We start from the raw sequence: 57671 nt of genomic DNA on the forward strand, positions 1-57671 counted from the left end.
CCATATGACCATAGGCTTTCCCTTTACACTATATATGCTTGAAGCTGTGGTATTTACAACAGTTTCATTTGAAGAAGTATCTGCTGTTATCAAAACAGTTTCTCCTTCCTTGACTTTGAGTATTTCATTGACCAATTTATCTGCTGCCTTTTGTAATTCAAACTCGTATAATTTCATCAGATCACACCCTCCATATAAAATTTTAACCATTATGTTTTCTAACATCATAAATTTGTCACTGCCGAATCATATGACACCCTACCCTTCTCCCATCCTCCAACATAATCAATTCAGGCTCTTCAATACTGCATATACCCTTTGCATAGATACATCTAGTATGAAACCTGCATCCTTTTGGGGGATTTATTGAGCTTGGCACATTTCCCTTTAAAGTAACCATATCTTCTATATTTTCCATATTTATATCCGGTATAGCAGCAAACAGAGCCTGGGTATATGGATGCATTGGATGGTTGAACACAGTATCTGAATCCCCGTATTCAACAATTTTACCAAGATACATTATCGCAATCCTATCGGCCATATAGCTTACAACACTTAAATCATGAGATATTATTATATAAGTTAAATTGAACTTTTTTTTAAGCCTTTCCAACAATTCCAAAATTTGGGCCTGGGAAAATACATCTATAGATGATGTTGGTTCATCGAGAACAATGAGTTTTGGCATAAGTGCCAATGCCCTAGCTATCGCAATACGCTGTCTTTGACCTCCACTAAATTCATGAGGATATTTATAAGCACCATCTTTTGGAAGTCCAACCATTTCAAGAAGTTTTTCGACTCTTTTCATAATTTCAAAGTTATTTATTTTCTCCTGAACTTTAAGTGGTTCTCCCACGATATCTTTCACCAACATTCTAGGGTTCAAAGACCAAAAAGGATCCTGAAATACAATTTGTATGTACTTTCTTATACTTCTCAATTCCTTTTTACCCAGACTAAATAAATCTTTCCCGTCAAAAATAACTCTTCCAAAAGTCGGCGTTATCAAATCTAAAATAGTATTTACCAAAGTTGATTTTCCGCAGCCTGATTCTCCCACAAGCCCAAGAGTTTCTCCCTTTTTCACATCAAAAGATACATCATCAACGGCTTTTAAATAGGATTTAGTTTTAGAAAAAAGACCCTTTTTACCAATTTCAAAGTACTTTTTTAAATTTCTTACCTCTAATAATTTTTCATTCATCATCATTATCTCCTTTGTATAAACAGCATTTTACAAAGTGATTTTCCCCAAGTTGTAATAATTCTTGCTTTTTTCTGCACTTGTCCTGTCTTTTCAAACATCGGTCATAATATAAGCATCCTTTTCCATCATCTCCAGCATTTCCTTCTGTAAATACCAATTTGTTTAGATCTATTTCATTTTTTCTATTCTTCGGTACGGCATTTAAAAGCATCTGCGTATAGGGATGTTTGGCATTTTTTAATACTTCTCTAGTTTTTCCCCTTTCAACTATTTCTCCTTTGTATAATATTGCAGTATCATCACAAGTTGCAGAAACAAGTCCAGGATTATTTGCTATAAAAAGCACTGTTACTTTTAGATTTTTTTGTAGTTCACGAATAAGTTTCAAAATACCTGCCTGTATTGTTACATCCAGGTTTCTCGTGGGTTCATCCGCGATGATAAATTGTGCTCCGCAGCTTAGCGCAAGTGCAATTATAACTCTTTGCCTCTGACCTCCACTTAATTCATGAGGATATTTTTTCATTATATTTTCAGCATCAGGGAGTTTAACAGTATTGATCATTTCCACCGCTTTTGAATATGCATCTCTTTTATTTAAATTTTGATTTTCCATTATTACTTTTATTATCTGATCTCCAATGTTAAAAACCGGATTTAAAGTAGACATCGGATCCTGAAATATCATGGATATTTTTTTACCTCTTATTTCACTCTGCATACGCTTCTGACTCATATTTAAGAGATTTTCTCCCTCCAAAGATATCTCTCCTCTCACCACTCTGCCAGGAGGCATTTGAAGGAGTTTCAGAATAGATAATGCTAGTACTGTTTTCCCTGTTCCGCTTTCTCCTATTATTCCATATGACTTCCCTCTATCTATTCTAATTTCATCTATATTGAGTACAGTCTTTTCTCCCTCAAAACTCTTAAAATTAATTTTAAGATCTTTTATATGAAAATACACTTTACTGCTCATATAACCACCTCACTTATCAGTTTTTTCTAGTTTTAGGATCAAGTATCTCTCTAAGTCCATCACCCAACAGATTGAATATGAGAACTGTAATAAATATGGCCAATCCAGGGAATATACTATACCACCAGGAATCCAAAAAATAATCTCTGCTTGTACTGACCATCAATCCCCATTCAGGAATGGGAGGCTGCGCACCCAGTCCTAAAAAACTCAAAGAGGCTATAGTCAAAATAACTCCTCCTATATCCATAGAAGCTTGAACTATTATAGGTGCTATACAATTGGGGATTATATGGCTTAAAATAATAGTATGAGGCGAAGCTCCTATAGCTTTCGCCGCCTTTACAAATTGCCTCTCTTTTATAGACACTGCCTGACCTCTCATTATTCTCGTATACCATGGCCACCATGACAGCGCTATGGCAATCATAGCATTTTGAAGATTAGGTCCTAAAAATGCGGCAATAGCTATAGCAAGCAGCAAAGGTGGAAATCCTAAAAATATATCTGTAAATCTCATTATCAATTCATCTACAAATCCCCCAAAAAATCCGGCTACAGCACCTAATGGTATTCCTATAACAAGAGCCATCCCAACAGCCAAAAGAGCCGTTTTTAAGGAGATATTTGCACCTGCAATTATTCTTATAAATACATCTCTTCCAAGTTCATCTGTTCCAAAAATATGTTTTAGAGAAGGTGCCATCAATTTGTCCTGGGGAACTGCATTTTGAGCAATAATTTGAATAGACGGTACAAATATGGGAAGTATAAATGCAATGACAAGAAGAATTAAAACTCCATAATAGGCAATTCTGGTAAGTTTATTTCTTTTAAGTAAATAAACATTAACCCTTAATTTTTTGATTTTAGGTTTTATTGTTTTAGATAACTGCATACTATTCATCTTCTGCCATCCTCCCTATACTCTGACTCGTGGATCGAATGAAATTATTATATCTGCTATAAGGTTCAATAGTATATATGCACAGGCTGAAAACAGTGTGACCCCCATAATTGCGGGATAATCCAGTGATACAACAGCTGTGGATATATAATTTCCTATACCTGGCCAGCTAAAAATAGCTTCTACTAAAAACGTGTTGGTAAGTGTATATCCTATAGACAAAGCCAATACTGTAACTGTAGTTCCCATTGAATTTTTTAGGGCATATCTCCATATGATAAACCTCTCCTTAATTCCATAGGATCTTGCTGCTTTTATATAATCTTCCTCCAATATTTCCAAAAGGGAAGATCTCGTCATTCTCGCTACAAGCCCCATGGGATAAAGTGCTATAGTTACCGCCGGTAGAATAATATGCTTGGCAGCATTTAAAAATACAGGTATTTGGCCTGACAACAAACTGTCTAAAAGCAATAATCCCGTATTATGAGGCACATTATACAAGATGTTCATTTTTGTATCCAATTGCCCACCTAAAGGCAAAATCCCCAATTTTCTATAAAATATCAATTGTAAAAACAATGCCACCCAGAAGGTAGGTAGAGATACAGCCCCTACGGAGAAAAATCTACAGAAATGATCAAGTGCATGATCTTTTTTCCTTGCAGAATTCAAGCCAAGCGGTATTCCAATCAAAACTGCCATTATCGTAGACCAAAATACAAGTTCAATCGTAGGAGGCAAATAAGTTTCCAGCTCTTTTAAAACAGGTTGCTTAGTCCTAAGCGATGTTCCTAGATTACCATGGAACAGATCCACTACGTATTTTTCAAATTGAACATATATGGGTTTATCTAAACCCAATTCAATTCTTGCTTTCTGTATCTGCGCAGGCGTAGCTCTTGAACCTGCCCACTGTGCAGCTGGATTTGAAGGTATCACCCTAGTTAGAAAAAAGGTTATGAGAATTACTCCAAATAATACCACCACTCCAAGTAAAATTCTTTTTAATATATAACTTTTCAAATCTTCACCTCCTAGTTATCCTTGGATAAACTATTTTCTATAGCAGTCATAGAAAAACACTACTAGAGGATAAGCAGAATTTGCTTTAAATCCTCCTAAAGAAGAATTAGTTATCCATGCATCTTCTTTGTCGTAGATAAATACAGCTGGATTATCTTTAAGAAGAATTTTCTGTGCGTCTATAAATTTATTTTCTGCTTCTTCAATATTGGTGCTTGACATCTTATATCCATCATCAACCAATTGATCATACTGGCTATTTGAATAATAAGCTAAATTATACAGAGGATTTTTTTCACTGTGAAATAGATTATAGGCCCATGAATACGGACTTGAAATATCAGGCCACCAATACATCATGAGTATATCCTGTCTGCTCTGTATATCCGTACCTTTGGCTTGCTGCCATTGACTTTCCCAAGGCATAGCCCTTACCTCCAAGTTCACTCCAATTTTTGAAAGTTCACTTTTATACAGCTCTGCTGTTTTCTTTTCAGATTCATCTCCACTCATATAAGTAAGTGAAAGCTTCAACTGCCCTTCATTTATTCCAGCTTCTTTCAATAGAGATTTTGCTTTATCCAAGTTTAAGGAATACTTTGTCAAGCTGTCACCATGCCCCCACATTCCAACCGGTATAACTCCTGTAGATTGCTTTGCTAATCCTCCTGCCGCATACTTAACTGCATTTTCATATGGGAATGCATAAGTTAATGCCTCCCTGACTTTTTCATTATCCAGGGGTGCTTTCTTAGTATTAAAAAATGCTACTAAATTTGTAAATGAAGGCTCTATATCAACTTTTACATTTTGTGAGGATTTAAGAGCTTTTACATCTTCTGCAGGAAGATTGTTTGTTATATCAGCATCACCCTTTTCCACCATCTGCCTTCTAGATGAGGTCTCAGAAGTTTTCTTTATTACAGCTTTAGAAAAATGCTTTCCATTCCATCCTTTCCAATAGTCATTGAATTTAGAAAGTACCACTTCATCTCCCATTTTATTGCTGGAAAGCTTGTATGGTCCCGTCCCATCTTCATTGCCCTGTTCCAGCCAATTATCAGGTTTATCTTTAACCTTAGGTGAAATTATAAAAGCTGCATAAGGACAACTTGCTATCATGTCAAGTGGAGCTGCATAATTTAAGGTAAATTGAACAGTATAATCATCTATAGCCTTTATTTCTTTCACAGGAGCCCATATATAAGAAGCACCCACTTCTTTTTTCTGAGTTCTCTCTATAGAATATTTAACAGCATCTGCAGTCATTGTAGTTCCATCGTGAAATTTTACACCCTTTCTCAATTTAAAGGTCCATACAAGTCCGTCTGAGCTTTTTTTATAACTTGTTGCAAGTACATAATCGTATTTTTTAGTTGTAGGATTAAATCTGAGAAGTGTTTCGTAGACATTGTTTAACACAATAACTCCATTGGAAAATTCAACACTTGGATCCCAATTGAGTATCGGCTCACTATTATAGGCATAATAGGCAACATCATTTCCATCACTACTGCCACCGCTATCACTGCTGCTTCCGCCGCATCCAGTAAACAATGACAAGATCATCATAAATACAGCTAAAAAACAAATTTTATTTTTCATAAGATAATGCCCCCTTATATCAAAATTATTTTGAAGCCACTTTTTTTTCTATAGGTACATAGTCCACATCAAATCCAAAAAATCTGGGATTTAGAAGTGAGATCCCCTCTTTGCTCCTCCATATCCCATGTGATTTAAACCCCAAAACAGCTATTTGGTCACCCTCCCTGCAATTAGGATTTGTTATTGGATAACCTTTTTCAGCATCTAAAACACATATAAGATCTGGACAAGTAATAAATATTTCATCATTTTTCCAGGAAATCATATTTTCATTTTTATACCATATCTTAAATTTTTCACCCCGGAATTGATTTTGTCCTCCTATAGATATCGTCCCTATTGTAAACCCATCTTTTATTTGAAATGTAGTTCCCTTTTCCACTTTTCCCTTAAAAAGCATATACCCTCCAGTATTTTTAATTATATTCTCTATTGGATCAACACCATTTTCTTCTGCTTCTCTTCTGGCCCTGCCAACTTTTTCAGCATAGCTCAGAGCATGCGGAACTACAGATCTTTTAAGTTCCATCCCATTTATAGGATGATCTGCCATTCCAACTTCGTTATCCGTAACCTCAGCCATAACCCTGGACAATGCTTCAGCTCTCTCATCTCCATGAACTTTGGTGACAATTATAGAATCTCCATATTTAGTTGCAATAGCAAAAGGACTTATAGGTTTGCTCTTAATGCAATATGTGGAAAATTGAAGCTCAGGTACTGCTCTCCCGGCTGCATCACAATCAACTATACATTTATTCATAATTGCAGCGGTTGCCATAGCTTGTCCTGTGTTACCCCCTCCATATTCTATAGAAACTATACCTTCAAATTCTATTCCCATATAATCTTCAAGTTTTTTCACTGCACGGATAGTTTCCATATTGTTTTTTTCACTATTCATTTCATCTTTCGGTTTAACTGAACCACAGTAATAAGGATTTACGTAATAAGAATCATCTCTAATTTCTTCAAACGCTAAAAGTTTAAATTCTCTTCCTTCATCAAATGTCCTTTTTACAGTTTTAATTCCTTTATCTAAATCTCCACCACCTCCAGTACTTAAAATCGTGCATCCAATCAGTATATCCTCTACTTCTTGATATAACAATTTTCGCATTAAAACTCCTCCAATATTAACAATTCGATAAATATACAACTATTTTATTGATATTTATTTACATAATTATATAACTAATTATGATATAATTTATTATAATTATTACAAATATCCATTTATTTTTTTTAGTTTTCTATAATTGATTTGGAAATTACATATCAATTCTGGAAACTGCATTATAATATTGTATAATAATGCAAATATTTTTTACATTTTATAAAAACTTTCAAAAAGTTCAGGAGCAAAAACCCTGTAAGACATAGGAGGGAGATAAATGGCAATCCAAATTAAAGACTTGCTATCATTGAATTTATTTAAAAGTGCTGTCATTGTATCCGGCAAAAATGGTATTTCAAATGAAATAAAAAGAGTTAATTTCGCAGATTGTCCTATTGTAGATGATATCTATGATAAAAATCTTGTAAAACAAGGTGATATATTCATAAGTAGTTTATATATAGTTAAAAATAGTACGGATAAAATGTTCAAACTTATTGATTTTTGTATAAAAAGCGAAAGTTGCGGTATGTTTGTAATAAACGAATATATAAAGAAACTGCCAGACAAAATCATAGAATTGTCTAATGGAAATAATTTCCCCATAATATTAATCGATGCTGACATGCCTTATGCAGAAATAATAAAAACTGTAACGGAAATGATCTTTCTCGAGCAATCTAACGTAATATCAGAGATGAGATTAGAAAAACTTTTAAATAAAAATATAACTACAAATGAAGTGATCTATTTAGCTAAGCTTTTAAATAGTAATTTCAAAAAAAATTATGCATCTATATATATAAATACAGATAATTTTACTCCTGGCAAAAATCACCTCATTAAGACTAATTTAAAAAATTTGACTAGATGTGAACTTTTAAGATATAAGAAAGGTTCTATACTCATTGTAAATTTTAATATCATAAGCGAATTCATTTCAACCGTTAACTATATAAAAAATTTGGTTGATTCTTATAAAGATACCTATTATATTGGTATAAGTAATTCTTTTTCCAATATTAAGGATTTTAATTTATGCATAAAGCAATGCATATCTTCATTTGAAATAGCAAAAATAATTGACGGTAATGTAGTTTATTACAAAGATTTAAATGTTTATAAAATCTTGTATCCACTAATAGATACCATATATCTCAATGATTTTTACAATGAAATTTTTATTCCAATAAAAAAATATGACGATTACTACAATGCTGATCTGATAAAAACCATAAACACTTATTTTGAAAATGACGGTGATTACAAGAAAACCTCTTTAAAACTTCATCAACATGAAAATACAATAAGATATAGAATTCTAAAGGCCAAAAAAATACTAAACCTTGAACACAACCATATAAAATTCATCGAACAAATGTCAATAGCCTTAAAAATAAATAAACTAAAAAATAATAAAAAATACTAACCAAATATAGATTTCAAATTTTTTTACTCAAAATCAATTTATTTTATATATTTTAGAATATTAACCAAAGTTATTGGCTATAATTTAAGACAGTATTGAAGGGGGATATGCATATGAAATTACCAAATCACATAGGTATAATTCCAGATGGAAACAGACGATGGGCTGTAAAAAATAAATTGAGTAAAGAAAAAGGTTATGTTTTTGGTCTAACCCCTGGTATGAAATTATTTAAACTATGCGAAAGATTAGGAATAAAAGAATTAACCTATTACGGTTTTACTACAGATAATACCAAAAGACCATTGATTCAGAGAAAGGCTTTTACTGAAGCATGTGTAGAAGCTGTAAAAATGCTTTCTAAAGAGGATGTTTCCCTACTGGTAGTGGGAAATACCGATTCTAATATGTTTCCAAAAGCTCTTCTACCCTATACCATTAGAAAAAATTTAGGCAGCGGTGGAATGAAACTTAATTTTCTGGTAAATTACGGGTGGGAATGGGATTTGGGAAAAACACAGCATTCCCGAACTACAAATAGACATTCCATTATTTCATCTCTAAATTCCCATGATATATCAAGAGTGGATCTGATAATACGATGGGGCGGCAGAAGGAGACTCAGCGGTTTTCTTCCTGTTCAATCAGTATATTCAGATTTTTATATAATAGATGATTATTGGCCGGATTTCAAAGCCGAGCATCTTATAAAAGCCCTAAAATGGTATAATAATCAAGATATAACCTTAGGAGGATAATTGAATTTACATATTACCTTATTACCTTATAGTATTTTATAAAATTTTTAAAAATTGTAATTAAAAGCCGTAATATTAGAAAAACTTTTCACTTATATATTGTGGTTTTTCGAAAATACTAAAATTGAGGTGATATAAACTATGTCAAAAAATAAAAAAAATCATAGAGAAAAAATCATAGAAAATCACGAAACTGCTTCATGGGCAAACATTACTAAGATCAAACCGCTTTCCAAGGTACCTATTCCAGATGAAAACGCGACTGAGAATTCTAAAGAATGGGTAGACAGTAATGAAAAATGAAATCTCAAAAAAATATATAACAAATAGTTATATTATAGGCTAAAAATTATGGATCGCTATTTTTAAAGCGATCCATAATTTTTAGCCTAGTTATTCTATTTGAGATAGTTTCTTGTATATGTCATATCTATCCATAGCATTTTTTTCTGATAACTTAAATAGTTCATCCACCCTTTCCGGGAATGTATTTTTGAGAGATGAAAATCTTATTTCTCCCTCTATATAATCCCTGAAAGATAATTTAGGTGGTTTAGAATCTAAAATAAATGGATTTTTATTCTCAAGTTTCAATAGAGGATTAAATCTATATAGATGCCAATATCCAGATTCCACTGCTTTTTTTTCTTCAGCTATGCTGGTTCCCATACCAGTTTTTATACCGTGGTTTATGCATGGTGCATAGGCTATTATCAGCGAAGGCCCTCTATAGTTTTCAGCTTCTGTTATAACTTTTAGAGCATGATTCATATTTGCCCCCATGGAGATCTGCGCTACATATACATATCCATAGCTCATTGCCATAAGTCCTAGATCTTTCTTTTTAAGGACTTTACCCGAAGCTGCAAACTTTGCCACGGCACCAGTTTGAGTCGCCTTTGAAGACTGTCCTCCTGTATTAGAATACACCTCTGTATCCATTACAAACAGATTTACATCTTCTCCAGAAGCCAATACATGATCTACACCTCCGAATCCTATATCATAGGCCCACCCATCTCCGCCTATTATCCACTGGGACTTTTTTACCAGATAATCCCTTTTATCCATTATTTCTCTCAGTACAGGATCTTTTTTATAATCACAGGATTCAATGGATTCTACTACTTTATCTGAAGAAACCTTAGATAAACTTCCATCTTCCATCGTGTTTAGCCACTCACTAAAGGCCTCTCTGATATTATCATACTTGCAGTCTTTTAAATAGGAGGTCATAAGAAGTTTAATTTTATCTCTCATCTGCTTTACAGCCAAAAACATACCATAGCCATATTCAGCATTGTCTTCAAACAGTGAGTTCCCCCAAGATGGACCCTTTCCATTTAAATTCTTAGTGTAGGCCATAGATGGTGCGCTTGCACCCCATATAGATGAGCAGCCTGTGGCATTTGCAATCATCATTCTTTCTCCAAAGAGCTGAGTTATAAGTCTTACATAAGGAGTCTCACCGCACCCAGGGCAGGCCCCATTAAACTCAAGAAGCGGTTTTATAAACTGACTTCCCTTTAAGGTATTCCTGCTCATTACATCCTCTTTTGGGACTATACTCATAGCATAATCCCAATTTTTCGATTCCACTTCCATCTTCTCTTCCAGTGGTTTCATAACAAGAGCTTTTCCCGGTGCCGGACATACATCCGCACAATTTCCACAGCCAGTGCAATCCATAGGACTTACCTGTATGCGAAAATCAAATTTTTCCAGCCCCCTGCCCACAGCTTTTTTACTCTCAAAACTTTCAGGTGAATTTTCTATCTCATCCTCATCTAGAAGGAATGACCTTATAGTAGCATGTGGACACACAAAGGCACACTGATTACACTGTATACATTTGTCAATCTGCCATTCCGGTATGGTCACTGCTATACCTCTCTTCTCATAAGCTGTGGTTCCAACAGGGTAAACCCCATCAGCTATATTAATGAAAGCACTTACAGGCAAATCATCTCCTTCATTTTTCGCCATAGTTCTTTGAATATTTCTCACAAAATCTGGTTCATCTCTTATTATCTCCATTTCCTCTACAGCGTCTTTCCACTTTTCAGGAACATTTACCTTTACAACAGCCTCCAGTCCTCTATCCACAGCTCTGTCATTCATCTCAACTATATTTTTCCCCTTACGTCCATAGGTTTTCTCTATGGATTCCTTCAAATATCTAATGGCATTACCTATTGGTATAACATTGGCCAGCTTAAAAAACACTGCCTGCATCACCATATTTATTCTGCCGCCAAGGCCTATTTCTCTGGCAATCTTAACTGCATCCACAATATAAAATTTTATATTATTCTGAGAAATATATTTTTTCATGGATGGGGGAAGTTTTTCATCCAACTCCTCTTGACTCCAGGGACAGTTTAATACAAAAGTCCCGCCTTTCTTCAAGCCTTTTAGTATATCATAATTATTTATAAAAGACCTATTGTGACAGGCTATATAATCCGCGCTATTCACAAGGTAAGGTGATTTAATAGGCTTTTTCCCAAATCTCAAATGAGATACCGTAGTTCCACCAGATTTCTTGCTGTCATAGGAAAAATAGGCCTGAGCATAAAGATCCGTATTATCTCCTATGATCTTTACGGCAGATTTATTGGCTCCCACAGTACCGTCAGAACCAAGTCCCCAGAATTTGCAGCTTATAGTTCCCTCAGGAGTGGTTTCTATTGTACCATAATTTTTTAATGAAGTATTGGTAACATCATCTACTATGCCTATAGTAAACCTTTCTTTTGGCTCACTTTCCCTCATGTTTTCAAATACAGACAATATCTGGGAAGGGGTGGTATCCTTAGAACCAAGCCCATATCTTCCACCAAATATTGCAGGTGCATTTTGTCTCCCATAAAATATCTTGCATATATCCAGATACAGAGGCTCCCCCACAGAGCCCGGTTCTTTGGTCCTGTCTAAAACTGAGATTTTTCTAACAGTAGAGGGAAGTACCTTTAAAAAATGCTCTTTTGAAAAAGGCCTGTAAAGGTGCACCTTTATACACCCGACTTCTTTACCCTCTTTAATTAAATAATCTACAGTTTCATCAATGGTATCACATACGGATCCCATGGCCACAATTACACATTTGGCATTTTTATGCCCATAATACTCAAAAGGTCTATATTTTCTCCCAGTTATCTTATTTATTTCTTCCATATAGCTCTCTACTATCTCAGGAACTCTTTCATAAAATTTATTGGAAACCTCTCTGCTCTGAAAATATATATCTGGATTTTGCGCAGTTCCCTTAATTGTTGGATGTTCTGGATTTAAGGCCCTATCCCTAAATTCCTGTATTGCCTCATAATCTACCAATGGTTTAATATCATCATAGTCCATGACCTCTATTTTCTGGTATTCATGAGAGGTTCTAAATCCATCAAAAAAATGTAAAAATGGCACTTTAGACTCTATTGCACTCAGATGTGCAACAAATCCCAGGTCCATTGCTTCCTGAACATTAGAAGATGCCAGAAGAGCAAAACCCGTCTGTCTGCAGGCCATTACATCCTGATGATCCCCAAAAATTGAAAGTGCGTGGGTAGCAACTGCTCTGGCGCTCACCTGAAATACTCCCGGCAAATGCTCTCCTGCTATTTTGTACATGTTTGGTATCATCAGCAGAAGCCCCTGAGATGCAGTATAAGTAGTAGTCAATGCCCCTGCTGCTAGTGATCCATGCACTGCCCCTGCTGCTCCTGCCTCTGATTGCATTTCAGCTACTTTTACAGTCTGACCGAAAATATTCTTTTTCCCATGGGCAGACCATTCATCCACACCTTCGGCCATTGGAGTAGATGGAGTAATGGGATATATAGCAGCTACCTCAGTAAATGCATAAGAAGCATAGGCTGCAGCTTGATTTCCATCCATAGTCTTCATATTCTTAACCATAAAACTTGTCATCCTCCTTTATTATTTATAGATAGATATGTATAATATTCATAGAGTCTAGAGTCCCCATGAAATTCTCTCCACCTTTGTTTTTATCATTCCATTTTCTTCAATTTTAGGGTAGAAAGTATATCTTCTTTAACTTATTATTTGAAATATAAAGATTCTCATACATAAATATTTTAAAAATATCAGGTTTTCTAGATAATCACATTTAATTATTTTCTCTATATAATAAATAGATGGATTGAATTACATAGCTGTACTTTAAAAACGATTTTCTTTATCAATTGATAATGCTTATTATCTTATATTGCTATTGACTTATAAGCTATTTTAGTCTATTATGATAGATATACTTAATTATCATTTGATAATTATTGAATCTTAGGAGATGTTTGAAATGGATGAAAGAGTAAAAACTGCTACACTCTCTATAATTTCTAATAGCAGTTTAATAATTATGAAATTAATAGTTGGGATATTTACAGGCTCGGTGAGCATTTTATCTGAGGCAATACATTCCACTATGGATTTAGCTGCATCCATAATATCCTTTTTTTCTGTCAAAATATCATCCAAGCCAGCAGATAAAGAGCATCCTTACGGTCATGGAAAATTTGAGGATGTATCTGGCGTACTGGAATCAATTTTAATTTTTACAGCCTCTATATTTATAATAATAGAGGCTTCCAAAAGATTAATTAGTGGGAAAGAAATAAATTCCTCCACTCTTGGATTTTTAATTATGTTTTTATCGGCAACTATAAACTTTTTGGTATCTAAAAGATTATACAAAGTGGCAGAAAAAAATGATTCTATGGCTTTAAGAGCAGATGCTCTTCATCTTAGAACAGATGTATATTCCTCTGCAGGAGTCGGCCTGGGGCTATTTTTAATATGGGTTACCAATCTTCATTTTCTAGATCCACTGATAGCTATATTCATAGCTCTCTTTATTTTAAAAGAAGCCGTCAATCTTTTAAAGTCTGCTTTTGATCCACTAGTAGATGTAAAATTATCCGACAGTGAGATCTCCATTATAACCAATACTATATCTAAATACAGCCCTGGCTGCGGCTTTCATAAATTGAGAACTAGAAAATCTGGAAATGAAAGATATGTAGATCTTCATCTGGTATTTCCCGGAAACATGCATATGAAAAAGGCTCATGATATATGCGATAATATAGAAAGCGAAATGGGTAATTCCCTTAAAAATACAGAAGTAATGATTCATTTAGAACCTTGCAATAATGATTGTAGAAATTGTGGACTCCTCAACAAGTCAAAATGTAAAAATAGATAGGAATTGAACATTCCTATCTATTTTAAAATTGATCTTTTTTATTCCACCTCATTTAGAGCTTTAATCAGCTTTCTCACGTTTATTCCATGTACCATGGCTGCTTCCTCTACTGTTTCGGCCAATGATGCAGGGCATCCTATGCATCCCATTCCAAAATCCATAAGTATTTCAGCATAGGTAGGATTTATCTTTAACACATCACCTATAGTCATATTTTTATTAATCTTAGCCATAATATTTAATCTCTCCTTACATTTTTTATTAAATATTCAGTATATATCCCTAATTATAATTTCCAGCATTTTAAATCTATATACAAGCTAAACAAGTGCGTTCAATGCCTTTAATAAATTGTCAACATCTATTCCATGTACCATGGCTGCTTCCTCTAAAGTCTCACCCTGAGCTGCACCACAAGCTACACATCCCATTCCAAATGCCATAAGCGTTTCAGCATGCCTCGGATGTAATCTGATTATTTCACCTATAGTCATATCCTTGGTTATCTCAGACATATTTTATACCTCATTTCATATTTATTTACATACTTTAATCAGCAGGTTTATATAATTACCTCATGAATAGTATAGAATAATTTTAATACTAAAATCATTTTACATCAAGCTTTACATAGATAAAATATTACAATACAATTTATTTAATCTTACCAACTAGTTTAAAACTTGAATCAGTGAGCTGGAAATTATTTTTCAATCCCTCTGTAACATAGACTTCTTTATTTTTAGTAATAAATATAGCATTCAACCCAGATATATTTTTTACATATTCTGCACCTTTATCTAAACCAAGATAAAATATATTCTTTGTCATGGCATCAGCATTCAGAGAAACATCTGTAACCAGAGTTACACTTGCCAAATCATTGTCCATAGGATACCCTGTAAAGGGATTTAATATATGGTGATACTTTTTTCCGTTCTTTTCAAAATATCTTTCATATATACCTGAAGTAACTACTGTTTTATTAGTTACACCTATAGTGCCAATTGGAGTTCCTCTTGCCTTGAAGGGGTTTTGTATTCCTATATTCCACGGTTTGCCATCAGGATCCCCATTTATAGTCAGAATATTTCCTCCTAAGTCCACAATTGCATGTTCAACTCCATTTTTTTTCAATACCTTTACCACCTCATCTGCTGCATATCCTTTTGCAATACCTCCCAGATCCAATGACATTCCAGGTTTCACGAGCATCGCTCTTTTACCTTTTTCATCAAGCAGAAGATTTTTATAATTAACCAGCGATTTTTTTTCATCAATTTCCTTTTGGGAAGGAAGTCTGGCATGATCCGTGCCTATTCCCCACAGCTTCACCAGCGGCCCGATAGTTATATCAAAAACTCCCGAGGATTGCTCTGAATAATATTTCCCCTTCTCAAGTACATAAAAGGTGTCATCAGACACTTTAACAAAATTCTTTCCTGCAGCATCTGCCACATTATCCACTTCTGTTCCCGACTTGTTCACGCTCATTTTATTTTCAATTTGCTTTACTCTGGAAAAGGCTTCATCCAAAGTTGTTTTGGACTCATGATCATATATGGTTATTGTGCATATTGTACCAAGCATAAATTCTGTTCTTGACATGGGTTCTGAACCAATGTCACTGCAGGAAGACAGCGGAATAATACATATCATTATGATTGCACTTAAAAAAATACTTAGTTTTTTTCTCTTGTACTTCACTGAATTGACTCCTTTTACTAAAAATTTTAACCTTCATGACCACTGCCATGTTATTTTAATTTCAATGGCAACCCGCAGACTGTCAAATATACTTCATTACTGTACTCAGCTATAAGCTGATTTACTCGTCCCAATATATCTGAAAATATTCTGCCCAGCCTATATTCCGGCACTACACTTAGACCAACCTCATTGGTTACAATTAATATACATTTTGAGCTTTCACTTATTGAAAAAATTATGTCTTTAACTTCTTCAATAATACAGTTCTCCAGTTTCTCTATTTCTTCATGATCTGCATTGTCTACGTCAACGCCATTTTCCAGAATTATATTGGTTATCATAGTACCTATACATTCCAACATTATATATTGACAACTGCTGTTTTTTATCACATTGCCCAATGCCCTATATCCCTCGTAAGTTATCCAATTGGGGTTTCTTCTGGATTTATGCTTTTCTATTCTATTTTTCATCTCTTCATCCGTGACCACAGCTGTTGCTATATAAAGAACCTTTTCCTTATCCTTTAAAAGCTTCTCAGCAAAGGTACTTTTACCACTTCTGCTTCCTCCTGTTACCAAAATTATTTTACCCATATCTTTATCCTCCAAACAAAGCACTATAGATTATCGGTTCAGTTCATGATTGCAACAGATACCATAAGCATCGTAACTATTTCCACCATTTCATTATCTGCTCCAAATAAATCTCCTGTAAGTCCTCCTATCTTTCTATTGCAATACAAATTGAACAAAGTTGCTACAATAAGAGCAGTTAATATAACCATAATCATATACTTCAGGTTCATATTGACTATAAAGAGCAGGATAGCCACAGTGATGCACGTAGTGATAAAAATTTGAAATTTTCCTATATTTCCTATAAAAAGATTCCCTGAACCTGTACTTTTTGCCGTTTTACCTATAAAAGCTATAAAAACTATAGAAAATCTGCCTATAACAGGGGCAGCTATTATTACAAAAGAGAATCTAGGGACTATAAAACAAAGAAGGCTATATTTCAAAAGCAAATCCATTACTATGGTAACACAAGCATAGCTTCCTATTCTGCTGTCCTTCATTATCTCTATTATTCTGTTATTTCCCTTAAAAGCAAAAAAACCATCACACATATCTCCCAGTCCATCTATATGTAATGCCCCGGTAAGTATTATTCCCACTAACATAACAACGGCTACAGAAACATTCACCGGCAATATGAGTACAGCCAATTTATACACTGCCCACTGTATTCCTCCTACTATAAGACCTATAACAGGCATAAAAATAGACGCCCTCTTAAAATTTTCTTTCCCACAATTTAAGTTTTTATTTACGGGAATTCTCGTTAAAAATTGAATCATCAAAAGAAAATCATTCATAAACTCCCTCATATAAATCCCTCCCAACACTCCAAAACCGCTAATATGAATTGGCCTATCCAATTAAAATTTACAACAATACAACTAAACATCAACATGAGTTATGCTGTCTATATACAAATTATCATACTCATATTTTACCAATGTAATATCACCATTTTTGGAGGCAAATTTCCAGAAAAAATCCAGATTATCATTTAGTATATAGCAGTAGGCAGATCTTATCACACCTCCATGAGTGACTATGAGAATATTTTTTCTATTTAATTTCAAAATATCCTCCATGAATCCACGTATTCTCGAATAGAACTCTATATAACTTTCACCGCCTGGAGGTGATTCATTTTTCCAATCGCTGCACCACTTACCCCACTGCTCTGGATATAATTTTTTTATCTGTTCATAACTTTTACCCTCAAACTTTCCAAAATCCATTTCATCTATTCTTTTGTCTATATTGATCTTTTTAAAATTATGTCCTAAAATTATATCAGCTGTTTCAACAGCTCTTTTTCTCTCACTTACATATACTTCATCAAATTTTACACGATTTAAAAAAGCAGCTGCTCTTTTAGCCTGGCTTAAACCCTTTTCATTTAAGCATACATCCAGCTTTCCATAATAATACCTGTTATTATTTTCATCTGTTTGTCCATGTCTTACAAAATAAATATTCATATAAATTATTCCTTTACTCAGTCAATGATTTTATTATATAGCATTAAAATAAAATATACAAATTAAAAATCAAGGTTTTGTACAGCTTATCTTGACATATCAAAACAATTACTATAAAATTGTTTTTGACAAGTAATAATTTTTATTATATAGTTATAATTGATTATATAATGAGGATGGTGTCTATGGATAATTTAACTAGTATTTTTAGAAATAAAAAATTGAAACTCACTCCCCAACGTATTGCAGTATATAAATATCTACAATCTACTAAAGAACATCCATCAGCCGAGACAATATACAAGACTCTGCAGATAGATTATCCTACTATGAGTTTGGCAACTGTATACAAAGCTTTAAAAACATTGGTCGAAGTTAATCTCATACAGGAAATCAATGTGGGGGAAGGTAACTTCAGATACGATGGAAACGTTGAACCACACTCCCATATTCAATGTATAAACTGTGGAAAAGTAGATGATATAGAGGGAATTTGCTTTCAGGATCTAAATTATAAAATTAAAGATCTTGTAAACTACAAGGTATTGAGTAATCAGGTCTACTTTTATGGAATATGTGAAAACTGTCAAAAAAACTCAACAGACTAGATAAAAAAAATGACAACTGTCAATTGATTTACGACAGCTGTCATTTTTTATAGCATTTCAATAGGATTCTTCAACTACTTCATTCCATTCATTTCCCGTATATTTTCCTGAAAATATATCATCTATTTTCAGAGATATACTGTATCTAAAATTTTTAGGCATATTGTATATAACAGCTATATTATCTTCCGTACTATTTTTCAAATGTTCTATTATACTTTTATTTATACCTTTTTTAGGAGTATTTACTTTCCTATTTCCAGTTATAAAACCCTTATTATACAATTTTTTTTGGATATTGTCACTCAGTATAAATTTTATAAAATCATTTATTTGATCCATATTTTTGCTATTTACAGGTGTACTCATTATAACATCTGCCATAACTGGAACTTTAACATTATCAGATGCTGAATTGTCATATTGCAAACATTTTATCCTGGTATTTTTAATATCATTTATATAATAGGAAGATGTTATTATCACTGGTATATCATTTCCATTGAATTTTTGTATAGTACTTCCATTCCCAATCTCAAAGGTATCCTTATTTACATAACCATTTTTAACCATATCATTTAATCTGTGAAAACACTCCTGCATCTCCCCCAGTGATTTATAAGCTGAAGGTCCACTGTCATATATATCTTCTAGTTTTTTCATGGAAATCAAGTTATTTGACACTATAGAAAATAAAGCTGTATTTATATCCACATCCTCATTTAATACTACAGGTACTCTTTTTTGCAGAGAATTGAGAGCTTTCAAGCTGCCCATAAATTCATTCATGGAATTGGGCATTTTTAAATTCAATTTATTAAAAGCATCTTCATTACACAATATTTCTATAGTATAGGGAAATATTGCAATGCCATAGTATCTGTCATTAAATCTCCCAAAGGACTTCGATACGCTGTAATATCTTTCATTTAAATTATTTTCCCTGTATAAATTTCTCATATCAGACAGAGCACTTTTCCTAACTAAATTCAGCATGTCTGTTCTGGAAATAAATACAACATCCATATTGCTGTTGTCATTTATATCTCCATCTATTTTCTCACCTATGGAATTATCCACATTCAATTCAACCTTGGGATTGGCTTTTTTGTACTCATTTATAATATATTTTATCATATTTAAAGATTCTCTGTCTTTTACTCCAATATATAGATTTATTTGTCCATCATCACTTGCATTGCTATTTCCACCACAGGCAGATAAATTAAACAGTAATATCAGAGTTAGAAAAAATATTATTATTTTATTTCTATGAAGCATACATTTTCTCATCTCACTTCCAAATATAAACACTTCAAAAATTACTCATACTGAGTATGTACATAAAATTATGTTTCATACAGTCAATATTTTATAAATTTATTTTGTACATAAATAATTAAATATATAATAAATTCATATAATTAAATGGAGGTGAAATTTATGAAATTTAGAGTAATATTTCTAAAGAAACGACATATTTACTTTTTAATATTGTTAATCTTAATCATATTTTTATCTGTAACCTTTATAGTATCCAGACATTCTTCTCCTTCTTTCAATACTATCTCCAGCAGCAGAAAAATACGGGCAGATCTCAATGGTGACGGAAAGAATGATATACTGTCTATCATACGAGATGAAAACAGCTATCTAATAAAAGCAGTTATAGATAATAAAACTTTTAACTTCAATACTAATAAAAATTCACCAATAATTCAAAGCTATTCCCCATATTGGCCTTTAAGAATAACACTCATGGATGTATCCAGAAACAGAGTTCCTGAAATATTTGTGCAGGGTTCAATAAAAAATAAACCTGTTCAACGTGTCTTTATATATACTGGTACAGGATTTAAAAATATTATGTCAAATTCTAGCAACATACTTGGTTTTATGGATTGTAAAAACAACAGAACTCCAAAAATCATATCAGGTAAACTGAGTGAAAGCTCCATGTATCTCTCCAATTACATATTTTTAAATAATGGATTTAAAAACTATGATTATGAATACAGAAGTTCTCTTATGGGACAAGATACTATTTATACATTTGTAAAATTTATACAAAGTTTGCCTGAAAGCGAACCATATAAGCCAAAAGATATTTTTTCATCTAATATATCTAAAGAGAATATGGCCCTAATTGGCAACTTGACAGGAGAAAATAATACCTATGTATTTCAAGACGGTTTCTTCATGGAAAATAAATGCGATAAAGACGGCAATGCTTCTGAAATTTCCTGGTCATTAAATTTTAAGGGTATTTCCAGAACAGATAAAAATACAGTAAAAAATTATAAATTGGATTTAATTCTCGTACCTGACAGCAGTGATACTAAAAACTGTCGTTTCAAAATTGCCTCTATGTATAGAAATAGATAATTAAAAAGGGACCGTATATGCGGTCCCAAGGGGGATGGGGGGTTACACATCAAACAATAATTTATATTATTTGATGCTAAGGAGAATTTTATATCTCCTAATTACATTTATTATATTGTCCTAATATAAATAAATTATTCATATAAATTAAAATTTTTAATATTTTTTATATAACTCCTCTAATTCTAACTTAATATTTTTTCGCAGTTCTTCAGGTTCAATTATCTCAGCATCTTTTCCAAAACCCATCACCCATTTCTTCACATCTTCAATATCATCTATATAGAGACTTAAAATTATACTTCCATCTTCCAGATCGTCTATGCGCTGGTTGGTATTCCATTTTGTACTTTTTATAAAATGAGAGATGTTTCTGCTAAATTTTATTAGTACCTTTATCTTATCTCCCATAAACACTCCCCAATGCTGGTTTAAATAATCTTTAAGAGAGAATGTGTGGGGTCTCATATAAATATCATCGCTTATTTTCAAACTCTTGATTCTATCAAGCTTAAAAATTTCTATATCATCTTTCATATGACAGTACCCTACTACATACCAGTTCCCCTGTTTAAATACTAAGTCGTAGGGATCCACTTTTCTCATAGTCAGATTGTTTTTATTTACCGAAAAATAATTTACGTTCAGGCTTTTTCCTTTACTCATGGAATAACTTATCTGTGATATTTTATCCTCTAATTTTTTCAAATTGCCTATTGAATCTATAGAAAAGCCACCTGTGTCATCCATTTCACTTAAATTAATATCTGAATTTATAGAAACACTTTTTATCTTATAAACTGCATTCTTAAGCTCTTTTTCATATATGAATCCATTTTGCTTTGTAAGCACTTCTGAGGCCATGAGAAGTGCACTAAGTTCTCTTGCACTCAAATTTGCAGACTTCATGTAAAAATTTTTATCTATATAAAATCCACCATATCTTCCTTTTTTAGTGTACACAGGTACATTAGCTTTATTCAGACTACTTATATATCTATATACCGTTTTCTTATCCACCCCTAAAGTCTGGGCTAATTCCGATGCAGTAGTCAATCCCTTATATTGTATTATCATTATTATCTCTAATAAATTAGAAATTTTAGACATGTTTTTAACCTCCAGTGTAAAATTATCATAATATTTAATTATATCGTTACTTTCTATAATTTTTTTAGTGAAATTTTATATAAAATTAAATTTCTCTTATTATCCGGACATTTTACCATTACAATCTCCCATTTTTGTGTCAAATCTGTCCATCTTGAATAATATATAATATAAATTTAATTATGATAACTCAATGAATATAAGTATAAGTTCAACTTACCAAATACACAACATTAAAAACGAGGTGAATGTAAATGTCAAAACACCACAGGAACTATAATAATGGTTTTAATATAGGTGATATTTTAAACAATATAGATATAACTCAACTTCTATCCATATTATCCGCATTGGGTGGAAATAAAAATTTCTCCAATGATCAACTGGGTTCACTTATGGAAAATTTAAATTCTTCCAATGGAGGAACTCAGGGGAATTCTAACTTTAACGATTCAGATATAAAATCAAAACTGGCAGCATTGGAAAATAGATTATCTAAAATAGAAAACGGAGGAACTATAAAGGAAGAGCTTCTCCGTACAATAAAAGAGCTACAAGATTCCCCAGATGCAGCCAAAACATTAAATAATTATATAAATTCCATCAATTCCAGTAGAAACACACATAGAAGTTAATTAAAATTACATTAAAAAACACTATCAAAATTTGTAATTAGTTTCCGATAGTGTTTTTTACTTTAAAAATCAGCTTAATTTTTGCAGTAAAAGTGCTATTACAGTTACAGAATTAAATGCAAAATGATTGAACACTGCATACCAGTATCCCTTTTTATATATTAAATAACAATTATAAAGTCCAATCCACAGTATTATTGGAAATGCATTAAGGCTAAAATGAATTACAGCAAATAAAAAGCTGCTTAAAAATGCTCCCAGGTAAATTCCAATTCTCTTCGCAAATATTTTTTCAAATATAAGCCATCTAAATACAAATTCTTCTAAGACAGGTGCAAATATTATAACTATTGGAATCATTATTAAAAATTTTCCCAATGGCATATTTGCCATATGAGTAACTATTTCCTGCTGTTGTAATTCCAATTTAAAATTAGAAAGCACTGTTGTCTCAATTGCAGATATAAAAAAAGCAGCCAAATAAAATATGAATACCATCTTAAAAGCTTCAAAAATTTTAAAATTTTTAAAATCAAACTTATAGAATTCATCTGTATGTTTTATATACCACAAATTAATAACTACAAAAATAAATGGAATAAAATTTTCTGTAAATATGGAAAGAATTATATACAATACACTTATAATAAGCAAAATTACATTATTTCTTTTATCTTTCCGCCAGAACTTGATAAATACCAAAAGAGGTGGTACATAAACAAGTACAAAAACTAGAGCATTTTTTATAATATCCAACCTAAACATTATTAATTTCTCCTTGCTATTTTTATTAGCCTTACTAATTATTAATCTTCAGGAATTAAATTAAGCATGGAATCTAGAGTATCCAAAATTTCTTCTCTTCCCTTCTTATTTAAAGCAGAAAAAGTCAATACTTCATCATCTTTTTTCAACTCCAGAGTATCTTTTATAATTTTTAAATTATCGTATAATTTATTTTTAGAAATTTTATCAATTTTTGTAACTATAATAACAGTTTTATATTTATAATGCTTAATCCACTTATACATAGTTATGTCATCTGCCGTTGGTTTATGCCTGCAATCCAATATAAGAACTATTGCTTTAAGTTGTTTTCTATCCTGCAGATATTTTTCTATTATTTTTCCCCATCCCTGTATTTCCCTTTTCGAAGCTTTCGCATATCCGTAACCTGGCAAATCTACAAAATAGAACATATCATTTATTAAAAAGAAATTGATCAGCCTGGTTTTACCTGGAGTACTACTTACTTTAACTAATTTTTTTCTATTTACAAGTGCATTTATAAGGGAGGACTTTCCTACATTGGATCTTCCAACAAAAGCTATTTCCTCCCTGTTGTCTTTGGGATATTGACTTGAATCTACTGCTGAAATTAAAAATTCTGATTGTTTTATTTTCATAAATAAATACCACCTAATCTCTGGTTAAAAGCGAATTTTTCAATACTACATCTATGTTGTCTGCCAATATATATTTCATCTTGTTTTTAACTGTATTGGGAATTTTCAATAGATCATTTTTATTTTTTTCAGGAATTATAACCGTATCTATACCAGCCCTATATGCTGCAAGGCTTTTTTCTTTCAATCCTCCTATAGGAAGAACTCTTCCTGTCAAAGTTATTTCCCCTGTCATGGCCACATTGTGCTTTATTTTTCTTTTACTTAAAGCAGATATCATAGCAGTAACCATAGTCACACCTGCCGAAGGACCATCTTTTGGTACTGCACCTTCCGGAACATGTATATGTAAATCATAATTTTTGTAAAAGTCACTTTCAATTCCATACTTATGTGAATTGGCCCTTATATAACTGTAACCAGCTTTAGCCGATTCCTTCATAACATCTCCCAGTTGACCCGTAAGCTGCAATTTGCCACTTCCAGGCATAACAGTAGCCTCTATAGGAAGAGTATCTCCTCCATATCCGGTCCATGCCATTCCCATGACTACTCCAACCTTATCTTCTTCATTTGCCTTATCATAGGTAAATATTTCAGAACCAAGGTAGTATTTAACCTTAGTTACGGTTATACTTATGGACTTTTTACCTTTTTCCATCATTTCTGATATAGCTTTTCTTATAAGGGATGCAACTCTTCTTTCCAGGCTTCTGACCCCAGATTCCCTAGTATAATTATCTATCAACTTATATATGGAAGAATCTGAGAAAGCAATCTCATTATTTTTAACTCCGTTTTCTTTCAATTCTTTAGGTACCAGGTATTTTTTACATATATTAAACTTTTCCTCAGAAGTATACCCAGATACTTCTATTACCTCCATTCTGTCAAAAAGGGGCCTTGGAACAGTTTCAAGGGTATTCGCAGTAGTTATGAACATCACATTGGACAGATCAAAATCCAGTTCAAGGTAATGATCCCTGAAGGTACTGTTTTGCTCGCTGTCTAATACCTCTAGAAGTGCATCTGCTGGATCTCCTCTGAAATCGCTGCTCATTTTATCTATTTCATCCAGTAAAAACAGTGGATTTTTTGATTTTGCCTGTCTCATGCCATATATTATTCTTCCTGGAATAGCTCCTACATAAGTTTTTCTATGTCCTCTGATCTCTGCCTCATCCTTCACTCCCCCCAATGACATTCTCACAAAATTTCTGTTTAAAGCATGGGCTATAGACTTTGCAATAGAAGTCTTCCCTACACCTGGAGGTCCTACAAGACAAAGTATTGGTCCTTTAAGAGACTTGTTCATTTTTTTAACTGCCAGATACTCAATTATCCTATTTTTAACATCTTTTAATCCATAGTGATCCTTTTCAAGTATTTCTCTGGCTAATTTTATATTTAAATTATCTTTAGTCTCAATATTCCATGGAAGACTCAATATCCAGTCCAGATAAGTTCTTATTACTCCTCCTTCTGAAGAATAAGAACCTGTATTTTTAAGTCTATCCAACTCATATAACGCCTTATCTTTAACACCTTTAGGCAATTTAGCTCTAGTTATCTTATTCTTATACCTCTTTATTTCTCTTTTGTCTTCATCTTCTTCCCCTAGTTCCTCCTGTATAGCTTTTAACTGTTCTTTCAGATAATATTCCTTTTGAACTTTATCTATTTTGTTTCTTACCTTAGCGCCTATTTTCCTTTCCAACTTCAAAATTTCTATTTCATTTACCAATATGGAAAGCAATTTTTCAAGTCTTTTTCCCACATCATAGCATTCAAGAAGTTCCTGCTTTTTTTCCTGTTTTAACATCAGATAGGAACTCACAGTATCAGCTAATCTTCCAGGACTGTTTAACTCTTCCAATGTTATTATAGTTTCTACCGGTATATTTCCAGATAACTTTATATATTCATTAAAATTTTTTTCTATAGCTCGCACAAGGGCTTCATAATTTTTATCCTCGCTATAATTTTTATCCTCTATTACTTCAACTTGAACTTTAAAAAATGGATCTTCACTGATATATTTTCTAAGCACTGCTCTGGATTCACCCTCTACAAGTACTCTCACTGTATCTCCAGGCAATTTCAATATCTGCTTTATATTACAAATTGTACCTGTTCTAAATATATCTTCTTCTCCAGGTTCTTCAGTTTTTACATCCTTCTGTGCAGTCAAAAATATTCTCTGCTCTGTAAGCATGGCATCTTCAAGTGCAAGTATTGATTTTTCCCTACCTACATCAAAATGCAGAACCATATACGGAAATATAGTAATACCTCTCAACGGAATTAGAGGAAGATCTCTTAAATTTTTATCCATATCTCTCTCCTCCTTTTAAAAGATTTTATAGTACAATAACATTTTCTGCTAACAAACAACAGATTAATTTATTATAACTATAAAATATATTTTTTTCAATTACCCTGTACTTTATCCACAATCATTTTATTGAATTAAACATAGATAACCTAAACTTTACCTAAAAAAGAGTACCGGAATCAGTACTCTTTTTGATATGAAGCTATGCAGTTTCAGGACCTTTTCGCGTTCTGGATTTTTTTAATTTAATAGGAGTTCTCTTCCCATTTTCAGCATTTATAACCTTTGGTTTTCCCTTTAACACTGCATTTTTATCTATTATTACCTTACATATTTCCTCTCTCGAGGGAATATCAAACATTATGTCTTTCATAGTTTCTTCTATAATAGCTCTAAGTCCTCTTGCTCCTGTGTTTCTCTCTAATGCCTCTTCCGCTATCGCATCCAATGCCCCATCTTCAAATTCCAGTTCTACATCATCAAATTCAAAGAGTTTTTTATATTGTTTAACAAGTGCATTTTTGGGTTCCTTCAAAATACTTATCAATGCATTTTTATCAAGCGCATCTAAAGTTACTATAATTGGAATTCTTCCTACAAACTCCGGTATAAGACCATACTTCAAGAGATCTCCTGGCATTATCTCCTTTAGAAGCTTTCCTACGTCCTTTTCCTTTTTAGATTGTATATTTGCACCAAAACCAAGAGTACTTATTCTAGTCCTTCTCTCTATTATACTATCTATACCGTCAAAAGCTCCACCGCATATAAATAATATATTAGTGGTATTGATCTGAATAAATTCCTGATGAGGATGTTTTCTTCCCCCCTGAGGTGGCACTGAAGCTACAGTACCTTCCAGTATCTTTAAAAGTGCCTGCTGTACACCTTCTCCCGACACATCCCTAGTTATAGATGGATTTTCTGATTTCCTAGCTATCTTGTCTATTTCATCTATATAAACTATTCCGCGTTCAGCTCTTTCTATATCATAATCAGCATTCTGTATAAGTTTTAACAATATATTTTCTACATCTTCACCCACATAGCCAGCTTCTGTAAGCGTAGTAGCATCTGCAATAGCAAAAGGTACATTCAGAAATCTTGCCAGAGTCTGAGCTAAAAGTGTTTTACCAGATCCTGTAGGTCCAAGTAAAAGTATATTACTTTTCTGTAGTTCTATATCATCACTTTCCTTATTAGAATTTATCCTTTTATAATGATTATATACTGCCACTGCTAGTGACTTCTTTGCATCTTCCTGACCTATCACATATTGATCAAGATAATTTTTTATTTCTATAGGCTTTGGAATTGAAGTCATGTCTATCTGTACATCTTCCTCAAATTCATCACTTATTATCTCAGAACAAAGCTCTATACATTCATCACAGATGTATACACCAGGTCCTGCAATTAATCTTCTAACTTGATCTTGTGTCTTACCGCAGAATGAGCACTTAAGTTGCTTTTTTTCATCATTTTTTGCCATTTCTACACCTCACTAAAGGTTATTTCTTTTTTGTAATAACTTCATCTATTAAACCATAATTTTTGGCTTCTTCTGCCGACATAAAGTTATCTCTCTCTGTATCACTTTCAACTTTTTCAAGAGGCTGACCTGTTTTCTCGCTTATTATAGTGTTTAGTTTTTTCTTTATTTTTAGTATTCTATTTGCATGAATTCCTATATCAGTCGCCTGCCCTTGAAATCCACCAAGAGGTTGATGTATCATTATCTCTGCATTTGGAAGTGCAAATCTTTTTCCCTTTGCACCAGCTGTAAGCAAAAATGCACCCATAGAAGCTGCCATTCCTATGCATATAGTGGACACATCTGACTTTATATACTGCATTGTATCATAAATTGCCATTCCAGAGGTTATAGATCCTCCTGGGCTATTTATGTAAAGATATATGTCTTTATCTGGATCTTCAGCTTCCAAAAACAGCAATTGTGCTACCACAAGGCTAGCCGTTACATCATTTACTTCCTCACTTAACATTACTATCCTATCCTTTAAAAGTCTAGAATAAATATCATAGGATCTTTCTCCTCTATTTGTCTGTTCTACAACTACTGGTACTAAACTCATAAATCTCTCCTCCTTTATACTATATCTTAAATTAGTATATATTAAAAAATAATTTATATCGCCTTACTACTATCCACCAACATATTTACTACCTTGCCATTCATTACATCTGTTTTCAAATATTCTTTCTGGCTATCGAGAATAAGCTTTGACATCTTTTGAATCTTATCCTCTTCTTTGCTGCCATACTGTTTAGCCATATCCTTTGCTCTCTCTAAAAGTTCCTCATCTTCCACTTTTATATCTTCCACTTTAGCTATTTCTCCAACAACTAAATCCGTTTTAACTCTCTTTTCTGCTGTTTCTTTCATATAATTTCTAACTTTTTCTTCTGTATTATTTGTATATTGATAATAAGTTTTAAGATCTAACCCCTGGTATTTCAATTTCATCTCTAAATCCTTAAGCATATTATCAACTTCTTTTTTAATCATAACTTCTGGTATATTCACTTCTGCATTTGAACAAACCGCATCTAAAACTGCTTCCTCAAATTCCCTGTCAGCTTTTAATTGATTTGCCTCCTGTTTCTTACTTCTTATGTCAGCCTTAACTTCCTCCAAGGTATCAAATTCAGATATTTCCTTCGCAAATTCATCATCTAGCTCCGGTAATTCCTTGATCTTTATTTCATTGACTGTAACTTTAAATACAGCTTCCTTTCCATTTAAATCCTCTCTTCCATATTCTTCGGGGAACTTCACATGGACATCCTTGGAATCACCAGTCTTTAGTCCAATAAGTTGATCTTCAAAATTATCTATGAAAGTTCCTGAACCAATTTCTAATTTATAATTTTTTCCTTCTCCACCTTCAAATTCTTTGCCATCCACTGTTCCCTTAAAATCTATTACGGCTATATTTCCCTTTTCTACAACTCCATCTTCTTTTGTTTCTATTCTAGCATTTTTCTGCTGCATTGTCTCTAATTCTTTTTCCACATCTTCCTCTGTCACTTCATATGTATTCTTTTTCACTTCAAGACCTTTGTATTCTCCAAGTTTTACTTTTGGAAACACAGTTACAGTTGCCGTATATACAAAATCTTTATTATCACCTATCTGAACTATATCAATTTGAGGATAATCCACAGGTTTTATGCTGTTTTCTTCCAGTGCCTTGGGATATGTATCATCACAGCAGAAATTTATAGCATCTTCATAAAAAACTCCTTCACCGTAATATTTCTTTATTATGTTCATTGGGGCCTTGCCCTTTCTAAAACCTGGTATATTAAACTTTTTGGCATTTTTCACAAATGCTTTTTTCATTGCTTCATTAAATTTTGAAGATTCTACAGTTATCTCTAATTTTACAACATTTTCTTCTATCGTTTCCTTCTTAACATTCATTACAAAATTCCTCCCACTAATTACTCTGTATGCTTATATCAACTATGCTATTATATCATATATCCATTCACATTTATATATTATACTTTCCACTTTTACTCATTGACCATAATTTAATTTCAATATTAAGAATAAATTATTAATTTGTACCTTTATATTATATATTTTACCACTAAAATTATAATATTCGTATTATAATTTCATATTAAGCAAACAAATTTCATAGTTTTTGACTGCAAATAATATTCCAGATATAGTTTTGGGACTCTTTCAGCTGACAATAATCTTTATAATTATCACTATATACTTCAATTATACCCACTTTATTATATCCTATTTCCTTTAACTTACAAAGTATTTTTTTATAATCCACATCTCCTTTTCCCGGAAGAAGGCAGGAATTTTTATCGTCTCTGTCATTTAGATGAAGATTTTCCATAGCACTTCCCATGACGTCTATATATTCTTCAGGTGTCCTGCCCGCTCTATAAGCCTGTTTTATATCCAGAGTAAAATATATGGGATTACTGCATTTTTCCCTAAGCTCATACAAAAAATCAGTATTGCTGGATAAACACCAGAAAACATTCTCCTGGCATAATTTTATACCCTGTTTTCCTGCTGCGTATGTCAACTTATTATAAATGTCAAAAATAAAACTGCTGTGAACCTCTTGTAATTTTCTATACTTCATACCGTGAAAAGTATAGCATTTAGCTCCCAGCAATTTTGCTAATTTACAAACTTTTTCAAATTTTAAAAAAGCATCATCCCTTCTTCTTTTATACTCATCAAATAAATAGGGTTCAAAAGAAGAAGAAAATGCATGAACTGAATTGATAACAAAATCATTTTTTAACTTTTGTTCCAAAAGCAACTTTCCAAAACTTTCTTCATACTCACTATCGCTGTTTAAAAATATCTCTCCCAATTTAAATCCTAAATTTCTCATTATAGTTATACTGTCTTCCGTATTTACATATGGATAAAAACTGGCAGATGACAATCCTATATCCATAATACCTCCTAAATTAACAAGCTAGTTATTATTGTCCACTGTACTACAAGAATACCCAGTCAGCAAGGTACATACCCCACCTACTGGGTAACAGAACCTGCTGCATTTACATAAACAGTTGCGCCATCTTCGATCACTGTAAGTCCCTTCTCGGTTAATCTCTGAAATTTTATATTTTCTCCCTGTATACCTTGAACCATAATGTGACTTTTATTCTGTATATTCTCTATCCACACATATTTTGAGGTCTTACCTATCCATGGTAGTTGACTTATATATGCGATATTATTGTCGTCCAAAAATTTCGGTGATAAACACCATATATAAGATGGATTGCTGGATATTTGGGCATTTTTTTCTATCACACTGCCGTTAGTAGATACATATTTAGGATTTGTTATATCCTGTTTATTGCCATTTATATCTACTAGAAGTATACTTTGAGATTTGCTGTCAAATAGCACTATATTTTTAGCAGAGGGACTTATATCATAATTTCCATTTCCAGGAGTGACACTTTTAAATTTTCTATCGCTGCCCTTACCTTCGTATGCCAAATTTACACTCTTGCCATCACTCAATTTTATTTTATAATTTTCTTCTTTTTTTACTGATTTGGATTTCTGATCTGTCGAAGATACCTTTGCACCATGGCTACTGTCCTTTACCTGTTTATTTTCAGCAGAAATATTACTTTTTACTTTATTTGTTTCCTTTACTGCGGCTTTAAATGCCCCTCTTATATAAATTACAGCTAAAGCTATTATTAATAAACACGCTATCACAAGTATAATCAAATTTCTCTTGCGTCGTCGCATTTTCTTCTCATATTCTTTGCTAAAAATACTTGGCTTAACCACTCAAAAATTCCTCCTATACTCAGTATTAAAATTATAAACTTAACCAATCATCATAGATAAAAAAACCATTCTAATTTTTTATCTATAATACATAAATACTCGTTATTTATTATAACTCAAAATCCTAAGAAATAGTACTAATTTTTTGTGAACCTTTCCAGATATATTTAATCTATTGCATCCACTTTATTTATCAAGTGATTCTTGGGTTCAGATGGAGTTTGCCTATAAGAAATACTTTTCTCCAGCTGAACCTTAGCAGAACTTATCCAGGCGCGTAGCAGTGCTTATCGTAAGCTTTAAGAAGTTGGGAGTATTAGCAATGTTAGCGTTCGGATAAAGCTAAGCCCTACTTAATTTATTTAAATAGACTTAACTGAGCTTAAGAATTACTCGATTTAAACACTCTACTCCCGGGCTTCACATATTCCATTCCATCCTTACACATAGGACAATCTTCTACATCATAAGTGCTTATGTCTAACTTTACTGCACTATATACAGGATAGGGTATATCTATATCTTTTGCTCTCCTGTCAACTATACAGCATATACCTATAACCTTACCTCCCAAATTATCTACAACTCTGGCAACTTCCAGTGAAGACTTCCCCGTAGTCACCACATCTTCGGAAATCAAGATCTTCTCTCCCGGATTTATCTCAAAACCTCTTCTTATAGTCATATCTCCATTTTGTCTTTCTGCAAATATCCCGGGTTTTCCAGTCTGTCTTGCAAGCTCATAGGAAACTATTATTCCACCCATTGCAGGCCCTACTATTTTGTCAAAATAGACACCCTTCAACTTTTGTACAACAACTGCCAATACTTTTTCCGCCCTATCCGGATATTGCAAAAGTTTAGCACACTGACAGTATCTATTGCTGTGCCTCCCTGAAGAAAGTAAAAAATGTCCCTCTAAAAGTGCCCCGGATTCTTTCAAATTATCTATAACTAAATTGCTCATAATTTTCCTCCTAGATTATTCCTCTTATTTCTTCTAAATCCTCTATTTTTTCCTCTGCCGCATATTTTTCAAGCCCCTCTATTATATCCAGACATATGTCAGGCTTAATGAAATTTGCAGTTCCAACTTGAATCGCACTGGCACCTGCCATGATAAATTCCACCGCATCCTCCCAACTGCATATTCCACCTATCCCAACTACAGGAACATTTACTGCCTTTGAAACCTCATACACCATTCTAAGAGCTATGGGCTTTATTGCAGGTCCTGAAAGCCCAGCAGTAATATTATCAAATACCGCTTTCTTATTTCTTACATCTACAGCCATGGCCTTAAAGGTATTTACAAGAGATATACTGTCTGCCCCTGCTTCACAGCAATTTAAGGCCATATCCACAATATCTTCTGCATTGGGCGACAATTTTACCATAAGAGGTTTACTGCATTTTTCTCTGACCGCTTTTACTACTTCATTGGCCACCCGGGATTTTATACCAAAAGCCATACCGCCGTTTTTCACATTGGGGCATGATATATTGAGTTCTACAATATCCACATCTGAATCACTCAGCTTTTCCACGGCCTCAATATATTCCTTCAAAGTACTTCCCCCCAGATTGGCTATTACAACTGTGTCAAATCTTTTCATCTCAGGCAGCTCAATTTCTATAAAATGATCAACACCTGGGTTTTGAAGTCCCACACTGTTTAATATACCCCCTGTAGTTTCGAAAATCCTAGTGCCGTAATTTCCCTCCCTTTTATTCAGTGTAATGCCTTTTGAACATATTGCCCCCAATTTTGACACATCGTAGATAGCATTGTATTCCTCTCCAAATCCAAAAGTTCCCGATGCAGCAATTACAGGATTCTTAAGTTTCACGCCGCATATATCCAGCAATTGACCAAACTCCCTTCCAAATAAAATAAACAGTTTCAACTTACCATACCAGCTCCCGGCCTGAAAAAACAGGACCATCTTTACATACCTTTTTATTTCCAAAAATTGTATTACAGGCACATCCCAAACAGGCCCCGATCCCACAGGCCATACGTCTTTCCATGGACATATACACTGCTACCTTTTTTCTCACACAACCTTCCGCCACTTTTTTCATCATGACTTCAGGTCCACAGCACAGTACCATATCATAAAATTCCGGTTTAAATCCCTCCGTGACAAAACCTCTTTTCCCATATTTACCCGATTCTGTAGTAATATATACATTATCAACAAGGGATCTGAATTTTTCTACAGAATATATTTCATCTTTAAATCCTGCATACAAATCCACTTTCAAATTTTTTCGATTTTCACTGCTGATTAAATTGTGATTTATCATGTCCACGACAAGATAAAACATTGGAGCAATACCTATTCCACCAGTTATTACGGCAATGTTTCCCTCCAGTTTTTTCATATTGAATCCATTTCCCAAAGGCCCCAGGAGGTTAATTTTATCCCCTCTTTTTAAATTGCACAGTTTCTTGGTTCCATTCCCTATTACCCGATACAGGAAAGTTATTTTATTTTTTTCCAAAGCATGTATGCTTATGGGCCTTGACAACACAGGTTCCTTTTCCCAGCATCTCAGCATATAAAACTGGCCTGGGTTTCCCCTGAAACTACCGCTGACTTCAAGTTGATATATATTGTCGCTTATTTCTGTGTTTCCATATACTTCCTTACATGTATAATTTAACTTATCTTCCAATAGATTTTTTCTCCATTTCTCTCCATTATTATCTTAATTTCCATATATCTTCTCTCATTTTAATGCACGCTTCCCTGGCACATTCTCCATAGTTTTTTTCACCCATTTCCCTGTTCTTATAGGCAAGTAATATACCTCTGGAGGAGTTCACCACGCCGCCGTTGCCATTTTTAAGATAAACTGAAATATCCTCAGCTTTTCCACCTTGTGCTCCGTATCCGGGTATTAAAAAAAAGGTAGTATTCAAATTGCTTCTAAGCTGAGCTCCCTCTTCCTGATGAGTGCAGCCTATTACACCGCCGATACTGCTGTAACTGCAGTTCCCCAGATATCTTTTGCCCAGGTTGTTTATTTTTTCTCCCACTATTTCATATAATTTTCTCTTTTTTTCCGTATTTACATACTGTAAATCCCTAGCACCCCTGTTTGAAGTTCGTATAAGTATGAAGAGGCCTTTATTTTTGCCTGCAATATAAGGTATATAGGGCTCTATGGTGTCAAACCCCATATATGGATTGAGAGTGATAAAGTCACTCTCAAAATCTCCATTAAAGTGGGCTCTTGCATACATTTCAGCTGTCTTTGCTATGTCTCCCCTCTTAATATCGGCAATAACTATGGCATGCCTGCTCCTTATATATTTCAAAGTCCTGCTATAAGCTCTAATACCCTCAATTCCCAGGGCTTCATAGTAGGCAATCTGCACCTTATAACAGGCAGCTACATCAAAAGTGCTGTCTATTATATTTCTGTTGAATTCAAATACTGCATCCTCTGCACTTTCACAGGATTTCACTATATTTTTAGGTATGTATTCCAGGTCTGTATCCAGACCTACGCATACATTTCCCGTCTTCTCCACTCTGTCATATAATTCATCTATAATCATAAATAACCCCCTCGAATCAAAAATATCAAATTTCCTGTTCAAACACAGTCTTTCCTGCTTTTATTGTTTTAATCACTTTACCAAATACCCTACGTCCTTCAAAGGGAGTATTTTTACCTTTGGATTTAAATTCACAGCTTCTTATTATATAATCCACGTTTAAATCTACCAAAATCAAGTCTCCATCATATCCTGGAGTTATAAGTCCTTTTTGGACCTTCAATATTCTGGAAGGATTTCTGGACATCAACTGTGAAAGTCTATTTAAAGTTATGTGACCTCCCCTAACAAGCTTTGTATAACACAAGCTGAAAGCTGTCTCTATACCTGATATCCCAGCTGCACCTCTTTGCTTATCTTCTTTCGTATGAGGTGCATGATCCGTACTTATAGCATCTACCCAGCCTTTTTTTATACTGTCCACGAGGTAATTTACATCCTCTGCATCTCTTATGGGAGGATTCACCCTGTAATTGTTTCCTGAAAGGACTATATGATGAGGAGTAACTTCACAAGTTATATTTGCCCCATTGCTTTTAGCCCTTATTATATATTCCATGGATTCTTTGGTGCTTACATGGGCTATGTGCACAGGACATCCTGTATATTCCGAAAATGATATATTTCTCCAGGTCATTATATTTTCCGCCAGCCTCATGTCAATGTCCGAAAGGGATCCATCCTCTGAATGGCACATTACTATCTTTCCCAGTTTTCTAGCCTTCATCATAGCTTTCAGCATAATTCCGCCATTCATGACATCTTTTCCGTCTTCAGATATTATTTTTACATCTCCGCTGAGTTCATCCAAATGACTTATATCCTCTCCATCAAAATTATTGGTTATAGTGGCACATTGATGTGCATCTATCAGTCCCACTTCTCTGATTCTTTTCAATACATAATTTATAGTTTTCATGCTGCTGCAGGGGGGATTCGTATTTGCCATGAGATTTACCATGGTATACCCCCCTCTGACTGCAGCCCTGCACCCACTTTCTATATCCTCTTTATCTGTAAATCCCGGTTCTCTAAAATGCACATGCAAATCTACCAAGGATGGCATTAGAACTAACCCTTTAGCATCTATTGTCCTGCAATTTCCTTCCAGATTTTTTCCAATTTTGTTTATAACTCCATTTTTTATATACACATCTCCTAGAAAATCCTGAGAACAATCCACTACCCTGGCATGCCTTATAAGAAGTTCCATTTATAATCATCCTTTCACGCACTCTAATCCTACTGTATACTTTATAGGGATATATTTTCATATATCTGATCACAGTATTCACATCTGTATTCCCCTGTCTTTTCATCCACCAGGTTAAAAATATGAGGTATATTTTTTTCTACAGAAGTTACACATCTTGGGTTTTTACATTCTATTATATTCTCCACCCTGCGCGGCAGCTTTAATTTTATTTTTTTATATATGGATTCATCCTTTATTATATCAATTGTTATGTTTGGATCTATAAACCCAAGTACATCAAAGTCCATTTCCAGATTGTTTTCTATTTTTATAATGTCTTTTTTCCCAAGCTTTCTGCTTTCAGCATTCATTATAAGAGCCACAGAATAATCAACTTTATCCAGCTCAAGATACTTATATATTTTCATTCCAAATCCAGCCTTTATATGATCAATGACAATTCCGTTCTTTATACTATTTATAGTAAGCATTATTCATTACCCCCTATTGAATTCCAAGTAATTTCATCATAAGAGCCATTCTAACGTACATGCCGTATTTCACCTGTTTAAAATAACAGGCCCTGGGATCCCTGTCAATTTCATAAGAGATTTCATTTACTCTCGGCAGTGGATGCAGCACTATCATATCCTCTTTCGCTCTGGACATCTTTTCTCTATCCAATATATAGCTGTCCTTCAACCTTACATAGTCCTCTTCATTAAAAAATCTTTCCTTTTGAACTCTTGTCATATAAAGAATATCCAAAGAGTCTATAACATTTTCCAAATTACTCGTTTCACTGTATTCAACATTCTTATTGTCCAGCTCTTTTTTTACATAATCGGGTATTTTCAATTCCTTGGGAGATATCAATGTGAAGCTGTTTCCTTCATACCTAGACATGGCTTTAATAAGCGAGTGTACTGTTCTTCCAAACTTTAAATCTCCACAACATCCTATCTTCAGATTGAACATTGTTCCTTTTATAGATTTGATAGTTAAAAGATCTGCAAGAGTTTGAGTAGGGTGCTGGTGCCCTCCATCTCCCGCATTTATAACGGGTATAGGGGAGTACATAGATGCAATTTTAGGTGCTCCTTCTTTTGGATGCCTCATAGCAGCTATATCCGCATAGCAGCCAATTACCCTTATGGTATCCGCTATGCTTTCACCTTTTGACACGGAACTTGAACGTGCATCTGAAAACCCTATTACCTTTCCGCCCAGTCTCATCATGGCTGATTCAAAGCTCAACCTGGTTCTAGTACTGGGTTCATAAAATAACGTAGCCAGTAACTTTCCCCGACATACCTGAGAGAATTTTTCTTCTCCCGAAATTATCTCATTGGCTAATTCAAATATTTCATCAAGCTCTTCTGTCGAAAAATCCATGATGTCGATTAAATGTCTTCCTTTTAACATTTTCCTTCCTCCTTCTCAGTATCTCTGTACTAAAATTAAAGGTTCAAAAAAGTGTCTCCTCAATTTGGAAGACACTTTTACTGAATATTATATAATATCTTAAATCATTACTAAGCCTTCCCAGTTTCTCTGAACTAGTTTTAAAGGGCTCCTACTATTTAATTTACCGTAGCTTAGAATAACACAATTTTAGTTTCAAGTCAATATTTAATTCATTTTTTGTGTTGTTAACTTGTGATAATGTCATCTTAAGATTAACTTTATAAAACGTCAATTTCAACTAAACTATAAAATTATATTAACACATTAATAATAACATTGGTGAATCACATAAGAAAATTACAGTATGTTTTTATGAATTCTAGATTATTAGCCATTAACCTTTATTCTTTCAACTTTTCCTACTAAGAATATGTAAGACAAAGCTCCCAAAAATGTAATCACACCAATTAATATAATAGCCGGTTGAAAGTTTCCCCCCTTGACAATAAATCCAATAGCTAATGGTATAAAAATCGATGATAAATTTCCTATAAAATTAAATACACCTCCTGTTAACCCTATTAATTCTATAGGAGCTATTGTAGATACAAAAACCCACGTTATTGATGCTAGTCCATTTCCTAGAAAAGCCAATGTCATAAACAAAACAACAAGCGATGGACTTTCAACAAAATTCGCTGCTACTATTGATGTTGATAATAATAGCCCAAATATTATAGGTGTTTTTCTTGCTATCCCAACTGACACACCTTTTTTAATTAAAGAATCCGAAATTATTCCAGAAATTATTACACCACAAAATGCTGCTAAAAATGGCAGTGAAGCTAAAAAACCCATTTTAATAAAACCTAAATGTCTATATTCTACCAAGTAAGTTGGAAACCAAGTTAGGAAAAACCATAATGTTGAACACACTGCAAATTGTCCTATATATATACCCCATAATTTACGACTAGTTAATACAATCTTAAAATCATTTATGGTAAATTTACGCTTAATCTTTCCCTCTTCATTTTTATTAGATATATCTACTATTGCTCCACCTTTTCGAATAAAATTAAGTTCCCGTTCATTAATCCATTTGCTTGCCTTAGGATCTCTATATAAAAAATACCATCCTGCAGCCCATAACATCCCAATCACTCCTGTAATGACAAACAAGGCTCTCCATCCAAAAATATTTTGAAGTGCAACTAATAAAGGAGTTAAAAATGCTAATCCAACAAACTGCCCTGATGTGTAAAATCCTATAGCAGATGCTCTTTCATTTTCTGGAAACCATGTAGTTACAACTCTATTATTAGTTGGAAATGCTGGTGCCTCAAAGATTCCCAATGATATTCTTAATCCTAAAAATGACGGAAATCCCTTAACAAAAGCTTGTAATAACGTTGACAATGACCACATTCCTAATGATATCGTATTCATTACCCTTGATCCAAACTTGTCCAAACATATTCCTCCTGGAATTTGCAAAAGTGCATATGCCCAACCAAAAGCCGAAAATATTAGTCCAAGTTGTACTGATGATAAATGTAATTCTTTACTAAACATTGGGGCAGCAATGGATACATTACTTCTATCCATGTAATTAATTATAACACATACAAAAACCATTGCTAATATTATCATTCTTGCTCTTGTAGGTTTTGTATTTTCAATTCTTATATTTTTACCAGTTTCCATATTTATCGTTCCCTTCTAAATATTATTAAGGTAAATCTAAAACACTATACAAAAAGTTTATATCTATCTTTCCAAAAACTACCATTCCGATATACTTCCATCATTATGTCTCCATATAGGATTTCTCCAGTTATGTCCTATCTTAGCCATCTTATCTACATAATTCTCATTAATTTCAATTCCAAGGCCAGGCCCATTAGGTATTTTTACATACCCATCGTTATAATCAAAAACTTCTTTATCCTTAAGATAATCTAACAAATCTGCTTTAACATTATAATGAATTCCCAAACTCTGCTCTTGAATAAATGAATTATATACAGTTGCATCAACCTGTAAACATGCCGCAAGTGCTATTGGTCCTAATGGACAATGGGGAGCTGCTGCAATATCAAATGCTTCTGCCATAGATATTATTTTTTTACATTCAGTAATTCCACCAGCATGAGATAGATCTGGCTGAATTATATCTACATATCCATCTATAAATACTTTTTTGAAATCCCATCTAGAAAACATTCTCTCCCCAGTGGCAATTGGTATACTTACAGCATTTGCGATATCTCTTAGGGCTTCATTATTCTCTGGCAATACTGGCTCTTCTATAAACATGGGTTTATATGGTTCTAATTCTTTTGCAAGAACTTTAGCCATTGGCCTGTGTACCCTTCCATGAAAATCTATTCCAATTCCAATGTCAGATCCAAGAGCTTCCCTTATCATAGCTATTCTTTCAACTGATTTATTTACTTTTTTATATGAATCAACAATTTGCAGTTCCTCAGAGCCATTCATTTTTACCGCCGTAAATCCTGCATTAACAGCCGACTTAGCTGCTTTAACAACATCCGAAGGACGATCTCCGCCAACCCATGAATAAACCTTAATCTTATCTCTACATTTTCCTCCCAGTAATTGATATATAGGAACATTAAAATATTTCCCTTTTATATCCCAAAGGGCCTGATCAATTCCTGCTATTGCACTCATTAATATAGGTCCACCTCTATAAAATCCTGCACGGTACATAATATTCCAATGATCCTCAATTTTCATTGGATCTTGATTAACCATATAATCCATAAATTCTATTACTGCAGCTTTAACAGTTGAAGCTCTTCCCTCAACTATTGGCTCCCCCCATCCTGATATTCCTTCATCAGTATTTATTTTTAGGAATAACCATCTTGGCGGTACTTGAAATAATTTATAACCTGTAATTTTCATAATAACCCTCCATAATATATTAAATTAATATTAAAATAATAATTTTTATTGAATTACACTATTATATTGTCTGGCGTTTCATTATTTAATTTTTTTACCACATTCCAAGAACATGTAGTACTTACTGAGTCTATAGCTTCTTTTGAATATGATGCTATATGAGGCAAGATAACAACATTATCTAATTTCAGCAAAGGATTTCCTTTTGCTGGTTCTTTTTCAACAACATCTAAACCAGCACCTGCCAAATGCCCATTAATAATATTCTTATACAGAGCATCTTCATTTATGATTCCACCTCTTGATGCATTGATTATAAAACTTCCTTTTTTCATTATTGACATCTGGGGTTCATCTATAAGATTTCTCGTACCCTTGTTTAGAGGAATATGCAAAGTTAAAAAATCCGAATTTTTAAGAATATATTGAAATCCTGATAATTGTACTTTATCATAATTATCTGGCAATTTATTTATAAACGGATCGTATGCTATAACTTTCATGTCAAATCCTAAAGCCCTTTTCGCAACCTTTTTACCTATTGCACCAAATCCTATAATACCTAAAGTCTTATTATGCACATCAACGCCAATAACTTTTGTCCATTCTCCACACTTTACTATATTTGAGGCATATGATAACCTTCTTGCAATGTCAATAATCAATCCAAAGGTCGTATCTGCTACCGCATCAGAATTTACACCTGCTACATTAGTTACACAAACATTATTCTTCTTAGCTGAATTTAAATCAATATTATCTACTCCAGTCCCATGTTTACAAATAATCTTTAAATTTTTACCTTTTTCTATTACTTTTTCAGTAATCTTATCTGCACCTACTATAAGTGCATCATATTTATCAATTACATTTAAAAAATCTTTTTCTTCCAAAAGACTTGGCTTACTTTTAAAATCATATTCTATATTATTTTGGCTCAATATTTTTAGTGGCCTATCACTCACCTGTCCAAATGATCTTGAAGTAATAAATACCTTTTTATTCAATTTAGCTCCTCCATTCTTATAAGTTCTAGAAAACCTTTTACCGCAAAGCTTTCTTTTTCCGGTTGTTGAAAAGTGTTAACAGGTATATATCTATTTAACTTTTTCATAAGAATTCTATAAATATTAGCTATTTTGTTATTTCCAACAATAGCTATACCTTTTATATCCATCCATTTATCTTCTAATATTTTCTCAAATGCTAATATAACTCCACCCATTATTACACCTTCTAAAAACGAAGTTTTTTCAACTTTATCTAATTTACTAAATATTTTCATAGTATTTACTAAATAAAGTGCCCTATTTATTCCATATTCCTTTAACGCTTGAAAACCCATTAACAACATTTCCTCATCAATCTTGTCTGTTTTACTGTCTATTGAGGTTGCTAAAATCGTACTCGTTGAAACTGCATAAAAAAGTTCCCCTGAAAACGTAGACAAAATATCTTTAATAGAGCCATGCTTAATATATACTATATGGGTATGAGATCCTGGTAAAAACACTGATACCCCATCTTCCTTCCAATCTTCCTTAACCATTGACAACATACCAAATGTTTCTATCTCTTCACCTCTCATATTATTAATAGAAGAAATATTATACCTATTAGCTACAAAATCTTCTCCGTTTTCCTTTTTGTCAACGTTTATCTACTTTTTGACTTTCAAAAGATTGTAAAAAAAAAGCACCCTTTAGGTGCAATGCAAAATTTTCCCAGCTTCTATAAAATATGTATTCCTACTTTCCTCCAAGTTTTCTAGAAATTTCATTTGCTGCATCAAACATATCTTCTATAATAGCCTCCTTGTTGGAAATTATTCTAGTCTTTGATCCAGATATGCTAATAGCAGCTTCTATATTTTTGTCCACAGTAGAAATTGTTGTGCCAATACAATATAGCCCATATTCACTCTCCTCATCATCAATAGCATAGCCCTGGCGTTTAAATTGTTCTAACTGTCTAATAAGTACATTTTTATCCGTAATTGTATGTTTAGTAACTGGTTTTAATTCAATATTTGAAAATATTTTTTCTTGTTCCTCTCTTGTCATAGCTGATAAAAATGCTTTTCCCAATCCAGTATTATATAAAGGTCTATGATATCCAGGTTGTGCAGTTGTATTAGCAGATCGATTTGAATCAATCTTCAATATATAAACAACTTCATATTGAGCACGAATAGCTAAAAAAGCTGTTTCTTGAACTTTTTGTGTTAATTTCTGTAGTATTGGTTTCGCCACAGCACCTATATCAAAAGATTCCATAGCTACTGATCCCAGCTGGATTAATCTTACTCCAAGAACATATTTCTTAGCTTCATCTCGTGCTACATATCCTGAACTATACAATGTTCTAATCAAATTAGAAGTACTGCTTTGTGGAATATGTAATTTTTTGCTTATATCTGCTATAGTCAATCCACTTTTATTTTTTGACAATAACTCAAAAATTTTTAAAACTCTATATGCTGATTTAACTTCCATTTCTTTCTCCTAAATTATTTTACGTATCTTCATCATAATATTATCTGACGTAAAACAACCTTATTTTAGCTAAAAATAATAAAACATTACTATATTTGCTATTTTATTATACATTATTAAACTTAATATTATCAAATTAACTAAAAGATTCTAATTTCTCATCTATTTATAACCTTTATCTGCATTCCCTCCATAACATCAAAAGCTTTTTCATTTAAGCTGTCATCATTACTGGCAGTACAGGATGCATCAACTATGATTTCAGCCTCTGGCAGCGCCGCTTTAGCTAAAACAGCATTGGATATAACACAGATATTGGACACAACACCAACTAACTCTACACTGTCATATCCGTTACCACTAAGATATTTCGCAAGCTCCATTGAGCCAAAAGTAGGTTTTTCAAAACACCTGGTATTTTCATCATATAAAGTGGCAACTTTTCCGTATAAATTCCATCCTTCTGTATCCACGATACAGTGTGGAACAGGCAGATTCTTTCCCTCCTGAGTATTTAGATAATTATCTCCATGGGTATCAAAAGTGAACGCCACTTCGTAACCGCTTCCCCTATATTGCTTAATCTTTTTTTCAATTCTACTTTCCAGTGCAACTGCTTTTTCAAACCCCAGACTTCCATCTACAAAATCTTTTTGATAATCCACAACTACCAGTATTTTTTTCACTGAAGATCGCTCCCTTATACACTCATATAATTTTTCTTTTATAAATAATTATATAACATCCAGTAAAAAAATCCTAATTCTAAAATTTCTTCAATATACTTTTAAGTTCAGACATCAAAATCACATTGTAAATAAAATTTAGGGGGAAATAAATGAATAAAATAAAATTTATCTATGATTTAATAGGTGTAATCAAACAAAAGGAAAATATTAAAGGCAGTTTCAACATGACAGGCGTAAAGGGAAATACTAAGCTATTTGAGATGAACAACAATAACGGATTCCATATTCATTATCACGATGATCTTTATTTTCATAACAGTACTAAATTAAATCATGAAAATAGAGTAAATAAATTTAAATTTCTATTTGATGTGTTAAATAACATTAAAATTGAAAAAAACCAAGAAAGTGGCTATACTGTTTCTCTAATTTCGAATAAAATTTCTGAAGATGTGAAAAAACTATTATTTAATATCATAAACAATCAAGCTAAGGAGAAAAATGATAATTTCTACAAAAATTTTAGTTTTGAAAAGAGCTCTGATGAATTTCATGATTTTATGAAACAGCTTCATAAATCAAACAATTTTAAACTCCATATAAAACTGTCTGTAACTGACAAATACGAAGTTAAAAAATCTGTTATGGAAATAGAAAACCCTCAGTCCAGGATGAAGCTAAATGTAAATATTGATTTAACTTGATTTAAAATTTAATTTCTCATATTTTTAAACCAAAAAACTGAAAAAATTGATCCTGTTTAGTATAATATTATATAAGGTAAATTTCAAAATAGAGGATGTAGATCAAGTAGACACTCTTGCTAGAGTGGACTTTACGGTGAATTCCCTATGCAAATTCAATTTTACTTTACACTGAATATTAAAATACAAATCAACTAATAAGGAGTGTTTACAGATGAATTATTTAAAAGGCCAGGATTTATTGAGAAACCCATTTTCAAATAAAGGAACTGCTTTTACAAAAAATGAAAGAAAAAAATATGATTTGACAGGTTTCCTTCCGGATGCCGTAAGAACTATAGAAGAGCAGGAAAAATTAGCCTACGACAGATCAAAAAACTTTGGGAGCGATCTTGAAAAACATCTTTATCTCATGAACATATATGACACCAATAGAACTCTGTTCTATTATCTAGTTGGAAAACATATCGCTGAATTTCTACCTATAATTTACACCCCAACTATAGGAGATGCTGTCATAAATTATTCCAAAAATTACGATACTCCAAAGGACGCTGTTTTTTTGTCGATAGATCATCCCGAAGATATAAAAAAATCCATTCAGGCATTCCTCAAAGATCTGGATGAAATAAAGCTTATAGTTATAACTGATGGTGAAGGCGTACTTGGCATAGGAGACTGGGGAGTACAGGGCGTTGATATTTCTATCGGCAAATTGGCAGTCTATACTGTAGCTGCAGGGGTAAATCCCAGGAATGTCCTTCCTGTAGTAATAGATATGGGAACCAATAATGAAAAACTTTTAAATGATCCCTTTTATCTGGGAAATAAGCACAGAAGGGTTACAGGTAAAAAATATTACGATTTCATAGATCAATTTGTAAAGATAAGTCTCGAATTATTTCCTGAAGCACTTCTTCACTGGGAGGATTTTGGCCGCGGAAATGCCAGAACTATTTTGGAAAAGTATAGAAAAAAAATCTGTACCTTTAATGATGACATTCAGGGTACTGGTGTGATGATGAATTCTGCCATAAACGCTGTAGCCAGGGCCACAAATATACCTGTTAAAGATCATAAAGTGGTGATCTTTGGTGCAGGAACTGCTGGAATAGGTGTAACTGATCAAATATTCCAGGAAAAGATACGAAATGGCCTATCTGAAGAAGAAGCTAAAAAACAATTTTACCTTGTAGATCGTCAGGGACTTCTTACTGACGATATGGATACTCTTACGGAGGGACAAAAAAAATATACGAGATCGAAAAATGAATTTAAAAATCCTTTAAAAAATCTGGCTGAAATAATAAGAGAAGTCAAACCCTCCGTACTCATCGGCACCTCTGGTGTACATGGTGCCTTTACAGAAGAAGTAATAAAAGCTATGTCTGAAATAAATGAAAGACCTGCCATTATGCCCATTTCAAACCCTACAAGACTCTGTGAAGCAGCGGCACAGGATATAATAAAATGGAGTGACGGCAGGGCACTCGTAGTTACAGGAAGTCCGTCAGATCCTGTAACCTACAAAGGAGTAACTTATATCATAGGTCAGGCTAATAATGCACTTCTCTATCCTGGATTGGGACTTGGCATAATAGTTGCAAAATCAAGAATAGTGACAGATGACATGTTGTCTGCCGCAGCGCACGGTATTGCATCCCTGCAGGATCTCTCAAAACCAGGGGCTCCTATTCTTCCTCCAGTTGATAAACTTAGAGAAGCCTCCAAGCTTGTAGCCATTGCTGTAGTAAAGGAAGCTGTAAAAGAGGGCTTAAATAGAAAACCTATATCTGATGCTAAAAAAGCAGTAGAAGATGAAATCTGGGAACCCTATTATACAAGTAATTCTTAAATTGAGATAATGTGCTAACTTTCAAATAAAACAATGTGCCTGAATTTGATCTATACAAATCCAGGCACATTTCCACTTTAGTTTAAGTCATCTAATATAAATCAGATTCCCTCGCTCTCAAGGAAATCACGAAGCAAATTCATGCAGACAGCTTTTCTGTATTCCGCAGAAACCCTGCCCCTTATAGGGACAATTGCCCTATCGTATGCTGCAAGATAATCTTCCTTAACAGACTTTGCCTCCTCAATGGTCTTTCCCACGAACATTGAATCAATATCATCCTTTCTTAATATAATATCACTGACTGCACCAAATGCAGTAATAAATCTTTTAATTATGCTCTTGTCAATATTGATCACACCGGCAAAGGAAACCCTTGAAATAGCAAGAGCATTTCTTGCCCCTACTTTTTTATAATAGTAATTGTTAAAACCTGTTTTGTCCATAAGTATTTCAACTAACAATTCATCATCTTGCAGCGAAGTCTTATTTCGTCCAAGATAAAATTGAGTAATTGGAATAACACGTTCACCTTTACTGCTCACAAGTCTCAACTTAGAATCCGTAGCAAAAAATACCAATGCGCTGTCTGCTTTTGGGGAACCATTACATATATTACCTCCAGCAGTTCCCAGATTTCGAATTGCCGGTGCAGCGATCTGGGACACTGCTTCTTTTAAAATAGCTGGTGTCAATTTACTTTCAATAATTTCTGTAAAAGTACATGCCGCTCCAATACGGATATATTTTTCATCTTCTACAATCTTTTTCATTTCAGGTACTTTATTTAAAAATAGATATTCAGCATCTTTTCTTGGTTTAACCATTAAATCAGTACCTCCAGCATAAGGCGTGACAGACTCTTTTGCACGGATTTTCAGTGCCGCTTCCAAGGATGCCGCTTGATAACAATTTACCATAACCCTTTTCCCTCCTTTGCTGCTATAGAAATTGCATTAACTATAGCATTGTAGCCGGTACATCTACAGAGATTTCCAGAAATACCTTCACGGATTTCTTCTTCTGTAGGATTTGGATTTTTGGAAAGGATACACTCAGAAGCAAGTACCATTCCAGGAATGCAAAAACCACACTGCACCGCACTTACAGAAGCATAGGCCCTGCTTATTACTTCGAAACGCTTGGTTTCACGATAACCTTCAATAGTCATGACAGAACTGCCTTCAATACTTCCCATAGCCACCATACAGGAATTGACAAGTTTGCCATCGAGAATTACAGAGCAGGCTCCGCATTCACCCTCCTTACATCCGCATTTCACGCCTGTAAGACGGAATTCATTTCGAAGTATATCCAGCAAACGCTCATTTGCTTCCGCTGTAGATGCCACTTCTTTTCCATTGAGAATAAATTTTATCATTATTTAAGCACCCCCTGTAAAACCTTCATAGTATCTTCCTGGGTAAATGGTACCTTATTTAAATTTACACCAAGAGCATTTTCCATAGCTTCGATATAAGCAGGAGCTACACCGACAAGGGGAAGTTCGCCTGCGCCTTTTGCTCCATAAGGTCCATGAGTGTATGGATTGTTGATAATCTCCGTTACCAGATTAGGCACATCCACTGCAGTGGGAATAATATAATCAGTAAAACTGTTATTACGAATTCTTCCTTTTTCATTACAATTTATCTGTTCCATAGAAGCATATCCAATACCTTGAAGGAAGCCTCCCTGCATCTGTCCTTTTATAATATTCATATCAATGGGCACACCTACGTCATAAGTCCCCCATGCACCCAATACCTTTGTGGCTGCAGTTAGAGTATCTACTTCAACCTCAACCACATTAGCAGCCCAGGAATAAGTTGGATAAGCATCTCCCTTGAATTCTTTAAGGCTGAATGGAATTACAAAATCAGGTTCTATAAAGTGTTCTTCTACAACCTGTTCTTTTCCTGATTCCCACTGTTTTTTAAGTTTTCCCGCTGCACGTCTAAGCAGTTCTCCGACTACCATAAGGGAACGGCTGGCTACTGTAGGACCTGAATCAGGTACACGATCCGTATCTGGATTTTGTATTAAAACCCTGTCATAGGAAATTCCAAGTGTATCTGCAACAATTTTACTAAAAGTAGTTTTTATGCCTTGGCCTATATCAGAATTGCTGGCCAAAATCTCTACAGTATCATCTGAGTTTTTTCTTATTTTAACAACAGCTTTGATGAGATCGCGTTCTCCACTGCCCGTAAAACCGCAGCCATGATAGAACACAGACATACCAATTCCCTTACGATATCTTCCCCTCTGATTTTTATACTTCTTGCATTTATCACGATAATCAGTGAGTTCGTCAATTTGCTTAATCATTTCAGGTAAAGGTACATGGAAGTGATACTTACCGCTGGTGGACGTTGAATCTCCCTGTTTAACAATATACTTTTCTTTCAGTTCCAGAGAATCAACACCCATTTCCCTGGCAATATGATCCATCATCATTTCTACCGCAAAGAAAGTCTGGGGAGCACCAAAGCCTCGAAATGCACTGCAGGGTATAGTATTGGTCTTAACCGCACGTCCTACAACACGCAAATTTTCTATATCGTATACACCACTTGCACAAATTACACCACGCTGCAAAACTACAGGCGACAGAGTAGTATATGCACCGCTGTTAAACAATACATCAATATCCATGCCAGTAATTTTACCATTTTTTACAGCCACTTTATAAGTGCATATTGAAGGGTGCCGCTTTGAAGTAAATTCCATATCTTCACGCCTGTCAAATATAACTTTTACCGGTCTGTTAACTTTTTTCGCTGCTACCGCTACCTGGCAGGCAAGTATGGATGGAAATGCCTCCTTACCTCCAAATCCCCCACCAGTAACATCTTGAATAATCTGTACATCCTTTTCATCATATCCAAGTGCCTTTGTAACTGCACCATGTACATAATATGGGCACTGCATGGAACCACGTACAGTCATTCTTTCCCCATGAGGATAGGCAATCATACCTTGAGTCTCCAGATAGGCTTGTTCTTGATAGCCTGTTTGAAAAGTTTCCACAAAAACACGGTCTGCTTCCTTTAATGTCCTATCTATATCTCCTTTTGCATAATTATAATTAAAAAAAACAGTATTGGATTTGCGCATGTCTAGAACAGGTATCTGCTCTTCATATACTACAACAATTTCATTTAAAATCCTTTTAACTTCATCAAGTTCGGGACCAACAACCATCAAAATTGGATCACCGATATATTCCACAGTATTCTCAGCATATACAGGCGTATCATCAAGAACTATATGAACACGGTTTTCCCCTGTCACATCATTTTTATTCACAACATAATATCCCTCAGGTAATTTAGGTACAACAACATCAGCAATGCGTGCTTTTGCTTTAGTAGAGTGAAGAAGTTTGCCATAAAGCATTCCTTCCATTACACAATCATCTACATATAAAGCACGTCCACTTATTTTATCATCGTGATCCTTTTTCTTTATAGATCTGCTTATTTTTTCCATATAATTCCTCCTATATGTTTTATTCAATTCACAACTACAAAGATACTTATTCATTTTACCTTATGTGAATACGTTTAAATTCATATAGGGTAAAATAAAAAACCCTCTTAACATTTATAATAAGTAAACATATCTGTTACATTCATTATAAAATAGAGGGTATATTTCATCAAATTCTTTGTCAAAGGAACTTGCTTTACATAAAATTCTGGATTTTAAAATAGTCTGTCAAATTCATCTTTTGCATATTGACGCACGTTTTGTTCAAAAAGCTGATATTTTTCTAAGAACTTTGCTCCTTCTTTTGTTAAAAAAGTTTTCCCGCCTCTGCTGCCACCATGTCTTCTTTCAACCACTGCATAACCTAATTCTTGTTCCAGTTGATTTAACATATTCCACGCCTTACTGTAAGATAATGCCATATGTCTGCATGCACCTCTTACAGAGTGCATCTCTTTAATCAGCAGCAAAAGTAATTTTGTCCTCGAGTTAAAAAACATGGTTTCCTTTTCAATACTTATTCTAACAAAAGGATGAAGAATGTGTTGATTGTGCTTTTTTAGAAGTTGATCTAAGTGATCAATATCATCCATATCTTGAAGGATACCTTCATCTTCTATCTCCATCAGTTGTTTTTTCACTTTAATACTCCTAATGGCTCCTCTCATTCCCATATTTCCGTTATATTTTAAAATGTCTGGAATCAATTTTGAAGATATCAAAAGAGGGTGTCCAGATTTTCCATGATAGGATGGAGAAATAACCTCCGCACCACATTCCATCATCTTCTGAATGGTCTCCGGTGTAAACATTGGAATACTTACAGGGTTAAATATCACCTGATCACATTTATCTTGCAAAAATTCCAATCCAATTTTCGCAGAATCAAACATCTGTGAATTTTCATAATTCTTGTTTTCTAAAAATATAACTCCGTAATCAGCCAAATCATGCTCAACTTCCCTGGCTTCATATCCAGTTATCACTACAATCGGTGAAATTTCAACCTGCTGAAAGGTCAAAACAATTCTTTTTACTGCAGTAATAGATCCAATTTTCAATAATGAGCATTCATCATTACCTTCAGATATCTTTCCTGCCGCTACAATTATGCCACCTGTTATTTTTTCCTTTTTTTTCTTTATAATCATATCTTTTACCCCGTCAAAATAATGCAAATTTTCCATGCTTACTTTTTTAGCTAAAATTTTGTTGCTTTACACAGCGTGGCAGGGACCATTGATTTAGTCTTGTCTTAAATTATTTGCACTACCCTTTATTGCTTCTATGGACTTTAATATAAAATATGCTATCAAACTGCCTATTGTTGTATTTATTAAAAAAGGTACTACAAAAAAGAAAGCAGCTACGTCTTTACCAAGTATAAATTTTGCAATGGGAAATGAAAGAAGTGATCCTATAATACCTGTTCCTATAATTTCTCCTGCAACTGCAAAAAGTTTTTGATTTGTTCTTTTATAAAGTATAGCTGCAAAAAAAGCTCCTATCATACTTCCTGGAAAAGCCAAAAGTGTTCCAGTGCCAGTAAAATTTCTTATAAGTGAAATACAAAAAGCTGTCAATACTGCATAAACCGGCCCTAAAGTGACTGCCGCTATCACATTTATTATATGTTGAACTGGCGTACATTTAGAAGCTCCTATAGGAAAATATATGGCACTTCCACCTAGTACCCCAATGGCCGTAAGCATGGCTGCATATACAATTTTTTTGTTTTCAAAATAATTTCCCCCTTATACTATATAATATTTAAAATATAATTTAGCTCTTGAGGGTGAAATTTTCACCTTGAAAATTTACGTAAAAATGCCTACCACTAAGGTAAGCACTAAATATAAATCAATCATAAATATTTTGCTTCCCTACGATAGTATTAACTATATCAGGTTTAAAGGGTCAGGTTTTAACCTTCTCAACCGGGAGGTCCCCCTACAAAACTAAATTAATAATATTAAATTTAACAACAGCATACTACTTAAATAGGATTTTGTAAAGTAACTATCTTCTCATCCAAACACTGTCTAATTAATTTCACTTCATTAATAGTTAAATCCATCATAAATGCCAATCTAGATTAAATAATTTTTGTATTTTTCATAATCAGATTTTTTACACTCTACAGATAAAAGTATGCCGTTATTTTCATAACTAGTTGACTTTATTCCTGCATTGTCATTAAAATAAGCTACTATATTTCCCCTATCATAAGGAATTAGAAATTTGCAGCAAATATAGCTTTCAAAAATTTTTCTACGAATTGCCCCCACTAATTTATCCATTCCCAATTTTTTCTTGGCGGAAATATATACATAGTCCTCCTTACTTTCAGGAATTTTGCCTTCCACTAAATCTATTTTGTTATAGCAGTAAATAACGGGAATATCCTCCACACCCAGTTCTCTCAATGTATCAATGGTGACATACATCTGTTTCTCATAATTGGCATTTGAGTAATCCACCACATGAATAAGCATGTCGGCTTCAGAAACTTCTTCTAGTGTTGAGCGAAATGCCTTTATTAAGTAGTGGGGCAATTTACTGATAAATCCCACTGTATCCGTCAATAAAAAGGACTTATTATCTGGCAGATCAATTCTCCTGACAGAAGTTTGCAATGTTGCAAACAGCATATCCTTTTCAAAAACCTGTTTATCATCTGACGGATTAAACAAATCCATCATGGCATTCATAACCGTAGATTTACCTGCATTAGTATATCCCACTAAAGCAATCACAGGTATATCTCTTCTTTTACGCTTTTTTCGTTGATTTTGACGTTGTGACACAAGCACTTCCAGCTCTCTATTCAGGCCACTGATTCTGTTTTCAATTTTTCTACGGTCAAGTTCCAATTTTGTTTCGCCGGAACCTCTGTTTTTAAGAGACGATCCCCCTCCTTGACGATCCATGGATTCCCCAAATCCAATCAATCGCGGGAGCATATACTGAAGTTTTGCTATCTCCACTTGAAGCTGGGCTTCTCTAGTCCTTGCTCTTTTTGCAAAAATATCAAGAATCAAAGAAGTTCTATCTATTATACCGCAATTTAAGCTTTTTTCTAAATTACGAATTTGAGAAGGTGACAACTCGTCATCAAAAATTACCACATCTGCATTTTTCTCATCAACTAATTCACATACTTCCTTAATTTTACCACTGCCTAGATAATGAGATGAATTCACTTTATTTAATTTTTGCGTCACCTCTCCAACTACTTCTATATCACATGCCTCTGCGAGGCTGAATAATTCCTGCATAAGGCTTGCAAAATCCTTATCATTATTAAGATTTGCTCCTGCTATTATAGCTTTTTTCTCCCGTTCCATATATATTCCTCCATTTTTATTGAAATAAAAAACACAGGCCTGCTACCTGCGCATTGAGTAAACGGAATATACGTAACTATTAGATATACGCAAAAGGGAGTGGATTTACGTTTTCCCTTTCTAATACATTTTTACATACATATACCATCATATATCCATATGTTTATAAGGTTTCTTAAAAATAGCCAGATCAATCCCGATTACTCTACACTTATAAGTAGAGCCTTTAATCACTATAAAATTAGTTAAATAAAGCATAAAATCGGAATCTGATACGCATTTTAAGCAGCCCTCCTTAAATCTAAAATCATTTATATGATATCATAGACATAGATGTTTTACAAGTGCATGATAAAAAACAATGTTGTTCATTTGACATACATATGTTAAAGTGTTATGGTTGTATGTATAACAATAAATATGAGAAATAATACAATGTTACTAGCGCTTAATCAATTTGAACGGGAAAACCAATTTTGGGGTGAATCCTGCTTAGGCAGGTAGGGTTAATTTCTTCGATCCGAATCCGTCAGCTAATCTCGCAAGCGTTGAAGGGAAGTTTTTGGTATACTTGAATTTGTATTTTTTAATGTACCTTTGAATTTACGGCTTTACAAGCTGCAGAGACTTCTCTGCAGCTTATTGTTTTTTTGATTGTTCATTGGCTTCCATATAACATAGACAATTTTTTATATTGTATTGTTAATTTTTAAAAGGAGTGTTTGGTTTGAAAAGGAAATACTGGAATATACCATTATGGAAAGACGTTGCAGAAGATGAGTGGAACAGTTGGAAATGGCAGATTTCTAATAGAATTACCACACTGGAGGAATTGGAACAAGTAGTAGATCTCACTGAAGACGAAAGAGAGGGAGTAAAAACTAGTCTTAAAAAACTAAGAATGGCAATAACTCCTTATTATGCAACATTGATTGATCCAGATGACTACAATTGCCCTATTAGAAGACAAGCAATTCCCACCATAGATGAGACCAAAATATCCAAATGTGATATAAATGACCCATTGCATGAAACTCTTGATTCCCCTGTTCCCGGATTAACCCACAGATATCCTGACAGAGTACTAATCCTTGTTACCGAAAAATGTTCTATGTACTGCAGACACTGTACAAGAAGACGCTTTGCAGGGCACAATGATAATTCTCTATCAAACAATGATATACTAAAAGCTATAGAATATGTAAAAGCTCATGACGAAGTCAGGGATGTATTGATATCCGGTGGTGATGCCCTATGCATTTCCGATGATAAGCTTGAATTTATATTAAAGGAGATAAAACGGATAGACCACGTTGAAGTTATAAGAATTGGAACCAGAGTGCCGGTTGTCATGCCTCAGAGAATAACCAGTAACCTGTGCAGAATCATAAAAAAATATCACCCAGTTTGGATTAACACACAATTCAACCACCCAAATGAAATAACCGAAGAATCAATGTTGGCATGCAAGATGCTAGCCGATTCAGGAATTCCACTTGGAAACCAGTCAGTACTTTTGAAAAACATCAATGACTGTCCTTATATTATGAGAAACCTTGTACAGGAATTAGTGAAAAACAGAATAAGACCTTATTATATATACCAATGTGATCTATCCCAAGGTATTGAACATTTCAGGACGCCAGTTTCAACCGGTATAGAAATCATGGAACTTTTACGCGGCCATACCTCCGGATTTGCAGTGCCTACTTTCGTAATTGACGCTCCAGGCGGCGGCGGAAAAATACCTATAGGTCCCCAGTATTTGGTCTCACAAACACCTGAAAAATTAATACTCAGAAACTATGAAGGTGTATTGTGTACTTATACCGAACCATCTGATAAAAACCGCCACTGCAAACATTGTGGACTGTGTAAAAAATTTAAAAACACTCCATATGAAGGCTTAGAAAAACTCTTCAGAGATGAGAAAATATGCTTAACACCAATCAATAATGCCAGAATGGAAAGGAGAAAGCAGTATAATGAGGGCAAGCGGTTGTCAGTTAAATAACTATTATGTCAAAATAGGTAAGAATAAAATATTTGTAGACTATATCAACAGTCGTGTAAAAATAATCGAATTTTGCAATATATCCGTTCAAAATATAAAAAGACTTATTCATTTTGCCTCAAAACAACATATGGGGAAGATCATATGCAACTGTGATATTGAAAACCTGGATAACTTTATCAAAGCAGGTTTTCACTTGGAGGGGAAAATAGACGGTTATTTCAAGGGTAAAGATGCATTCTGTATGTCCTATTTTATCTCCAAAGATAGGACACTCTATAATGAACATTCTAAAGAAGATCTGATTTTAAAGCAGAGCTTAAATAAAAAGGATACTTTTATCTATAACAGTGACAATTCCAACTACCACATAAGAAATGCATCAGAAAGTGATATAGGGGGTATGATAAAATTATTTTCCCGGACATTTTCCACCTATCCATCTGAAATTTTCAGTGAAGATTATCTGAAAAACACTTTAAATAAAAAAGTTTTATATAAGGTAGCAGTGGATAATAATAACAGAATAATCGGTGTAGCTTCAGCGGATCTGGATAGAGAAAATTTAAATGCAGAAATAACCGACTGTGCCACCCATCCACATTATAGGAATAAAGGTATACTGTCTAATATAATCTATTCCCTTGAATTGGAACTGAAAAACATGGAATTTATTACTTTATACAGCCTGTCCAGAGCAATACATCCAGGTATTAATTTCGTACTCAGCAAACATGGCTATACATTTAGAGGAAAGCTCATAAATAATTGTAATATATGCGGTGGTTTTGAGAACATGAATATCTGGGTAAAAAACATCAATATGACTTGAAATTTATAGAGCAATATTACACTGTTCAAATAAGCATATGAAATCAAATATAAAAATAAACCTTTAAAATAATCTCAATAATTCACGATTTTTCATGGTACAAAATGGTACAAATATGATAATATCACTTACCAAACTTTTTTAAAATCCTAAAATCCATACATATTTGGATAATTTAATGAGCACACTAAATAAAAAAGGAGTGATATTGATGTTTAACCCGTTTGACCAAAAGCCCATGCCCCTGGAAGATGGTATCATGGACTGGAAAACCATATACCCAAAATCATATTCAAAGCAGACTATTGATCCATATACAAGGATCCGTATTATTTTAATGAATGGAATCGAGGTTGAAGCAGCTCTTTTCTCCCATCAATTCCATCGTCACTGCAATAACAACGATTTGCGCCGTGAACTGGCAATGCTGCGGCGGATTGAGCAGCAGCAGCAAAAACACATCAACTGGCTCAAACCAATTGACGAGACACAGCTGGAGACCACCATTGGCTACGAACATGTTGCCGTGGATCTGACAGCCTGGCTTGCCCAAAACGAACCGGATTCCAATGTAAAACAGTGCCTTGATTTCGCACTGCTGGAGGATTTCGATCATCTATACCGTTATTCCAACCTGTTGGATCTGGATGAAAATATTCCCTCCCAGCAGCTGGTGAAAAAATATGTAGACATAACCCCGGGACGGCCAACCATAGCAGAACACCGCTGTCCTAAAGAGGAAGTCAAAAGATTTGTGGACTTTAAAAAGGCAGATATTCGTACAAAGCTGAATACCATGATCATAACTGCCGGAGAACAGCAGACCATGAATTTCTATATGAATTTGGGAAACACATATTATAATGATCTGGGACGTCAGCTCTATCTGGAAATTGCCATGATAGAAGAACAGCATGTAAGCCAATACGGGGGACTTATAGACCCCAACTGTACATGGCTGGAAAGCCTTTTGCTTCATGAATACATGGAATGTTATCTCTACTATTCTTTCTATGAGGATGAGGTGGATGCCAATGTGAAATCAATCTGGGAGATGCATCTTCAGCAGGAAATATCCCATTTGCACAAGGCAGCTGAACTTCTTTCCAAATATGAAAATAAACAGTGGCAGCAAGTTGTACCAGGAGCTTTCCCAAAACTGCTTCAGTTTCATGACACAAGGGACTATGTACGAAATATTCTTGCCAGTCAGATTGAACTGACTGCAGACAATGAAGATTTTAAAAATATCCACCAGCTTCCTGCAGATCATAAATTCTTCTGTTACCAGAACAAAG

55 protein-coding genes and 2 riboswitches (2 of these 57 cut by a window edge) are annotated in these 57671 nt (G+C 33.8%); of the genes, 12 read left to right on the plus strand and 43 right to left on the minus strand.

Going from position 1 to position 57671, the window contains the following annotated elements:
- The 7 genes in view from LN736_RS00530 to LN736_RS00560 are tightly spaced (at most 58 nt apart) and all read right to left on the minus strand, a layout consistent with a single transcriptional unit that may run on beyond the window.
- On the minus strand, nucleotides 1-177 hold the 5' portion of the coding sequence (locus tag LN736_RS00530; RefSeq protein WP_229980415.1) for a M29 family metallopeptidase. The gene continues 867 nt to the left of window position 1, outside the view; 177 of the gene's 1044 nt are visible here — the first part of the coding sequence; the start codon lies at nucleotides 175-177; its stop codon lies beyond the left edge, outside the window.
- Nucleotides 178-235: 58 nt separating this feature from the next.
- Nucleotides 236-1210 carry an ABC transporter ATP-binding protein gene (locus LN736_RS00535; protein WP_150356936.1) on the minus strand — a complete coding sequence of 325 codons (975 nt, stop codon included), beginning with the start codon at nucleotides 1208-1210 and terminating at the stop codon, nucleotides 236-238.
- On the minus strand, nucleotides 1203-2192 hold the full coding sequence (locus LN736_RS00540) for an ABC transporter ATP-binding protein (RefSeq protein WP_229980417.1): 990 nt from the start codon (nucleotides 2190-2192) through the stop codon (nucleotides 1203-1205). Before LN736_RS00540 ends, LN736_RS00535 begins: the two co-directional genes overlap by 8 nt.
- 16 nt (nucleotides 2193-2208) lie before the next feature.
- Nucleotides 2209-3099, minus strand: a complete 891-nt coding sequence (nikC, locus tag LN736_RS00545; protein WP_179977913.1) for a nickel transporter permease — start codon at nucleotides 3097-3099, stop codon at nucleotides 2209-2211.
- 15 nt (nucleotides 3100-3114) lie between these two features.
- The gene (locus tag LN736_RS00550; protein WP_150356939.1) at nucleotides 3115-4125 is read right to left on the minus strand and encodes an ABC transporter permease; all 1011 of its coding nucleotides are present in this window, start codon (nucleotides 4123-4125) and stop codon (nucleotides 3115-3117) included.
- 30 nt (nucleotides 4126-4155) lie between these two features.
- Nucleotides 4156-5730: an ABC transporter substrate-binding protein gene (locus LN736_RS00555; RefSeq protein WP_179977914.1), complete on the minus strand. Its 1575-nt coding sequence runs from the start codon at nucleotides 5728-5730 to the stop codon at nucleotides 4156-4158.
- A 25-nt stretch (nucleotides 5731-5755) separates the two neighbouring features.
- Entirely contained in the window at nucleotides 5756-6853 is a 1098-nt protein-coding gene (locus LN736_RS00560) for a DUF917 domain-containing protein (protein WP_229980419.1), read from the minus strand.
- Between the two features lie 274 nt (nucleotides 6854-7127).
- Between LN736_RS00560 and LN736_RS00565 the strand changes: the two genes are divergently transcribed.
- The 3 genes from LN736_RS00565 (at nucleotide 7128) to LN736_RS00575 (ending at nucleotide 9340) form a co-directional block, all read left to right on the plus strand.
- On the plus strand, nucleotides 7128-8279 hold the full coding sequence (locus LN736_RS00565; RefSeq protein WP_229980421.1) for a PucR family transcriptional regulator: 1152 nt from the start codon (nucleotides 7128-7130) through the stop codon (nucleotides 8277-8279).
- A gap of 113 nt (nucleotides 8280-8392) precedes the next feature.
- Nucleotides 8393-9037 (plus strand): undecaprenyl diphosphate synthase family protein, encoded by a 645-nt coding sequence (locus LN736_RS00570; RefSeq protein WP_150358520.1) that lies wholly within the window; start codon nucleotides 8393-8395, stop codon nucleotides 9035-9037.
- Between the two features lie 141 nt (nucleotides 9038-9178).
- Nucleotides 9179-9340, plus strand: a complete 162-nt coding sequence (locus LN736_RS00575; protein ID WP_150358519.1) for a CDIF630_02480 family spore surface protein — start codon at nucleotides 9179-9181, stop codon at nucleotides 9338-9340.
- Nucleotides 9341-9430: 90 nt separating this feature from the next.
- On the opposite strand, the gene nifJ is transcribed toward LN736_RS00575, so the two are convergent.
- Nucleotides 9431-12952: a pyruvate:ferredoxin (flavodoxin) oxidoreductase gene (nifJ, locus tag LN736_RS00580; protein ID WP_229980423.1), complete on the minus strand. Its 3522-nt coding sequence runs from the start codon at nucleotides 12950-12952 to the stop codon at nucleotides 9431-9433.
- Nucleotides 12953-13355: 403 nt separating this feature from the next.
- Here nifJ and LN736_RS00585 point away from each other — a divergent pair, with 403 nt between their 5' ends.
- Entirely contained in the window at nucleotides 13356-14261 is a 906-nt protein-coding gene (locus LN736_RS00585; protein ID WP_150358517.1) for a cation diffusion facilitator family transporter, read from the plus strand.
- 38 nt (nucleotides 14262-14299) lie between these two features.
- Here LN736_RS00585 and LN736_RS00590 read toward each other — a convergent pair whose 3' ends face one another.
- The 6 genes from LN736_RS00590 to cobC form a co-directional block, all read right to left on the minus strand.
- Nucleotides 14300-14494 carry a DUF1858 domain-containing protein gene (locus tag LN736_RS00590; protein ID WP_150358516.1) on the minus strand — a complete coding sequence of 65 codons (195 nt, stop codon included), beginning with the start codon at nucleotides 14492-14494 and terminating at the stop codon, nucleotides 14300-14302.
- Between the two features lie 87 nt (nucleotides 14495-14581).
- Nucleotides 14582-14776, minus strand: coding sequence for a DUF1858 domain-containing protein (locus tag LN736_RS00595; protein ID WP_150358515.1), 195 nt, complete (start codon nucleotides 14774-14776; stop codon nucleotides 14582-14584).
- A gap of 139 nt (nucleotides 14777-14915) precedes the next feature.
- Nucleotides 14916-15968, minus strand: a complete 1053-nt coding sequence (locus LN736_RS00600; RefSeq protein WP_229980425.1) for an FAD:protein FMN transferase — start codon at nucleotides 15966-15968, stop codon at nucleotides 14916-14918.
- Nucleotides 15969-16018: 50 nt separating this feature from the next.
- Complete coding sequence (gene cobU, locus LN736_RS00605; protein ID WP_150358514.1) at nucleotides 16019-16567, minus strand: bifunctional adenosylcobinamide kinase/adenosylcobinamide-phosphate guanylyltransferase; 549 nt, start codon at nucleotides 16565-16567, stop codon at nucleotides 16019-16021.
- Nucleotides 16568-16605: 38 nt separating this feature from the next.
- Nucleotides 16606-17364: an adenosylcobinamide-GDP ribazoletransferase gene (gene cobS, locus LN736_RS00610; RefSeq protein ID WP_150358513.1), complete on the minus strand. Its 759-nt coding sequence runs from the start codon at nucleotides 17362-17364 to the stop codon at nucleotides 16606-16608.
- Nucleotides 17365-17436: 72 nt separating this feature from the next.
- Nucleotides 17437-18030 carry an alpha-ribazole phosphatase gene (cobC, locus tag LN736_RS00615; protein ID WP_150358512.1) on the minus strand — a complete coding sequence of 198 codons (594 nt, stop codon included), beginning with the start codon at nucleotides 18028-18030 and terminating at the stop codon, nucleotides 17437-17439.
- A 185-nt stretch (nucleotides 18031-18215) separates the two neighbouring features.
- Here cobC and LN736_RS00620 point away from each other — a divergent pair, with 185 nt between their 5' ends.
- Nucleotides 18216-18638, plus strand: a complete 423-nt coding sequence (locus LN736_RS00620; protein WP_150359057.1) for a transcriptional regulator PerR — start codon at nucleotides 18216-18218, stop codon at nucleotides 18636-18638.
- A 57-nt stretch (nucleotides 18639-18695) separates the two neighbouring features.
- On the opposite strand, the gene LN736_RS00625 is transcribed toward LN736_RS00620, so the two are convergent.
- Entirely contained in the window at nucleotides 18696-19931 is a 1236-nt protein-coding gene (locus LN736_RS00625; RefSeq protein WP_229980427.1) for an ABC transporter substrate-binding protein, read from the minus strand.
- Between the two features lie 150 nt (nucleotides 19932-20081).
- Here LN736_RS00625 and LN736_RS00630 point away from each other — a divergent pair, with 150 nt between their 5' ends.
- Nucleotides 20082-21023: an FG-GAP repeat domain-containing protein gene (locus tag LN736_RS00630; RefSeq protein WP_150359075.1), complete on the plus strand. Its 942-nt coding sequence runs from the start codon at nucleotides 20082-20084 to the stop codon at nucleotides 21021-21023.
- Nucleotides 21024-21179: 156 nt separating this feature from the next.
- On the opposite strand, the gene LN736_RS00635 is transcribed toward LN736_RS00630, so the two are convergent.
- On the minus strand, nucleotides 21180-22133 hold the full coding sequence (locus LN736_RS00635) for a helix-turn-helix transcriptional regulator (protein WP_229980429.1): 954 nt from the start codon (nucleotides 22131-22133) through the stop codon (nucleotides 21180-21182).
- A gap of 254 nt (nucleotides 22134-22387) precedes the next feature.
- On the opposite strand from LN736_RS00635, the gene LN736_RS00640 reads away from it, so the two are divergent.
- Nucleotides 22388-22768: a hypothetical protein gene (locus LN736_RS00640; protein ID WP_150357960.1), complete on the plus strand. Its 381-nt coding sequence runs from the start codon at nucleotides 22388-22390 to the stop codon at nucleotides 22766-22768.
- Between the two features lie 69 nt (nucleotides 22769-22837).
- Here the strand turns inward: LN736_RS00640 and LN736_RS00645 are convergent, their stop codons facing one another.
- The 21 genes from LN736_RS00645 to LN736_RS00745 all read right to left on the minus strand — a co-directional run bounded on the left by LN736_RS00645 (nucleotide 22838) and on the right by LN736_RS00745 (nucleotide 44123).
- The gene (locus LN736_RS00645; RefSeq protein WP_150357959.1) at nucleotides 22838-23533 is read right to left on the minus strand and encodes a CPBP family intramembrane glutamic endopeptidase; all 696 of its coding nucleotides are present in this window, start codon (nucleotides 23531-23533) and stop codon (nucleotides 22838-22840) included.
- A 41-nt stretch (nucleotides 23534-23574) separates the two neighbouring features.
- Nucleotides 23575-24174 (minus strand): ribosome biogenesis GTP-binding protein YihA/YsxC, encoded by a 600-nt coding sequence (gene yihA / locus LN736_RS00650; RefSeq protein WP_150357958.1) that lies wholly within the window; start codon nucleotides 24172-24174, stop codon nucleotides 23575-23577.
- A 13-nt stretch (nucleotides 24175-24187) separates the two neighbouring features.
- The gene (gene lon, locus LN736_RS00655) at nucleotides 24188-26509 is read right to left on the minus strand and encodes an endopeptidase La (protein WP_150357957.1); all 2322 of its coding nucleotides are present in this window, start codon (nucleotides 26507-26509) and stop codon (nucleotides 24188-24190) included.
- Between the two features lie 202 nt (nucleotides 26510-26711).
- Nucleotides 26712-28001: an ATP-dependent Clp protease ATP-binding subunit ClpX gene (clpX, locus tag LN736_RS00660; protein ID WP_229980430.1), complete on the minus strand. Its 1290-nt coding sequence runs from the start codon at nucleotides 27999-28001 to the stop codon at nucleotides 26712-26714.
- A 19-nt stretch (nucleotides 28002-28020) separates the two neighbouring features.
- Nucleotides 28021-28605 (minus strand): ATP-dependent Clp endopeptidase proteolytic subunit ClpP, encoded by a 585-nt coding sequence (gene clpP, locus LN736_RS00665; RefSeq protein WP_150357955.1) that lies wholly within the window; start codon nucleotides 28603-28605, stop codon nucleotides 28021-28023.
- Between the two features lie 53 nt (nucleotides 28606-28658).
- Nucleotides 28659-29957, minus strand: a complete 1299-nt coding sequence (gene tig / locus LN736_RS00670) for a trigger factor (RefSeq protein WP_150357954.1) — start codon at nucleotides 29955-29957, stop codon at nucleotides 28659-28661.
- Between the two features lie 220 nt (nucleotides 29958-30177).
- Nucleotides 30178-30975 (minus strand): sugar phosphate isomerase/epimerase family protein, encoded by a 798-nt coding sequence (locus tag LN736_RS00675; protein WP_229980432.1) that lies wholly within the window; start codon nucleotides 30973-30975, stop codon nucleotides 30178-30180.
- Nucleotides 30976-31055: 80 nt separating this feature from the next.
- A complete protein-coding gene (locus LN736_RS00680) occupies nucleotides 31056-31835 on the minus strand; it encodes a hypothetical protein (protein ID WP_179977919.1) in 780 nt (259 codons plus the stop codon).
- Nucleotides 31836-32217: 382 nt separating this feature from the next.
- Nucleotides 32218-32802 (minus strand): orotate phosphoribosyltransferase, encoded by a 585-nt coding sequence (gene pyrE / locus LN736_RS00685; protein WP_150357952.1) that lies wholly within the window; start codon nucleotides 32800-32802, stop codon nucleotides 32218-32220.
- 10 nt (nucleotides 32803-32812) lie between these two features.
- The gene (locus LN736_RS00690) at nucleotides 32813-33703 is read right to left on the minus strand and encodes a dihydroorotate dehydrogenase (RefSeq protein WP_150357962.1); all 891 of its coding nucleotides are present in this window, start codon (nucleotides 33701-33703) and stop codon (nucleotides 32813-32815) included.
- Nucleotides 33704-33743: 40 nt separating this feature from the next.
- Nucleotides 33744-34517, minus strand: a complete 774-nt coding sequence (locus LN736_RS00695; protein WP_229980434.1) for a dihydroorotate dehydrogenase electron transfer subunit — start codon at nucleotides 34515-34517, stop codon at nucleotides 33744-33746.
- 28 nt (nucleotides 34518-34545) lie between these two features.
- Entirely contained in the window at nucleotides 34546-35406 is an 861-nt protein-coding gene (gene pyrF / locus LN736_RS00700; protein ID WP_150357950.1) for an orotidine-5'-phosphate decarboxylase, read from the minus strand.
- Nucleotides 35407-35431: 25 nt separating this feature from the next.
- Nucleotides 35432-36619: a dihydroorotase gene (locus LN736_RS00705; RefSeq protein ID WP_229980436.1), complete on the minus strand. Its 1188-nt coding sequence runs from the start codon at nucleotides 36617-36619 to the stop codon at nucleotides 35432-35434.
- 41 nt (nucleotides 36620-36660) lie between these two features.
- The gene (locus tag LN736_RS00710; protein ID WP_150357948.1) at nucleotides 36661-37092 is read right to left on the minus strand and encodes an aspartate carbamoyltransferase regulatory subunit; all 432 of its coding nucleotides are present in this window, start codon (nucleotides 37090-37092) and stop codon (nucleotides 36661-36663) included.
- 13 nt (nucleotides 37093-37105) lie between these two features.
- Complete coding sequence (pyrB, locus tag LN736_RS00715) at nucleotides 37106-38026, minus strand: aspartate carbamoyltransferase (protein WP_150357947.1); 921 nt, start codon at nucleotides 38024-38026, stop codon at nucleotides 37106-37108.
- Between the two features lie 369 nt (nucleotides 38027-38395).
- Nucleotides 38396-39715: an MFS transporter gene (locus tag LN736_RS00720; RefSeq protein ID WP_150357946.1), complete on the minus strand. Its 1320-nt coding sequence runs from the start codon at nucleotides 39713-39715 to the stop codon at nucleotides 38396-38398.
- Between the two features lie 78 nt (nucleotides 39716-39793).
- The gene (dgoD, locus tag LN736_RS00725) at nucleotides 39794-40942 is read right to left on the minus strand and encodes a galactonate dehydratase (RefSeq protein WP_150357945.1); all 1149 of its coding nucleotides are present in this window, start codon (nucleotides 40940-40942) and stop codon (nucleotides 39794-39796) included.
- Nucleotides 40943-40995: 53 nt separating this feature from the next.
- Nucleotides 40996-41949: a phosphoglycerate dehydrogenase gene (locus LN736_RS00730; protein WP_150357294.1), complete on the minus strand. Its 954-nt coding sequence runs from the start codon at nucleotides 41947-41949 to the stop codon at nucleotides 40996-40998.
- On the minus strand, nucleotides 41946-42530 hold the full coding sequence (locus LN736_RS00735) for a 2-dehydro-3-deoxygalactonokinase (RefSeq protein WP_179977922.1): 585 nt from the start codon (nucleotides 42528-42530) through the stop codon (nucleotides 41946-41948). The genes LN736_RS00730 and LN736_RS00735 overlap by 4 nt, the downstream gene beginning before the upstream one ends.
- Nucleotides 42531-42690: 160 nt before the next feature.
- Nucleotides 42691-43437 carry an IclR family transcriptional regulator gene (locus tag LN736_RS00740; RefSeq protein ID WP_150357291.1) on the minus strand — a complete coding sequence of 249 codons (747 nt, stop codon included), beginning with the start codon at nucleotides 43435-43437 and terminating at the stop codon, nucleotides 42691-42693.
- 158 nt (nucleotides 43438-43595) lie between these two features.
- Nucleotides 43596-44123: a cysteine hydrolase family protein gene (locus LN736_RS00745; protein ID WP_150357290.1), complete on the minus strand. Its 528-nt coding sequence runs from the start codon at nucleotides 44121-44123 to the stop codon at nucleotides 43596-43598.
- Nucleotides 44124-44275: 152 nt separating this feature from the next.
- Between LN736_RS00745 and LN736_RS00750 the strand changes: the two genes are divergently transcribed.
- Nucleotides 44276-44830 (plus strand): hypothetical protein, encoded by a 555-nt coding sequence (locus LN736_RS00750; RefSeq protein ID WP_150357289.1) that lies wholly within the window; start codon nucleotides 44276-44278, stop codon nucleotides 44828-44830.
- A gap of 175 nt (nucleotides 44831-45005) precedes the next feature.
- Nucleotides 45006-46685, plus strand: a complete 1680-nt coding sequence (locus LN736_RS00755; RefSeq protein ID WP_268905676.1) for an NAD-dependent malic enzyme — start codon at nucleotides 45006-45008, stop codon at nucleotides 46683-46685.
- Between the two features lie 101 nt (nucleotides 46686-46786).
- On the opposite strand, the gene LN736_RS00760 is transcribed toward LN736_RS00755, so the two are convergent.
- The 6 genes from LN736_RS00760 to hflX form a co-directional block, all read right to left on the minus strand.
- Nucleotides 46787-47605, minus strand: a complete 819-nt coding sequence (locus tag LN736_RS00760; RefSeq protein ID WP_150357287.1) for an FAD binding domain-containing protein — start codon at nucleotides 47603-47605, stop codon at nucleotides 46787-46789.
- Nucleotides 47599-48066, minus strand: coding sequence for a (2Fe-2S)-binding protein (locus LN736_RS00765; RefSeq protein WP_150357286.1), 468 nt, complete (start codon nucleotides 48064-48066; stop codon nucleotides 47599-47601). Before LN736_RS00765 ends, LN736_RS00760 begins: the two co-directional genes overlap by 7 nt.
- The gene (locus LN736_RS00770; RefSeq protein ID WP_150357285.1) at nucleotides 48066-50180 is read right to left on the minus strand and encodes a xanthine dehydrogenase family protein molybdopterin-binding subunit; all 2115 of its coding nucleotides are present in this window, start codon (nucleotides 50178-50180) and stop codon (nucleotides 48066-48068) included. Before LN736_RS00770 ends, LN736_RS00765 begins: the two co-directional genes overlap by 1 nt.
- Before the next feature lie 215 nt (nucleotides 50181-50395).
- Nucleotides 50396-51331 (minus strand): NTP transferase domain-containing protein, encoded by a 936-nt coding sequence (locus LN736_RS00775; protein ID WP_150357284.1) that lies wholly within the window; start codon nucleotides 51329-51331, stop codon nucleotides 50396-50398.
- A 93-nt stretch (nucleotides 51332-51424) separates the two neighbouring features.
- Nucleotides 51425-51907 carry an energy coupling factor transporter S component ThiW gene (thiW, locus tag LN736_RS00780; RefSeq protein ID WP_326839057.1) on the minus strand — a complete coding sequence of 161 codons (483 nt, stop codon included), beginning with the start codon at nucleotides 51905-51907 and terminating at the stop codon, nucleotides 51425-51427.
- A gap of 135 nt (nucleotides 51908-52042) precedes the next feature.
- A riboswitch (TPP riboswitch) is annotated at nucleotides 52043-52142 on the minus strand.
- 128 nt (nucleotides 52143-52270) lie between these two features.
- Nucleotides 52271-53527, minus strand: coding sequence for a GTPase HflX (hflX, locus tag LN736_RS00785; RefSeq protein ID WP_179977929.1), 1257 nt, complete (start codon nucleotides 53525-53527; stop codon nucleotides 52271-52273).
- Nucleotides 53528-53962: 435 nt separating this feature from the next.
- Nucleotides 53963-54090, plus strand: a riboswitch (cyclic di-AMP (ydaO/yuaA leader).
- Nucleotides 54091-54254: 164 nt separating this feature from the next.
- Between hflX and kamA the strand changes: the two genes are divergently transcribed.
- The 3 genes from kamA to LN736_RS00800 form a co-directional block, all read left to right on the plus strand.
- Nucleotides 54255-55541 carry a lysine 2,3-aminomutase gene (gene kamA / locus LN736_RS00790; protein WP_150357281.1) on the plus strand — a complete coding sequence of 429 codons (1287 nt, stop codon included), beginning with the start codon at nucleotides 54255-54257 and terminating at the stop codon, nucleotides 55539-55541.
- On the plus strand, nucleotides 55513-56373 hold the full coding sequence (gene ablB, locus LN736_RS00795; RefSeq protein ID WP_229980441.1) for a putative beta-lysine N-acetyltransferase: 861 nt from the start codon (nucleotides 55513-55515) through the stop codon (nucleotides 56371-56373). The genes kamA and ablB overlap by 29 nt, the downstream gene beginning before the upstream one ends.
- A gap of 211 nt (nucleotides 56374-56584) precedes the next feature.
- Nucleotides 56585-57671: the 5' portion of a hypothetical protein gene (locus tag LN736_RS00800; protein WP_150357279.1), read on the plus strand. It continues 173 nt past the right edge of the window; 1087 of the gene's 1260 nt are visible here — the first part of the coding sequence; the start codon lies at nucleotides 56585-56587; its stop codon lies beyond the right edge, outside the window.

The organism is Clostridium aromativorans, from assembly GCF_020908015.1.
Taxonomy (GTDB): Bacteria; Bacillota; Clostridia; order Clostridiales; family Clostridiaceae; genus Clostridium_B; species Clostridium_B aromativorans.

Excerpts from the sequence above, each read along its gene's own strand:
- LN736_RS00535 (WP_150356936.1), bottom strand. The coding sequence starts at position 1,210 with ATGAATGAAAAATTATTAGAGGTAAGAAATTTAAAAAAGTACTTTGAA.
- hflX (WP_179977929.1), bottom strand. The coding sequence starts at position 53,527 with ATGGAACGGGAGAAAAAAGCTATAATAGCAGGAGCAAATCTTAATAAT.
- LN736_RS00640 (WP_150357960.1), top strand. The coding sequence starts at position 22,388 with ATGTCAAAACACCACAGGAACTATAATAATGGTTTTAATATAGGTGAT.
- lon (WP_150357957.1), bottom strand. The coding sequence starts at position 26,509 with ATGGATAAAAATTTAAGAGATCTTCCTCTAATTCCGTTGAGAGGTATT.
- yihA (WP_150357958.1), bottom strand. The coding sequence starts at position 24,174 with ATGAAAATAAAACAATCAGAATTTTTAATTTCAGCAGTAGATTCAAGT.
- LN736_RS00705 (WP_229980436.1), bottom strand. The coding sequence starts at position 36,619 with ATGGAACTTCTTATAAGGCATGCCAGGGTAGTGGATTGTTCTCAGGAT.
- tig (WP_150357954.1), bottom strand. The coding sequence starts at position 29,957 with ATGAATGTTAAGAAGGAAACGATAGAAGAAAATGTTGTAAAATTAGAG.
- nifJ (WP_229980423.1), bottom strand. The coding sequence starts at position 12,952 with ATGGTTAAGAATATGAAGACTATGGATGGAAATCAAGCTGCAGCCTAT.
- cobU (WP_150358514.1), bottom strand. The coding sequence starts at position 16,567 with ATGGGTAAAATAATTTTGGTAACAGGAGGAAGCAGAAGTGGTAAAAGT.
- LN736_RS00630 (WP_150359075.1), top strand. The coding sequence starts at position 20,082 with ATGAAATTTAGAGTAATATTTCTAAAGAAACGACATATTTACTTTTTA.
- LN736_RS00585 (WP_150358517.1), top strand. The coding sequence starts at position 13,356 with ATGGATGAAAGAGTAAAAACTGCTACACTCTCTATAATTTCTAATAGC.
- LN736_RS00775 (WP_150357284.1), bottom strand. The coding sequence starts at position 51,331 with ATGATTATAAAGAAAAAAAAGGAAAAAATAACAGGTGGCATAATTGTA.
- pyrF (WP_150357950.1), bottom strand. The coding sequence starts at position 35,406 with ATGATTATAGATGAATTATATGACAGAGTGGAGAAGACGGGAAATGTA.
- LN736_RS00720 (WP_150357946.1), bottom strand. The coding sequence starts at position 39,715 with ATGGAAACTGGTAAAAATATAAGAATTGAAAATACAAAACCTACAAGA.
- clpP (WP_150357955.1), bottom strand. The coding sequence starts at position 28,605 with ATGAGTTTAGTACCAGTAGTTGTAGAACAGACAAATAGAGGAGAAAGA.
- LN736_RS00760 (WP_150357287.1), bottom strand. The coding sequence starts at position 47,605 with ATGGTAAATTGTTATCAAGCGGCATCCTTGGAAGCGGCACTGAAAATC.
- LN736_RS00540 (WP_229980417.1), bottom strand. The coding sequence starts at position 2,192 with ATGAGCAGTAAAGTGTATTTTCATATAAAAGATCTTAAAATTAATTTT.
- cobS (WP_150358513.1), bottom strand. The coding sequence starts at position 17,364 with ATGAGGGAGTTTATGAATGATTTTCTTTTGATGATTCAATTTTTAACG.
- LN736_RS00675 (WP_229980432.1), bottom strand. The coding sequence starts at position 30,975 with ATGGATATAGGATTGTCATCTGCCAGTTTTTATCCATATGTAAATACG.
- LN736_RS00635 (WP_229980429.1), bottom strand. The coding sequence starts at position 22,133 with ATGTCTAAAATTTCTAATTTATTAGAGATAATAATGATAATACAATAT.
- LN736_RS00735 (WP_179977922.1), bottom strand. The coding sequence starts at position 42,530 with ATGAGAGGTGAAGAGATAGAAACATTTGGTATGTTGTCAATGGTTAAG.
- LN736_RS00710 (WP_150357948.1), bottom strand. The coding sequence starts at position 37,092 with ATGCTTACTATAAATAGTATAAAGAACGGAATTGTCATTGATCATATA.
- LN736_RS00575 (WP_150358519.1), top strand. The coding sequence starts at position 9,179 with ATGTCAAAAAATAAAAAAAATCATAGAGAAAAAATCATAGAAAATCAC.
- dgoD (WP_150357945.1), bottom strand. The coding sequence starts at position 40,942 with ATGAAAATTACAGGTTATAAATTATTTCAAGTACCGCCAAGATGGTTA.
- pyrB (WP_150357947.1), bottom strand. The coding sequence starts at position 38,026 with ATGTTAAAAGGAAGACATTTAATCGACATCATGGATTTTTCGACAGAA.
- LN736_RS00770 (WP_150357285.1), bottom strand. The coding sequence starts at position 50,180 with ATGGAAAAAATAAGCAGATCTATAAAGAAAAAGGATCACGATGATAAA.
- nikC (WP_179977913.1), bottom strand. The coding sequence starts at position 3,099 with ATGAATAGTATGCAGTTATCTAAAACAATAAAACCTAAAATCAAAAAA.
- pyrE (WP_150357952.1), bottom strand. The coding sequence starts at position 32,802 with ATGAGCAATTTAGTTATAGATAATTTGAAAGAATCCGGGGCACTTTTA.
- LN736_RS00590 (WP_150358516.1), bottom strand. The coding sequence starts at position 14,494 with ATGGCTAAGATTAATAAAAATATGACTATAGGTGATGTGTTAAAGATA.
- LN736_RS00565 (WP_229980421.1), top strand. The coding sequence starts at position 7,128 with ATGGCAATCCAAATTAAAGACTTGCTATCATTGAATTTATTTAAAAGT.
- LN736_RS00750 (WP_150357289.1), top strand. The coding sequence starts at position 44,276 with ATGAATAAAATAAAATTTATCTATGATTTAATAGGTGTAATCAAACAA.
- LN736_RS00625 (WP_229980427.1), bottom strand. The coding sequence starts at position 19,931 with ATGAGAAAATGTATGCTTCATAGAAATAAAATAATAATATTTTTTCTA.
- LN736_RS00765 (WP_150357286.1), bottom strand. The coding sequence starts at position 48,066 with ATGATAAAATTTATTCTCAATGGAAAAGAAGTGGCATCTACAGCGGAA.
- clpX (WP_229980430.1), bottom strand. The coding sequence starts at position 28,001 with ATGGCAAAAAATGATGAAAAAAAGCAACTTAAGTGCTCATTCTGCGGT.
- cobC (WP_150358512.1), bottom strand. The coding sequence starts at position 18,030 with ATGAATATTTATTTTGTAAGACATGGACAAACAGATGAAAATAATAAC.
- LN736_RS00555 (WP_179977914.1), bottom strand. The coding sequence starts at position 5,730 with ATGAAAAATAAAATTTGTTTTTTAGCTGTATTTATGATGATCTTGTCA.
- LN736_RS00595 (WP_150358515.1), bottom strand. The coding sequence starts at position 14,776 with ATGTCTGAGATAACCAAGGATATGACTATAGGTGAAATAATCAGATTA.
- LN736_RS00740 (WP_150357291.1), bottom strand. The coding sequence starts at position 43,437 with ATGGAAGTTAAATCAGCATATAGAGTTTTAAAAATTTTTGAGTTATTG.
- LN736_RS00570 (WP_150358520.1), top strand. The coding sequence starts at position 8,393 with ATGAAATTACCAAATCACATAGGTATAATTCCAGATGGAAACAGACGA.
- LN736_RS00645 (WP_150357959.1), bottom strand. The coding sequence starts at position 23,533 with ATGTTTAGGTTGGATATTATAAAAAATGCTCTAGTTTTTGTACTTGTT.
- ablB (WP_229980441.1), top strand. The coding sequence starts at position 55,513 with ATGAGGGCAAGCGGTTGTCAGTTAAATAACTATTATGTCAAAATAGGT.
- LN736_RS00560 (WP_229980419.1), bottom strand. The coding sequence starts at position 6,853 with ATGCGAAAATTGTTATATCAAGAAGTAGAGGATATACTGATTGGATGC.
- LN736_RS00620 (WP_150359057.1), top strand. The coding sequence starts at position 18,216 with ATGGATAATTTAACTAGTATTTTTAGAAATAAAAAATTGAAACTCACT.